We start from the raw sequence: 56589 nt of genomic DNA, 5'->3' as shown, positions 1-56589 counted from the left end.
CAACGGAAGGCGCATTTGCCGAAACATTCTTACGTGAACCAGGCCGCAGCCTGATTGATCTGGGTCTGTTACACAAAAAAGCGCATGTGGTTTTGGAGAATACTGCACCGCTGAAACTGGCAAAACTTGCCGGACGCGGTCTCGCTATCTTGGGAGCAACGGCAGAGGTTTTGCACAGTGGCTTGCCCTATGATGCGTCGCAAAACTGGTCAAAGGCGCTGCATAATCATCCGGAAAAAATCGATGGTATTGCCTATTATGCCCGCCATGATGACGAGCAGCTTTGCTATGCTTTGTTCGATCATTGTGCAGAACTTATAACGATCCAAACGAGACAGGAAGATCTCGATAAAGACTGGTTCTGGCAGATTGCCAATCACTATAATCTGGGTATCGCACCCTACTAATGAAAATACAAGGGAACTGAATTATGTCGGACAAAACTGCCAAAATCCTGATTACGGATCATCTGGAGTTGCGTCTTGATGCACAGGGCAGGCATCAATGGAATGAAATCCACCGCTATATTGAAGATAAAGGCGGGGTCTTTCACGATTATGGTTTGCAGGCAGGCGAGCAACTTACAGCCGGAAAATTACATTTTTTCTATTGCCCTGAGCTGAGCACTGAAGAGGAACTGATCACAGCTGCGGGACAGGGGCAATATGATGCGGTGATTGCTGCCGCCACCCGCATTCCGCCGCAATGCCTGTTTGCTGAGGGTGGTGTGCGCATTGGCGCAGGCACCGGCAATATGCAGTCGCAATCATGGGTCTCCGGGGCAGCGCCATTGATGAATACACCGGGCATCAACAGCCGTATTACCGCGCAGATGGTGCTGAAAGCACTTCTGCAATTTCGTCCTGATCTGGACACCGCCACACTTTATGCACAGGTGCTGAAAGGCAGCTTTGATACCGGTCGCGATCTGGCGCGTTTCCCGAGTTCCGGACTTGAAGGGTGCAAGATTGCCATTCTCGGCAGCGGCAATATCGGTATGGAAGTGGCAAAACTGGCGAAAGCCTTTGCTATGCATGTCACGATTTATGCACGGGAACATCATCGTCAGTGGATCGAAAGTCAGGGCTATGCCTATGCAGCCACACCCGAAGCTGCTGCGCAAAATTCTGATGTGCTGAGTGTGCATTTGGGGCTTGGTGTGCTGAATAAGGAGACGGGGCGCTACAGCAATCAGGATCTGGTCAACCATAGTGTACTGTCTGCAATGGCTGAAGGTGCTATGGTCATCAATTATGACCGTGGTGAGCTGGTGGATATCGCGGCATTGGACAGTCTGATGCAGAGCGGACATATCCGTAATGCTGCGGTTGATGCTGACCTGTTCGAAAAAGATGGTTTGTTGTCAGGACCGCTGGTTCCATATCTGCCACTGGCAAAAAAATATCCGGAAGCCATGTTGTTGTTGCCGCATGCGGCGGCAGATACTGACCACTCGTCACGACTTGCAGGCGCTAAACAAGCGGTTGATCAGATATTTGCGGCGATTACCGAACAGCGCATTATCAACGCAGTGGGTGCAGTGCCTGCCGGTTACAGCAATAGTGGTAGTCAGCTGCCACAAGGCATCGGACGGTCACAGCTTAAATTGAAACAGGGGAAGGAACGGGAATTTCTTAAATCCCTGTTTGAAACAGCTGTTCAGGCGGCTGATCCGCTGCATTGTCTCAAACCCTATTTGCCACAGGCACCAAAGGGCAGAACGATTGTAATCGGCGCCGGTAAGGGCGCTGCACAAATGGCGCAAGCCTTTGAGACCCTATGGGTTGAGGCCGGAAATCCTGCGCCGCAGGGCGTGGTTGTCACGCGCTATGGCTATGGCGCTGAGTGCCGTTTCATTAAAGTGCTGGAAGCTGCGCATCCGGTGCCGGATGAAGCGGGACTGGAAGCAGCAAAACAGTTGAAAGCTGTTTTACAAGACCTCCATAAAGATGATCTGGTCATCGCATTGATCTGCGGCGGCGGGTCTGCTCTGTTGCCTGCACCACCAGAGGGGCTGACATTGGCGGATGAGCAGGCGGTCAATGCCGCTTTGCTTGCCAGTGGTGCGCCGATCAGCGTGATGAATGCTATCCGTAAGCATGTCTCTACGATCAAAGGTGGCAGGCTTGCTGCCCTCGCAGGATCTGCCCGCATGGTCAGTCTGATTGTCTCGGATATTCCGGGGGATGATCCGGCACTGATTGCCTCGGGGCCGACGATTGCTGATCGTGCGACCCGCCATGATGCACTGAAATATATTGAACATTATAAGATGCAATTACCGGAAAAGGTAATGGCACATTTGCAAAGCGCTGCAGCCGATGCACCGCTGCCGGATGATACGGTATTTGCCCGTCACAGCCACCATATTATCGCCAGTGCAGCACAGTCACTGGCGGCGGCAGCAAAGTTGGCGGAAGAGCAGGGTGTTGAAACGCACATTCTCTCCGATGCTATTGAAGGTGAGGCGAAAGATATCGCGCTGATGCATGCGGCAATGGCACAATATCAGGCGCGTAATCGTCAGGCAGAACAACCTTTGTTGTTGTTGTCCGGCGGTGAAACAACAGTAACGCTCGGTTCCGGTTCTAAAGCCGGTAAGGGTGGTCGCAACAGTGAATTCATGCTGGCATTGGCGCTGAATATTGCAGGGAGTGCAAATATTCACGCTCTCGCTGCGGATACGGATGGCATTGACGGTTCGGAAAATAATGCCGGTGCTTTCGCGGATGGCAGCACAATTCAGCGCATGACAGCGCTGGGGTTGGATGCGAAGCAATATCTCGCAGGGCACGACAGCTGGAGCGCGTTTGATGCAAGCGGCGATCTGTTCGTGACAGGGCCGACCGGTACAAATGTCAATGATTTCCGTGCCATATTAATCAGCTAATCTTGCAGGTGGTGGACAGTCATCACCTGCTCTGCCATAATAGCGATCAAAGACAGGGGCGCCCGGATCATACCGGCTGAGAAGTACCCTTTGAACCTGAACCGGATAATGCCGGCGGAGGGAGTCAGATCAAAGGGCGTTATCGCAAGGCGAAAAATGGCACCCTTTATCAGACCCTCACCGTGGCGGAGGGCTGATATGAAAGATCTACCGGATTTCGGCATTGTGCTTGAAACCATGCGACGCCAGAAACCTCTCATACAATGCATCACAAATTTCGTAGCGATGAATACGGCTGCCAATGTGGTTCTGGCGGCCGGTGCTTCGCCTGCTATGCTGCATGCGCAGGAAGAAGCCGGAGAATTTGCCAAACTCTGCGGCGCAGTAACGATTAATATCGGCACGCTCTCGCCGCTTTGGGTGCAGGGGATGATCGCGGCGGTCACATCCGCCAATGCACATAATATTCCCTGGGTTTTTGATCCTGTTGCCCATTTTGCATCTACTTTCCGCAGAGAAGCTGCGCAGACTTTATTGGCGCTGAAACCGACAGTTATTCGCGGTAATGCGTCCGAAATTCTGACTCTTGCAGGCTTTTCCGCACTGGGCAAAGGGGCAGACAGCGGCGATGATGCCGGTAGCGCGCACCATGCGGCACAACAACTGGCACAGCAGTATCAATGCACGGTTGCAGTGACCGGTGCTTATGATCTGGTGACTGACGGGCACAGAACTTTGCGTATAGACGGCGGTTCACCGCTGATGCCGCAAGTGACAGCACTTGGCTGTGCGCTGACCTGTCTGACCGGTGCATTCGTTGCCTCTCATAGAGCTTCCGCTGTGGAAGCGACTGCAGCGGCTCTGGCCATGTATGCGGTGGCCGGAGAACAGGCGGCATTACAGGCGCAGGGGCCTGCCAGTTTTCAAATTCACTTCATCGATGCGCTTTATGCGCTTGACCCTACACAATTCCAGTCTCAGGCAAAGGTACAATTCTATGAAACAGTTTGATCTGTCGCTCTATCTCGTTCTCGACCGTGAGCTTTGCGGCAGTTTTGGCATGGTAGAAACCGCAATTGTAGCCGTGCGCGGCGGCGTCACAATGGTGCAGTTGCGTGACAAAGATGCCAGTCAGCAGGAGATGCTTGAAACAGCTAAAGCGCTGAAAACAGCGCTTGAAGGTACCAATGCCAAGCTGATCATCAATGATAATCTAGAGGTTGCGATTGCTATCGGCGCGGATGGTTTGCATATCGGCCAGCATGATGGTTCGCCGGAACAGGTACGGGAAAAGATCGGACCGGATATGATCCTTGGTCTTTCCGTGCAGACCGCTGAACTGGCTGCGAAAGCCGATAGTGCTGTTGTGGATTATCTGGGTATCGGCCCTGTCTTTCCGACCGCAACCAAGAAGAATTGCGCGCCCTCTATCGGTTTTGACGGGTTGAAGCGGGTTTACTCCCATAATGGTCTGCCTGCGGTAGCCATTGGTGGCATTAAACTCCCGCATGTGGATGATGTGCTGGAAACCGGTATGAATGGTCTGGCTGTTGTTTCCGCAATTTGCGGTCAGGCTCATCCTGAACAGCAAGCCCGTGCATTCAGCGCGGCTATCGCCGGTTTCCGTGCTGCAAAGGGATAAGCAATGAAAAATGTTCTTTCCCTTGCCGGTTCTGACCCGTCGGGCGGAGCCGGAATTCAGGCCGATCTGAAAACTTTCGCTGCCCGTGGCACTTATGGCATGGCGGCACTGACAGCGCTGACAGCACAGAATACGCAAGGCGTTTCCGGTGTTTTTGCTGTGCCTGCAGATTTCGTGGCACAGCAGCTCACAATGATTTTCAGTGATGTGCGGGTTGATGCAGTTAAAATCGGCATGATTGTGAATGCGGAAATTTCCGACCGCGTGGCGCAGCTCTTACAAGAGCAGCTGATTAAGCAGCGGGATTTGCAGATTGTGCTCGATCCGGTGATGATTGCCAAAGGCGGGGCGGCTTTGCTTGATCCACTGGCGGTAGAAAGCCTCACCCAAAAATTGTTGCCGCTGGCAACCTTACTGACGCCAAACTTGCCGGAAGCCGCTGCCATTCTTGGCATGCCGGTGGCTGAGAACCGTGAGGACATGGAGCGTCAAGGTCAGGCTCTGCTGGCTAAAGGTTGTAAGGCTGTGCTGATGAAAGGCGGGCATATGGCGGGTGAGCAATGCCCTGATCTGCTTTTGAGTGCGGAATATCATCTGTGGTTTGAAGCGCCGCGTGTTGAAACGCCGGATACGCATGGCACAGGATGCACGCTTTCCAGTGCTTTGGCTGCCGAACTGGCGAAAGGCAATGCATTGCCGGATGCGGTGCGTGAGGCAAAAGCTTATTTGCTGCGGGCAATCAGTGCCGCACACCGGCTTGAAGTGGGTATGAAAGATGAGGCTGGCCACTCACTCGGCCATGGCCCCGTGTTTCATTCGATTGACCAAATCAGAGCGCCGTGAGCCATATTGGGCTCACAAAGGTCGCTCTGACACTTTAAAATAGCTGACGAATAAAGGCTTCCTGAAAAATCAGGAAGCCTTTACTTTGCGGGCAATCAGCATGCCGGCAATCATCGCCGGAACAAAGATGAGTGTGCCGGTTGCAGCCAGACCCACAGTGGTAATCGCTGGCCCAGGGCAAATGCCGCCAAGTCCCCAGCCGATACCGAACAGAATAGCACCAATAACCAGTGATCTGTCGGGTTTACGATTGGCAGGCACATCAAAATTCATGGCGCAGACCGGTTTTTTGCGGGCAAAAATAACGCGAAAACCAATGAACGTGGTGACGACTGCTGCGCCCATGACGAGAGCTAATGACGGGTCCCAATTGCCGGCAATATCCAGAAAATTCAGCACTTTCTCAGGATTGGCAAGACCTGAGATCGCCAGTCCAAGCCCGAAGATCAGGCCGATAGCAAGATTAATCAAAAATGACATCGGTTATCTCCTTTATCCGATCAGATGGCGCATGATGTAGACGGTGATGAAACCGGCAGCCATGAATAAAGTGGTTGCGAGCAGGGAGCGCGGCGACAGCCGTGAAATACCGCATACGCCATGACCGGATGTGCAGCCGCTGCCCAAAACCGCGCCAAAGCCAACCAGCAAACCGGCAATAATCATCAGCACCGGATCGGAAGAAACTCTGATGACCGGTATATGGCCGCTAAAGAGCAGGTAAAGGAAAGGAGCAATCAGCAGTCCAAGCAAAAAGCCTGCGCGGGATAAAAAGCGATTGTCGCTATAGGGTGGGAAAAGCCTGCTGACAATGCCGCTGATACCAGCAATGCGCCCTTCAAAGAGCATCAGTAAAACTGCCGACAGGCCGATCAGAAGCCCGCCCGAAAGTGCAGACCACGGGGTAAAATTTTCCATGATAAAAACCTTTATCAACGCTCAGACGGCGCACAAAACAGTTGGTGCATCGTACGGATGAAGATTTTCACCCGTTCATCTGCGAGAGAATAAAACACGGCTTTGCCTTCCTTACGGGAGCTGACAAAACCGGCTGTGCGCAGCTCTGCCAGCTGCTGAGAGAGGCCGGGTTGCCGAATGCCTAGCATATCCTCCAGTTCCCGCACGGATTTTTCACCTTCAACCAAGGCGCAAGCCACCTGCAAGCGGTCGGGATTGGACAGTTTTTTCAGGAAGGCCGAGGCTTCGTTGACCCGTTCACGCAGCTCAGCGGCATCTGGTGCTGTGGCCATAGTCAGGTCGGTGTCTTCGATAAGAGTGCTCATGGCTTATTCCCAAGGTGCGCCGTCAAAACGGCCGAGAGGAATTTTGATATAACGCTGCCCGTTGCTTTCCGGCTCGGGCAGACGTCCGCCGCGAATATTGATCTGCAAGGCGTGGAGCATCAGTTTCGGGATTGGCAAAGTTGAATCCCGCGCCTGACGCGCCGCGACAAAACTGCTCTCATCACGATAGCGGCTGAGATGGATATTATCCTGTAATTGCTCACCTATGCGGGATTCCCAGCGCACTTCACGGCCATTCGGTCGGTAGTCGTGACCGGTGAACAGGCGGGTATCTACCGGCAAGTGCAGAATGATCTGGATACTGTTCCACAGTGCGGTTGCATCACCACCCGGAAAGTCGGCGCGCGCAGTGCCGCCGTCCGGCATGAATAATGTGTCGTGGATGAAGGCCGCATCACCGATGACATAGGTGATCGAAGCGAGCGTATGTCCCGGCGAGTGAATGACCCGTGCATTGAGATTGCCGATTTTGAATGTCTCACCATCTTCAAACAGATGATCCCATTGCGAGCCGTCGCAAGCGAGATCCGGCCAGTTATAGAGTTCAGACCAGATTTTCTGTACTTTTTTCACTTCCGCGCCAATAGCGGTCGGCGCTCCGGTGCGGGTTTTCAGATAATGCGCGGCAGACAGATGATCCGCATGCGGATGGGTGTCGAGAATTCGCACCAGACGGTAATTGCGACGTGCGATATAATCCAGCATTTCATCGGCATGATTGGTGGCAGTCTGGCCTGATTTTTCATCATATTCCAGCACCGGATCAATAATCACACAATCCAGTGTTTCAGGGTCGGCGACAACATATTGTACGGAGCCGGTACGCTGATCGTAAAATGCGGTAATGTCTGGTTTTTGCATCTCATACCTGCTTTCTATAGTTTTAATTAAATATAATTGATTGCAAAAAAATGCAATCATAAAAATCTATTTGTAGTATTGTTTTTCAAACCCGTAACGATTTATCGAAACCATAAGTTCCGTATGAAAAAAGCCGCCCTGAAAGTCAGGGCGGCTTGATTATGCAAAATATACTGTAAAGTCAGTTGCTTATGCAGCCTGAATTGCCGAGAGTTTCCAATCTTCGATACGGCCATTGGCAGGACGCACAAATGTCCAGACTTCAACGCTTTCCGAAACATCAGTGCTTTCGCCTTCGGCCAATTCACCTGTTTCGCGGTCAGCCATATAGTCAACGCTTTCATAGCGCATAGCAACGGTTGCGTAGTCTTTGCCTTCTTCGCTCCAGCCTTCTGATACGTCACCCTGTAGCAATTTCACATCGCTGACATGGTTACGCAGGCCGTTAGTGGCGTTTTCACCGAGTTCTTCGGCGAGGTAGGACATGGCTTCCGGTGTCGCGAGCTGGCGCAAAGTTGCGTAATTTTCCTGACCATAGGCCGTCTGAACTTCGGTCAACATTTTCTCGAAATGCTCAAGATCTTCCTGACCGACTGTCAGCGGCTTTTCTTCTACCGCAGGCTGCATCATGCTTGCGGCAGAAGCTGCGCCTGCATCTGCGCCAAAACCGGCTGACGGTACAGAGGTGGACGAACGGGCATTGGTGTTCTGTGTCTGCGCATCACGTTTGCCAAACTGAGTGCCGAAATTCTGGCCAAAGTTTTGTGCTGTTCTTGCAGAACCGGCACCGGCAGCAGCCGTCGCTGTTTTATTGCGGTTCGCAAAGAAGCGCATGGCCAGCATCGCCAGACCAGCGAAGAGAGCAACCTGCAGGATCAGGCCAAGGAAACCGGCCATACCGCCAAGACCATTGCCAAGCAGCATACCGATCAGACCACCAACCAGCAGACCGCCGAGCATGGATCGACCGAAATTATTGAAGAAGCCAGGCTTTGCCGCATTTGCCGCTGCCGCACCCTGTGCCGGACGTGTCTGCGCACCGGTATTCGGTGTCATCGAACGCTCAATAGGCGCCGCAGTATTCGGAGCTGTACGGGTTGGCGCTGGTGCCTGAAAGGTCTTGCTGCCGCGGCTGCCGAAGCCACCACCGCCCGCCCGTCTGGCATCGGCAATATCCATCGCCGAAAGCGATACAACGAGCGCCAGTCCGAGTGCGACTGTGAACTGGCCTAAACGTGAGGTGGCACGGAACATATGTGTCTCCTGAAAAAAGTTATTTGGAGGCATATAGGAAGACAAATTTTCAATTGTAAGTGCCTGTAATAAAAAAACGCTGTATTTCAGGTAATTTAACGGATGTTAAGAAGGCTATGCAGAGTTTTGAACTGATATCTATGGTTTCAAACCTGCGTCGCATTGATTTTTGCTGCGGCGCTGTCGCATAGTCTGAACAAAGATTTTGATCCGGAATTTCAGGAGCTGATTTGACCTATCGCTTCATTCACGCGGCAGATATTCATCTGGATTCTCCGCTGCGTTCCCTCGCTTTACGCAATCATGAGCTTGCAACGCTGGTTGGTAATGCGACACGCCGTGCTTTTGAGCATATCATTGATTTGGCATTAAGCGAGCGCGTCAATGCGCTGCTAATTGCCGGCGATCTGTATGACGGCGATCAAACCTCGATGAAAACAGCGCGTTTTCTGGCAGAACAGCTGCGCCGTCTGGATCAGGCGGGGATTGATGTGTTTATCATTCGCGGTAATCATGATGCGCTGTCCAAAATTACCAAGGAGCTCATTCTGCCGGAGCGCGTACAGATTTTTGACCGCAAAGCGCGCGCGATCACAGTCACTGCGCCTGACCATGACCAGCCTGTGGTTTTTCACGGGCTTAGCTTTGCCAAGCCGCATGCACCGGATAGTCTGCTGCCGCAATATAGCCTTCCGGTGAGCGGTGCCGTGAATATCGGCCTGATGCATACTAGCCTGAATGGTGCGGAAGGGCATGATCTTTATGCGCCGGTCAGTGTGAGCGATTTGCAGTCGCATGGTTTCCATTATTGGGCGCTCGGCCATATTCATAAACGTGCGGTCTATGCGCCGACAAGTCAGTATAACAGTACTGTGGTCATGGCCGGGAATCCGCAGGGGCGCGATATCAATGAGGCCGGTGCAAAATCCGTAACGCTTGTGACGATTGACGATAGCGGCACAGTCCATACGGAAGAGCGTCTGACATCCATTGCGCAGTTCGAGCGTGTGAGCGTGGATGTCTCTGCTTGCGAGGATTGGCGAGCTGTTATTCAGGTAGTCAATGAGGCACTGGAGGCAAAGCGTGAAGTCACAGCGAGTGAACATCTGGTAGTGCGCTTGCATCTCACCGGCTCCACCGCTTTGGCATGGCAAATGCGCCGTGACCATGATCTTCTATTGACCGAGGCAGAAGACCGGGCAGCGCAAATTGGCGATTGCTGGATTGAGAAGTTGGAAATCGACTGTACACCGCCACGAAAAAACCAGCCAAGCGATTTGATGCTTACGGCTGATCCTTTGCATGAACTGGGCAGGTTGATTACGGATGAACTGGCTGCTTCTCCGGTGTTTCAGAGTGGTCTTGCAGACCAGATGGATGCCTTGGTGAAGAAGCTGCCTGCCGAAATTCGAAGTCATTTTGGGAATGATGAAGCACAGGCACAGGTGCTGATTACGGAATTGTTGCAACTTGGCAGTGAGGATGTGCTGGCAGAGTTGAGTGCAGCTGCCCGAGCAGCTACTCAGACAGAGGAACAGGCATAATGCGGATTAATCGTCTGGATCTCACCCGCTATGGCCGGTTTACCGATCATGTGCTGGATTTTGGCACAACCGGTGGCACGCCTGATCTGCACATTATCTACGGGCCGAATGAGGCTGGTAAATCCACTACGTTTGCAGCGCTGCTTGATTTGCTTTTCGGGATTGAGCATAAAAGCCGTTATAATTTCCTGCATCCCTATCCCGCGATGAAAATCGGCGCTTCACTGCAATTGCAGGGGGCAGCGCAGGAGCTGGTACGCACCAAAGCCCGTGTCAACAGCCTGCAGGATGATACAGGCCGCGCTTTGCCGGATACGTTGATTTCTGCGGAACTCGGCGATATCGACCGTGATGCCTATCGCATGATGTTTTCACTTGATGATGATACGCTGGAGCAGGGCGGCGATGCGATCCTCGCCAGTAAGGGTAATCTGGGTGAGTTGCTGTTTTCTGCCAGTGCCGGTCTTGCGGGGCTGAGCCAGAATTTAGGCATTTTGCGCAGTCGTGCCGATCAATTTTACCGTTCCGGTGCCCGCAGCGGCGAATTGACTGATCTCAAAGCGAAACTACAAGAGATTGAGGCTGCCAAAGCGGAACTGGATGCAAAAAGCTCGGCGCAAATTTATGGCAAGCTGAGCGACAGCTATCGTCAGGCTGAAGCAGAGTATCAGCAGGCGCTGAGCGCGCATGGACAAACGAGACACCGGATTGCTGAGATTGAGGCACTGCTCAATGCCTTGCCGCACTATCACCGCTTGCATCACCTGCGGGATGAACTGGATGTTTTTGCAGATATTCCTGCGGCGCCTGCCGGTTTTGCCGATGAACTGCCACGTCTGATGATTGATGATGCGGAACTGCGTGTCCGGCTTGAAAACCAATCCTCCGCAGTGGCTCTGCTGGAACAGGACATAGCCGCCATTCATCCGGATGAAAATGCTTTGCAACTTGCCGGTTCTGCGGGGCAATTGCAGATTCTGCGCGCACGGTTTCTAACGGCTGCAAAAGACCTGCCGGAGCGTGAAACGGTGTTACGTGCCGAGCAGCATAAGATTGAAGGGCTGCTGATCCGTCTCGGGCAGGATATCAAAACCGATCCACGTCAATTGCTGATTAATATCCAGACTGAAACAGCATTGCGCAGCCTGATTGAACGTCGCTCAGGGATTGCCGCAACGCTGCAATTGACGGGCAAAGAACTGGTTGCGGCTGACGACAGGCTGAAACTGGCGCAGGAGAAAATCGAGCAAAGCGGTATAGTGCAAGGCGCGACTGATCCTGTACAGATACGTGGCCTGAACGATCTGCTGATCCGGTTGCGGGGTGAAGATCTGAATAATGGTTTGCGGCAGGCAGATCAAAATGCACGGGAAGAAGAAGCGCAGCTACGGGAATTGTGGCACTCGCTTGCCTATCGGCAGAGTGATTTTGATGCGGATTTGACAGTGCTTGCCGCGCTGGTGGTGCCTGAAGTATCTGAGGTTGAGGGTGCAGGGCAGGGAATGCAGGCACTGCAAAACCGCTTGCAACAAGCGCAGGATAATCAGGCTAAAAACACCGATGAAATGGTGGTTTTACAGGCGCAGTTGCAGGCTTTGCAGCAGCATAGTCTGGTGATGACGCAGGATCAGGCGACAGAATTGCGCAATAAGCGTAATGCCGCATGGCAACAGCATCGCAAGAGCCTCAATAATGAAACCGCAGACGCGTTTGAAAGCTATCTGACGCAGGACGATCACGCAGTACATAGCCGACTGACACAGGCAGCGGAATTTGCGCGTGCCATGCAGTTACGGGAGCGGCTTGCGGTATTGGATGCCCAGAACGCACATTTGCAAAATTCTGTTTCCGGCATGGATGCAGAGTTACAAGCGGAGAAAGCGCGTCTGGCTGAGTGGCAGCAGCAATTGGTGCCTGCCTGCTTAGGGGAGTTGTCCGCCGATAGTCTTGTGCGCTGGATGGAAAAACGGAGCGCTGTCTTGCAAAAACGCCAGCTTTGGTTGCGTGCTTGCCGGATGCGTGATGAAAAACGCACACAGATCAGGCAGGCTGAGGCCGATTTGACCAGCGCGTTAGAAAAAGCGGGTCTGGGCGTTTCCGACACTGAGTTGAGCAGTTTGCAAGCACAGGCCGCAGCCTTGAATGATGGTTTTCAGCATCAGGCAGCGTTGCAGGCAGAATTGTCGGAGCGGCAACAAGAGCTGCATCGCCGTCGTAAAGAGGCTGATGATATTCAGGCGCAGGATGTGCAGTGGCAACAAGAGTGGCGTGTTGCTTGCGGCAAGACATGGTTTGCGCTGGGGCTTGGGCTGGGGTTTGACCAAGAGCTTGGGCAAGGTCAGGGGGATATTGTACCGGCGCTCGATCAGGTGCGGGAAATCCTCAACTTAACGGCAGAACTGGCGCCTGCTTTGGAACGCAGCAATGATCTGGCACAGCGCATTGGTGCTATGCGTGACGATCAGGCGGCTTATCGCACTGAAGCAGAACTCTTGGCGCAACGCCTCGGCCTGTCCTTGCATAATGCCGCAGGTGATAGTGTGCCTGTTACTGAACTGGCACAGCATAGCGAACTGCATATCCGTAAAGCAGAGGAAGAGCAGCAAAAACTGCATGAGCTGCAAGGCAGGCTGGCAGAGGCTGAGCAGCAGATGCAACATCTGAACCAGCAATCTGAAGTTTTGAATGCCAGAAAACAAGCCATGCTTACGCAATTGCAGGCTGATACGCTGGAAGATGCCGGTTTTAAAATCCAGGCGGCAGCAAAGAAAAAGCAGCTTGAACAATCACTTGCAGATGAAGAGCAGACAATCACACACCTGCTGAAACTGGCTCACGCAACAGAGGCTGAGGAACTGCTCGCGCAGGCAGATAGTGCTGAGCTTAAAACACAATTACTGGCTCTACGTGATGAGGATGATGCGCAGGATCAGCATAAGCAGGAACAATACCGGCTAAAAATGCAGGCCGAGCAATTTTTGCGCGAGGCTCAGGCCGGTGATGATGGTGCTGCAAAACTCGATGAGCAGCGCCGCACGCTTTTGCTGGAGATTGAGGAAAAGTCGAAGCAGTATTTGCGTCTGCGCTTTGGTATCAGTGCAGCCGAGCAGGCCTTGCATTTATACCGCGATCAGCATCGCTCATCCATGATGGCGCAGGCGTCAGAAGCCTTTAAGACCATCAGTCAGGGCAGTTACCGGCAGCTGACGACACAGACCGACAAGGACAGCGAAATCCTGATCGCTGTGGCTGCTGATGGCAGTTCAAAAACGGCGGATGAATTGTCTAAAGGCACGCGGTTCCAGCTATATCTGGCTCTGCGTATTGCCGGATATTACGAATTTGTTGCGCAGCGTCCGATGCCATTTATTGCCGATGATATTATGGAAACATTTGACGATGATCGTGCGCGGGAAACCTTCCGGATTTTCACACAAATGGCTGACAAGGGACAGGTTATCTATCTGACCCATCATCAGCATTTATGTGACATAGCACAGGACGTCTATCCGGGTGTGCATCTGCATCAGCTGTGATGTGATAGAGCATTTCGCATTTACATTAGATCATTAAAAAACGCTCTATCTTACTGTTTTTACGCATGTCTCCCAAAACCGGTGTCCGTTTTTGGGAGACATGCTATAACAAATATAAAGAAAAAGCCTGCATCGTGAGATGCAGGCTTTCTTATTTTATTGATTGGCTTCGACTTTAACACCAAGCACTGACCAGAGTTTTTTCGGCTCGGCCATGCCGACTGCGGTCAGGATACCGAAGGTCACCGGATTTTCCGGCTGGATTTTCAGGCTGAGCGATTTCGGCTTGTCGAGGAAATCGCCGACCGCCTTCACAGCTTCCACAACACGCGGCTCATTTTCAAAATAGACAACGCCGATTTGCAGCTGATCTTTCATTTCCTGCACAAGTGCTTCACGGGTCATATCGCGCTTCTTCGCTTCATGCTCCAGCAATTTACCAACGAAATCAGCATCGTCATAACGCATTTCCATATTGCTGATCGACAGGTTCTGCATCATACCCACAGCCGCAATCTGCATGGAAGTATTATCGCCGCCATCTTCTAGAATGCTGGCAAACAGATCCTGCACCGCTTTGATAAATTTCAGATTATAGCCGCCCATAGCGAGCTTGTAGTTATAAGTGCCGATATTGACACCATTGATCGTCATCTGATCGACGGTGTAATCACCGCTATAAGGCGACCAGCTGCCTTTGGCATCCATAGTCAGCTGAATTTTTTCCAGACCAAGCGCACGGATTGTTTCCATATCCATATCACCGGTGTCTGCAACAACGGTTTCTTCTTCGGCGCTATTGTCTTCAGCTGTTTCGTCTGTGCCGTCGGTTGCAATATCCGCATTGGTATCCGCTTCGACGCCCGCATCTGCCTTGTCATTGGTTGCGGCATCCGCATTATTCGCGTCGGTTTCCGCAGCCTCTGCAGCTTCTTCAGCTGCTTGGGTGGCTTCATCTATCGCAGCCTGCATTTCAGCCGCTTCTTTTTTCTTCTTTTCCAGATCAATCCGGTTCGCTTCTTCCAGATCAACTTTCAGGGCTTTGATGCCCCAGCTGTAATTGCTGGCTTTCTCTTTGCTGAAAGGTTCCTGCGCCAGATTTAAGCCGGTCAATTCAAAGACCTGCTTGCCTTCAACAGTGAGGGTCAGTGCACCGACATGGAAACTTTCTGCATATTGCATACGACCAAGCAGATCGTTCTTTGGCTCTTTTGTCAGTCGCACTTTGTCAAAACGAATATCAGACGTGGTGAAAACGCTGTTGTCTTCAACAATCTTCACATCGTTAAAAGTCGCTTTTTCGATGAGGTACACATCGTCCGCAGCATCTGAAACGCCGCTGAGCGTAATGGTGCCGAGATTAACCGGTGCATTATCCTTGTCGTCTTTTTCTGTTGTTTCGTCAGATGACGTGTTTGGCATAGCGATCTGCGCTTTTGCATCATGCAAAATAACATTATTGCCATCGGTTTCTGCTTTGGAAAAAGTCAGCTCGACCATCTGCTCTTTGAGCAGCGCTTGCAGGCGTTTGGCAACATCGTCACCAGTCCAAGCCAGTGCAGTGCCGGCCCATAAAGGTGCAATAACAGCGGTCAGTGCGAAAGTTTTAACCAGAGCTGAGCAGGAGATATTCAATGGCATGAGAACCTCAATAAAAAGACGGACAATATTGATTTTGACCGCAGAATGATTGCTGCCGAACTTATTAAAAAACAGAACGACCTGATGCGTAATAATTTTAATGAATCCCTATAACAAATCAGCTCCAATTCCAATAAAGATAATCTCACACATCAAGGGGAATAAAATGCAAGATGCTTCTATGCGGCTCGTTGTGCTGGAAAAACTGTCCGCTCTTCTCGGAAAAGACATTCAAACTGGCGCAAATATTGACACTTCACAGTTGCATGACTGGAGTGATGAGCAGGGCGGCACACCGCTGGCTTTGGTTTTGCCGCGTGATACGCAGACCGTTTCTGAAATTTTGAAGCTGTGTAACGAGCATCATATCGCGGTTGTTCCGCAGGGTGGTTTGACTGGTCTGGCCGGTGGTGCAGTGCCGGTGCAGGATTGCGTATTGCTGTCATTGCGCAATATGAACCGTATTGAGACGATCAATGTGCAGGCTGGCACGATGATTGTTGAAGCCGGTGCAATCCTGCAAAATATTCAGGAAGCGGCACGCAATGCCGGTATGAATTTTGCTTTGGATTTAGGCGCGCGCGGCTCCTGCCAGATCGGTGGCAATATCTCCACCAATGCGGGCGGCAATCGTGTGATCCGCTATGGTATGACCCGCGATCTGGTGCTGGGGCTGGAGGCGGTACTGGCAGACGGCACAATTCTCAGCATGATGAATGAAATGCCGAAGAATAATGCGGCGCTGGACATGAAGCACTTATTCATCGGTGCTGAAGGCACGATGGGCGTTGTCACCCGTGCGGTATTGCGTTTGCGTCCGGGTGTCGGCGGTGCCAATGCCGCTGTCGTTGCACTTGAGAATTTCGATAATGCGCTCAACTTGTTGAATTATGCGCAGAAGCGCCTTTCCGGTCGTGTCACTGCTTTTGAAGCCATGTGGGGCGATTATTATAAAACGGCAGCTAAATATGCCCGTGCCCCACTGGAGCAGGGCTATCCGCTTTATGTGCTGATGGATATGCAGGGAGCAGAGCCTGATACCGAGGCTGAACTCTTCCAGTCTGTTCTGGAACACGCTTTGGAAGAAGGCTGGATTGTTGATGCTGCCATTGCACAATCCCATCGCGAAGCAGAAGAGTTCTGGACAATGCGCGATGCTATTGCGGAAATTATGACCCATGAAGGCCCGTGCATCGGCTTTGATGTATCCGTGCCACAAACGCAGATTGGCGCAGCCGTTGATGCCATTCAGGCAGCTTTAGAAGAGCGTTACCCCGGCATTCAGAGCCTGTTCTTCGGGCATGTCGGTGACTGCAATTTCCATATTGATGTCACGAAATATACGGATTTTGAACCGAAAGAGCGGATCATTGAGGATATTGTCTATGACATTATCCGCTCATTTAAAGGTTCGGTCTCGGCAGAGCATGGGATTGGTCTTCATAAAAAGCCGTGGCTGCATTACAGCCGCAGCGAAGCCGAATTGCGAACATTGAAGGTACTGAAAGCGGCGCTTGATCCGCATAATATTCTCAATCCGGGCAAAGTGCTGGATTAAAATGCAAAAGGCCGGAACTGAAGCTCCGGCCTTTTATTTTTTTATGCTCCGAAGCGTTTTTCGCTCATCGAGGCCTGCATCAACGCTTTGGTATAATCCTCGCGCGGGGCATCAAAAATCTGCTCGGTCTGGCCTTCTTCAACTACTTTTCCGGTTTTCATCACCAGAATATAGTCGGAGAGGGCACGAACAACTGCTAGATCATGGCTGATAAACAGATAGGACAGGCCGTATTTTTCCTGCAAATCACGCAGCAATGTCACCACTTGTTTTTGCACCGAGCGATCAAGCGCACTGGTCGGTTCGTCCAGCACAATGATTTTCGGCTTCAGGATCATGGTGCGGGCAATCGCGATACGCTGACGCTGGCCGCCGGAAAATTCGTGCGGATAGCGGTTGCGCATCGAAGGCTCAAGGCCAACCTCTTTCAGCGCTTCACCGGCACGAATGTCACGCTCTTTGGCTGACAGTTCCGGCTCATGGATCAACAGACCTTCAGTGATGATCCGTCCGACAGTCATACGCGGGCTGAGCGAGCCGAACGGATCCTGAAACACCAATTGCAATTCGCGCCGCTTTGGACGCATTTCCTGCGGGTCAGTCGGGAGCTCCTTGCCGAGATAAGCAATACGCCCCTCAGATTTCAGAAGGCGCAGAATAGCACGGCCGAGCGTGGATTTACCGGAGCCGGATTCACCCACAATTCCGATGGTCTGCCCCTGTTTGAGGTTGAGCGATATACCATCCACTGCCCGCAAATAAGTTTGCGGTTTTAACCAGCCTTTTGCCAGATTAAATGTAACGGAGACATCATCTGCCTCGATCAGCACTGGTGCTGTTTCCGGTGGAGCGGCTTTGATACCTTCCGGCTCGGCATCGAGCAGCATTTTGGTATAAGCGTGTTCGGGAGCAGAGAAAATTTTCTCTGTCGTGCCACTTTCTACCACTTCACCGGAGCGCATAACGCAGACCTGATCGGCAAAACGCTTCACAATGCCTAAATCATGGGTGATGAACACGATGGCCATGCCCAGACGCTTCTGCAAATCGGCCAGCAGCTCCAGAATTTGTGCCTGAATGGTCACGTCCAGAGCGGTTGTCGGCTCATCCGCAATCAGAATATCCGGATCATTTGCCAGCGCCATAGCAATCATCACACGCTGACGCTGACCGCCGGATAATTCATACGGATAGCTGTCAATACGCCGTTCCGGCTCAGGAATCCCGACGAGTTTAAGCAGTTCCAGAATACGCGGCCGTGCCTGAGCCTTGCTCATACCACGATGAAAACGCAAAGGTTCTGCCAGCTGATCGCCGATTTTATACAGCGGATCAAGCGAGGTCATGGGCTCCTGAAAAATCATGGTGATTTTCGCACCACGGATTTTATTCAGTTCCTTGTCGGACATGCCGACCAGATCTTTTCCACGGTACAGCGCTTGACCGGTGGCTTTGCCGTTCTGGGATAGCAAACCCATGATCGCCATAGTGGTCTGGCTTTTGCCGGAGCCGGACTCACCAACAATGGCGACTGTTTCACCGGATTTAACATCAAGGCTGATGCCACGCACGGCATGAACCGGCCCGTCATTGGTTTCAAATGTCACGCGCAGATCGCGTACAGAGAGGACTGTTTCTGCTGTCATCTTAACGGTCCTTCGGATCAAGGCTGTCACGCAGGCCGTCGCCCAGGAAGTTCAGCGCAAAAAGAATGAGTGTCAGGGTGACTGCAGGGAAAACAAGCTGCCATGAAGCGCCACGCATATTTTGCGCGCCTTCCGAGATCAGCAGGCCGAGCGATGTCATCGGATCCTGAACACCAAGACCTAAGAATGACAACAGGCTTTCAAGCAGGATGGCTTTCGGTACCAGAAGCGTAACGAATACGATTACAGGCCCCAAGGCATTGGGAATAATATGACGGGTGATAATGCCGCGCCGTGTTGCACCGAGTGCCTCTGCCGCCTGCACAAATTCCTGCCGTTTGAGGCTGAGGGTCTGACCGCGCACAATACGTGCCATATCCAGCCATTCCGTTGCGCCGATGGCAATGAAGATGATGATAATCGACCGCCCGAAAAACACCAGCATCAGAATGACGAAGAAGATAAAGGGCAGAGAATAGAGAATATCGACAATACGCATCATGATATTGTCGGCACGGCCGCCGAGATAGCCGGAAATCGCGCCATAGCCGACGCCGAGCACCAGTGCCATCACAGAAGCCAGCAGACCAATCGCGAGAGAAATACGCACCCCGATAAAGGTACGGGTCATCATATCGCGACCGAGATTATCGGTGCCGAAGAAGAAGTAATTGCGCGATACATCCAATGAGAGCTTGCCGCTTAACTTATCGTCTGCCAGCTCAATTTTCGGATTGCTGAACAGGTCTGAGCGTTCAAAATAACGCAGCAGACGTTCATCCAACTCACGCCCTGCGCTTGATGTCACATCAACCGTTAGTTTTGAACCGGCAAGTTCCGGCTCCCCGCCTTGTATACGGGCGCGTGCCATTTCCCGCTCTAAACCGGGCAAAATAGTATCTGCACGCGGATAGGCTTCAATGCTTGGTGCCACACGTACAAATTGCGGATAGATTTTTTCATAAGGATGCGGGCTGATCATTGGCCCGAAAACTCCGACGAGGGACAGGAAAATCAATACAATGGCACTGGCCACCGCAGCGCGGTTACGGCGCAGTCTGATCCATGCATCCTGCCAGAGAGAGCGCCCGGCAACAGTGGTGTTGCTTTCCGGTGCGCCGTGAGACGGCAAATTGGTTGAAATATCAGTCATAGCGCACCCGCGGATCAAGATAAGCATAGATCAGGTCAACAATTAAGTTGAACAGCACGACAAAGACCGAGATGACCACAACGGTACCCATCACCAGTGTATAATCGCGCCCCAATGCGCCTTGCACGAAATAACGCCCGATACCCGGAATACCGAAAATGGTTTCCACAACAACGGAACCGGTGAGCAGAGCTGCTGCTGTCGGGCCGAGATAGGATACGGCAGGCAGAAGAGCGGCACGCAAAGCGTGAACACCCACCACGATACGGGCAGGCAGACCATAGGCGCGCGCTGTGCGCACATGATTGGCGCGTAAAGCTTCAATGGTTGAACCGCGCACAAGACGGGCAATCACCGCGACCTGCGGCAGCGCCAGTGTGGTGATCGGCAAAATCCAATAAAGCACATTGGCTGATGACCAGCCACCGGCAGGCACCCAGCCGAGAATAACACCGAAGAACAGGCTGAGCAGCGGAGCCACTACAAAGTTCGGCGTGGTAATGCCGAATGTTGCCACAGCAACAATCGTATAATCGAGCCATGAATTCTGACGCAGTGCTGCAAGCGCACCGAGCAATGTGCCGAGCACGGCAGCAAGTGTGAGTGCAAGACTGCCGAGCAGAATGGAAACCGGTAAACCTGATGCAAACAGATCATTGACCGTAAAGTCACGGCGGGCAAAACTTGGCCCCAGATCGCCTTTGAGCAGATTGCCTAAATAGATCAGATATTGCTGCCATAAAGGCGCATCCATATTATAGGCTTTTTTCAGATTTTCGAGGATCAGCGGATCAATCGGGCGCTCAAGATCAAACGGGCCGCCCGGCACAAGCCGGATCATGAAGAAGGTCAGCGTGATGATAATAAATATCGTCGGGATCGCGCTGGCCAGCCGCCGTAGCGTATAGCTCAACATAATATATTCCTGACTGTAGCCTTTATAAAATATCGGCTACGGCAAAGTTAAAATGAATTGGTATGCAACAGGCTGCATAGGTGAATATGCAGCCTGCCAGTAAAAAACTTACTGTTTCAGTGACAGCCAGCGGGTTGCGTGTGCATCCATCAGGTTGTCATACCAGCCTTCGATATTCTCGGAGACCAATGCGCGTGATGAATAATACAACACCGGAATAACGGCTGTTTCTTTGAGCAACAGACGTTCCGCGTCAGCAAGAATTTCTGCACGGGCTTTTAGGTCTGTTGTAACTTCTGCCTTTGCCATCAGCGCATCGTAATCAGCATTCTTCCACTTTGAGTAGTTGAAGCTGACACCGCTTTGGCTGAGGAACAGGAAGTTCTGCGGATCGTTATAATCGCCGATCCAGCCTGCACGGGCGATGTCAAACGGCCCGTCTTCACGCAGGAAGTTGAAATATGTGGCACCTTCGGTTTCGTTCAATGTTGCTTTAATACCGATATTGCTCAGCATATCGGCAACAGCAGCCATTGTATTCTTATGGTTTTCAGAAGTGTTATAAAGCAGTTCAATCGACAGTGTATTTGGTTCGACACCAGCTTCTTTCAACAGGGCTTTAGCCTTGTCTTCGCGCTCCAGCATATCTTCGCCGGCATATTCAGCTTTCACACCGCCTTCAACATAATTGGCAATACCCGGAGGTACGACAGAATAGGCCGGAAGCATTGTGCCCTGCCAGACCTGCTCGGCCATGAATTCACGGTCAATCGCCATAGAAATGGCTTCACGAACGCGCGGGTCTTTCAGCTTGCTGTCAGCAGTTTTGCCTTTAACCGGCAGATAGTAGGAGCCGAGATAAGGAGCAATATGGAATTCTTTAGCCAGTTTGTTCTTCACATAATCCATCTGTTCTGATGGTACATCAGAACAAATCTGAACTTCTTTTGCTTCAAAGCGGCGCATACAGCTGGCGCGGTCTTCAAACGGAATCCAGTTAACGACATCGATCTTGACCTGATCTGCATCATAGAAGTTCGGATTTTTCTTCATGACGATTTTGTCGTTCGGCGTAAAACTTACCAGCTGATAGGCACCATTGGTGACCATTTTGCCTGGAGTGGTGAATTTGTCGCCGTTTTCTTCAATGCTCTTCGGATGCATTGGCAGACCGGTTTGATGGGTCAGCAATTCAAGGAAATATGGTGTTGGGCTTTTAAGCGTAATTTTGAGGGTCAGATCATCGACCGCTTCCACGCCGAGTTCTTCAAGCGGTTTTTTACCGGCTACAGCTTCTTCGGCATTTTTGATCGGGAACAGCATACTGGCATAACCGGCTGCAGTCTTTGGATCCATAATGCGGTGGAACGTAAACAGGAAGTCACCGGCAGTTACTTTATCGCCATTCGACCATTTGGCATCATCGCGCAGGTGGAATGTATAAACCAAACCGTCTTCGGAAATGTCCCAGGATTTAGCTGTTGCAGCGACCGCTTCGCCTTTGGCGCTCTGACGGACAAGCCCATCATAGAGATCGGCCATAATACGACCTTCAGAAACGGTGGATGTGCGGTGATGATCCAGAGTTGCCGGATCGGTGTCATTGCCGCGGTTCAAAACAACTTCGGCAGAAGCGACGCTTGCAAGTGCGCCAGTCAGTGTCAACGCGCAGACACCTGCGAGCAAAATTTTACGATACATATAACCCTCCCTGTTAAAGTACAGTCTGGATTCTAGTATGATTTTTTACGTTAAAGTCAAATATCTTATTTTTCACTTCGAGCAGCTTGAGTGAAAATGAGAATGCAAAAAAACAGAGCTTTTATAATTTGCAACAATATATCAGTTTTTCTAGAATAATGTTGCGCGGAACAAAAATAAAACAAACAATGAAAATTATTACTATTCAATGGGATAGGTAGATTCTTCCTCTTTGAGTATTTAAGCTGGTCGTGATGGAGTTGTCCTGCAAAAAAATCTCAAAAATGCGTCTGACAATTCCGTTATTTTGACGGTAGGTATCAGGATTAAACAGTGAAAATTGCCGGATTGCGAGTCAGTTTTACGGGGCAATAAAAAAGGCCGCTAAAAGCGGCCTTCTGAATGCGGCATTGGAGAGGCTTATTTAGCGTTTAATTCCGCCAAAATTTCCTCTGTATGCTCACCTAAACGCGGGGAGCGCAGACCTGTTTTAAGCTCTGTATCGGAGAATTTCAGCGGTGTGCGCAATCCCGGAATACCTTGATTATCCACACGCATTTGACGGGCAATAAATTGCGGATCACTGAACACATCGGCAATCGTATTAATGGGGCCTGCTGGTACGGCGATTTTTTCCAATGTCGCTAACAGATCATCCCGCAGCCAGAGACTGGTCTTTGCTTCAAGCAATGCGGTTAGCGCATTGCGGTTGCGAACGCGCGCGGCATTGGTGCGGAATTTCTCATCCTCTGCAAGTTCTGGCAGGCCGAGAGTACCGGCGAGTTTGGCAAACTGCCCGTCATTACCGCAGGCGATAATGAAGTAACCGTCTTTAACCGGCAATGTCTGATAGGGCGCGATATTCGGATGGGCATTGCCGAGGCGTTTTGGTGCAACGCCGGACGCCAAAAAATTCATTGCCTGATTGGCGAGAACGCCGGTCATGCAATCAAACAGCGACATATCAATATGCTGGCCAAGCCCCGTTGTCTGTCGGTGCAGCAGTGCAGACTGAATACCGATGATGCCGTAAAGACCGGTGATAATATCAACCAGTGCCACGCCGATTTTCTGCGGCTCACCTTTTGGATCGCCGGTAATATCCATAATGCCGCTCATGCCCTGAATCATGAAATCATAACCGGCGCGTGCTGCATAAGGCCCGTCATGGCCGAAGCCGGTAACCGAGCAATAGATCAGACGCGGGTTGATGGCTTTCAGCGTCTCATAATCAAGGCCGTATTTCTTCAAACCGCCGAGTTTGAAATTCTCGATAACAATATCGGCGTCTTTGATGAGTTTGATAACGGTTTCACGCCCTGCATCTTCACGAAAATCACACGTGATCGAGCGTTTGCCGCGATTGCAGGCATGATAATAGGCAGCGGATTGTTCTGCGCCGTCGTCAATATAAGGCGGTCCCCATTGGCGGGTATCATCACCCTCAGGGCTTTCTACCTTGATGACATCGGCACCGAGGTCGGCCAATGTCTGGCCGATCCACGGCCCTGCAAGAATACGTGCCAGTTCAACAACTTTAATGCCTTCCAGCGGCGCTTGCATCAGATTTGCTCCGGATATGAAAAACCCGCTTCCCTCATAGGTCGCCGAAAGTCAGCAATGCACAAAGGAAAGCGGGCGATTACGTATTATTAAAAGAATGCCTGAAGACCTGTCTGCGCACGGCCGAGGATCAGCGCGTGAACGTCATGGGTACCTTCATAGGTATTCACTGTTTCCAGGTTCTGCGAATGACGCATCACGTGATACTCAATCGAAATACCGTTGCCGCCGTGCATGTCGCGTGCCTGACGGGCGATGTCGAGCGCTTTGCCGCAATTGTTGCGCTTCATCATCGAGATCATTTCAGGCGCAAATTTATGCTCGTCCATCAAACGGCCAACGCGCAGCGAACCCTGAAGGCCGAGCGTGATTTCTGTCTGCATATCAGCCAGCTTCTTCTGGAAAAGCTGTGTCTGTGCCAGCGGACGGTTGAACTGTTTGCGATCCAGACCATATTGCAGCGCACGGTGCCAGCAATCTTCTGCCGCACCGAGTACACCCCATGAAATACCGTAACGGGCGCGGTTAAGGCAGCCGAACGGACCTTTGAGGCCGGAAACATGTGGCAGCAGCGCATCTTCGCCGACTTCCACGCCGTCCATAACGACTTCACCGGTGACGGAAGCACGCAGAGAAAGCTTGCCGCCGATCTTCGGTGCGCTCAGACCTTTCATGCCTTTTTCAAGCACAAAACCACGGATTTGATTGTCATGAGCAACGGATTTTGCCCAGACCACGAACACATCGGCGATCGGGGAGTTGGAAATCCACATTTTCGAGCCGGTTAGCTTGTAGCCGGTTGCGGTTTTTTCCGCGCGGGTTTTCATGCCTGCAGGATCAGAACCGGCATCCGGTTCGGTCAGGCCAAAGCAACCGATTAGCTCGCCGGAAACGAGACCCGGCAGATATTTGTCTTTTTGCTCTTCCGACCCATAGGCAAAAATCGGGTAGATCACGAGGGAAGACTGCACGCTCATCATCGAGCGATAGCCGGAGTCAATGCGCTCTACTTCGCGGGCAACCAGACCGTAGGAAACATAATTGGCTTCAGCCGCACCGTATTTTTCCGGCAAGGTCACGCCGAGAAGACCGGCTTGTCCCATCATGCGGAACAATTCAGTCTGAACAGCTTCTTCGAGATAGGCTTCTTCAATGCGTGGCAGCAATTCGCTCTTGGCAAAAGCCGCAGCAGAGTCGCGGATCATACGTTCATCGTCAGACAGCTGATCATCGAGCAGGAACGGATCGCTCCATGAAAATTTTGTCATATCACTCATTTAGTATCTCCCGATAAAGTTGGCATATACTCAGCCGATTGACCAAAGACTGCAAACCATTATTTGCACTTTAGTCATGAATTTTATGCATCAACTTGGTTGCCAGCGCTTTGATCAGTGGACTATTTTAAGCGATATATGCTGAGAATGAGCCTGAATTTCCTGACAATAATCCTTGGTTCTTAGCCTTAGTGCTGAAAACGCGCTGCGAGTTCAAGCCATGCGCGTGCGGCATGAGGCAGATAAGCGCCGCGTCGCCAGACCCACGCCATGTCCCATGAAAGATCGGGTTCTGTCAGCGTAATATGCCTGACACCGGGGCGCACCCGTTGTTCGGCAATGAGGCGCGGGAGGAAGCCGATGCCAAGCCCCGCATGAACCAACTCAACGATAAAATTGATCTGGCTGGAGCGGGCGGTAATCGACGGGCTGAAACCCTGACTATGGCAGGCATTGAGAATAATCGGATTGAGCGCGAAAGCACTGTCAAACAGGATGAACGGCATCTCTTGGAGTTGCTTCAAGGCAATCTGAGACTGACCGGCAAGCTCATGGGAGGCAGGTATCAGCACATCAATCGGTTCTTTACGCACATTCTGCCAGTCGAACTCATCCGGTGCAGGGAGCAGTGAGGCGCCGAGGTCAACCTCGCCGTTACGCACCATATCCTCCAGCTTTTTACTACCGTGTTCAACAAGATGAATATCAATACCGGGATAAAGGCCGCGATAGATCGCAAACATAGGTGCAAATAATGCATCGCTGCCGATTGGGGGCAGGCCCAGGCGTAATACGCCTTTGGTGAGACCCTGTAGCTCCGCGAGTTCGTTTTTGAGATCATCCTGCTCGGCCAGTATCCGCAAAGCACGCTGATAGACCACTTGGCCTGCATCGGTCATCACGGATTTATGGCCGTTGCGATCCAGCAATGTCAGGCCGAGTTCATCCTCAAGCTGACGCACAGCCTTACTCACGGCAGATTGGGTCAGAAAGACCGTTTTCGCTGCCTGCGTAAAACCGCCCTGACGGACAACCTCGGTGAAGATCCGTAATGTACGCAGCTCCATCATCATTCCTTTTAGGACTTAATTCTATTCAATCAATTCATTTTTATCATGAATGAACGCAGCGTATAAGAGAGGAAAGTAATTTTGCATGAAAAGAGTGCCGTAAAATGTCTCCAGCTCAAATGTCGGGAGGAGTCCGCCATTGGGTTCAAAATAGCCGGATCGGCCAGATCGCATTGATCGCCGGTTTCTGGGCTTTGGGTGAGGGTATTGTCAGAGTAACGCATATGCCGGTGCCCGGCAGTGTGGTTGGTCTGTTCTTGTTATTTGTCTTGCTGATGACCGGCGGCATGAACCTGTTGACTGTGCGCCGCGGTGCGCAATGGTATCTGGCAGAAATGCTGCTGTTCTTTATTCCCGCAGTTCTCGCGGTGCTGGATCACCATGAGTTTTTTGGCTTGTTGGGATTGAAAATTCTGGCGGTTATTCTGCTTGGTACGGTTATCGTTATGATTTCTACCGCATTGGCCGTGGAAGCAGGCTTACGTCTAAGCCGTCATTTGCAGAAAATGAGGCATTCATCATGAGTGCATTAGAGAATTATTTAACGCCTGAGCTGTGGATGCCCGAAATTTGGATGCCCGGAGTTTGGATGATGGTGCTTTGGTCTGCAGTAACAATCCTGTTTTATCTGCTGGCGAAAAAGCTTTACCGTCGCTGGCCGCATGTCTGGTTTTCGCCGCTCATTGCTGCTCCGGTTCTGCTGATCGCTGCTGTCTTGCTGTTCCGCACGTCCTATGCCGAATATAACAGTGCCACCCATTGGCTGGTGATGTTGCTGGGGCCGGCAACGGTTGCTTTTGCGGTGCCGATTTATGAACAAAGAGCAACAATCCGGCAATATTGGCCGGTGCTGATGTTTGGTGTTTTGGTTGGTAGTTCCGTGGCAATTTTCTCAGCATGGGGCTTGGCAAGTCTGCTCAGTCTTGACGGCAGTTTGCGTCTTAGCCTGCTGCCACGCTCGGTGACGTCACCTTTTGCGATGGCCTTGTCTGAAGATATTGGCGGTATTCCCAACCTGACAGCTTTGTTTGTCGTGGTGACTGGTGTGATCGGCGCAGCACTCGGCGATACATTACTGCGCTTCCTGCCGTTGAAGTCCGGCCTTGCCCGTGGCGCTTTGTTTGGCATGGGCGCGCATGGCGCAGGCGTGGCTAAGGCGCAGCAGATTGGTCAGGAAGAGGGCACGATTGCCGGTCTGGTGATGGTGCTGGTCGGTTTGGTCAATGTTTTTGCCGCGCCGCTGATCCGCTGGATTTTGCTGTAATAACAAGGCCACTCTGATGAGTGGCCTTGTTATGTTGTTTAGGCTTTTTTCTTCTTCGCGATGAAGAAGTAGATCACAGCCAGCAGGACGAACCAGACCGGTGTAATCAGCAATGCCTGTGCCGTATCAGCCTGCTGAGCCAGTGCCCAGAGGATGAAAGCAAAGAATGCAAATACCATTGCCACAGCGACATAGCCGCCTGGCATTTTGAAGTTTGATTTTGCATGGAGATCAGGGCGCTTACGGCGATACTGCACGTAAGATGCCAGAATGATCGACCAGACAAAGATAAACAGCAATGCCGAAATCGTGGTTACAATGGTGAAAGCTTCAATAATGCTCTGTCCTGCATATAGCAGAACAACGCCTGCAAGCAGGAAGATGCAGGAGAAGAACAGCGCATTGACCGGCACTTTACGATGGTTCAGTTTGCCGAGAGCTTTTGGTGCCAGCGCATAGCTTGCCAGACCGAAAATCATACGCGATGTGGAGTAGATTCCGGAATTCGCGCTGGAAGCCGCTGAGGTCAGCACGACGAAATTTACCACATGCGCGGCAATGCCGAGGCCTGCCAGCGAGAACATGGCGACAAACGGGCTGCTTGACGGGTCAACCTGGTTCCAAGGCATTACAGTCATAATGACGAAGAGCGAACCGAGATAGAACAGCACAATACGCACTGGGATCGAGTTGATCGCCTTTGGCAGATTGCGTTCCGGATTTTCGGTTTCAGCTGCCGCTGTACCAACCAGCTCAATACCCACAAAGGCAAAAACCGCAATCTGGAAACCGGCGACAAAGCCGAAGAAACCATTCGGGAAGAAACCGCCCTGATCCCATAAATGGGTGACAGAGGCCGCTGTGCCGTTTGGTGATGTATAGCCGGATGTCAGCATGATAACGCCGGTAATAATCAGCGCAACAATAGCCACGATCTTGATAAGCGCGAACCAAAATTCGATCTCACCGAAATTGCGCACATTTGGCAGGTTCAGTGCCACCAACACGACGATTAGGCCGAGAGCAGGCACCCATAGCGCCAGTTCAGGGAACCAGAACGACATATAACCCGCAACAGCCACTACGTCGGCAATACCGGTTACAATCCAGCATAGCCAATAGGTCCAGCCGGTAAAAAACTGTGCCCATGAACCGAGATAGTCACCGGCAAAATCCGCAAATGAGCGGTAGTTCAGATTGGACAAGAGTAGTTCGCCCAATGCGCGCATGACGAAAAACAGCATTAAGCCGATAATCGCGTAAACTAGCAGGATCGACGGACCTGCGAGTGAAATTGTTTTTCCCGAGCCCATAAAAAGACCGGTACCAATAGCGCCGCCGATGGCGATCAGCTGCAAATGGCGGTTTTTTAGATTACGGGCGAGATGGGGCTCTTCCTCTTGGGAATGCGTGCGCCCGGATGCAGTATCCATTCAGTATGCCTCACAATTCATCTGCCAGAATATTTCCCCTCCTAAATCCAAGAAAATATTCTGTTTTTGTTTTCTGCATGTGTGCCGGTGCGCAATGATTCCTTCGCACAGACAAACACCCTGAGCGATTACTCCTGTGTGCTTGCGAGTGAAAGCAAAATTTGCATAAGGTTAGACTAATGTCGCATAAGCTGTGAGCTGAATTTGCTTCCCATGGCCGGACGGGCAACAAAAAAGCACCGGACAGTAATTTCCGGTGCTCTCTATAGGGACAGTAAATGTTGAGCTGTTGAAGCCGCTCGGGCTATTGGAAATGCATATTATCCCGAAAACCCACTTTATAATTTTCGGGATGCGCGCTCGTCAGACGAAAAAATGTAAATATCAGGATGCTTTTTTCGGAGACTGTCCTGGTTTGCGACCAAGTCCGATGGTTTTTGCCAAAGCGGAGCGTTTTTCCGCATATGCAGGGGCAACCATAGGATAAGACGCAGGCAGTTCCCAACGCGCGCGATATTCTTCTGGTGTCAGATTATGGTTGCTCTTGAGGTGCCTTTTCAGAGATTTGAACTGGCTGCCACATTCAAGGCAAGTCATAACTTCACTGTCATATGATTTTTTGACGGCGACAGCGGGTACTGGCTTTTCAATAATTGTTTCAACCGGTAATATTGGGTTGCTTAGTGCCAAAAATTGATCACTTACCTGCAAAATCAGGGTTGAGAGGTCATCTTTAGAAACAGAGTTATTTGCAACAAAAGCTGAAACAACATCTGCTGTAAGAACTAAACTATTGATTTTAGATGATGTTTCGTTGGACATCTGCAAATTGCGCTTTCAAATATATACTACTAAAGGTGTATTTAGAGCGTTGAGCTATAATTGCAAGTGCTGATAAACCACTTTAAATTCACTCTTATCACGCGTGAGCAATCAATTTCGCTGTTTCTTTTCTGTAATTGTAATAATACGACGACGCTTTTGGTCGATTTGCATAGTAATGCCGGCATGAAAACGCAGCTCAGGCAATTGCGCGTTCATCCTCGCCGCCAATGCCTGTAACTTATGTGCGATCTCATTGCAGGCCGGATCAAAATCAGTCGCCTCCAGCCATATCTCTAACAATGACTGACCATGCTGCACCGTTCTGTAATCATTTATAGAAGTCTGCACCGTCGCCATAGCCTGCCGGATAAGATCAGACGGTATCATAAGTTGTGCGCCATTTTCTCCGCGCCAATAAAGAATATCATCGCAACGACCTTCTATCCGCTTCAGTCGGAGACTGGCACAGCCACAGGGGCAGGGTTCATTGTCAGGGATCAGAATATCATCAAGCCGGTAATTTAGCACCGGTTGGGTCTCGCGTGTCAGATCAGTAACAATAGGGGCAAAAGCACCGCTGGTTTTATCAATCACGTCGCGTTCTATATGCATATAGGCTTCATTGAGATGCAGGTTACCCGCACGGCAAGTCATGCCTAACACGCCTTCGGTGCATTGATAAACCTGATCCACAGTTACGCCAAACACTGCTTCAATCTTGTGCTGATCTTCAGGAGACAGCACTTCGGCAACAGAGATAATACAGCGCGGTGCAATATTGATGATCCGGTCTTGCTGTGCTTGCGCCAAAAGACCAAGGATTTGCGCGGGCGCGATCAGAACAGTCGGCTGCTGTTCGGCCAATCTTGGTAGATGCTCACGGAAAGAGTGTAATAAATCATAAAACGCAAAACTGATCAGCGCATTGCCCAGCCGCTCATACAGCATATTATTGGCACGCAGGAACAAAGACACCCGCTGTTGCTGCAAAAATGACGGTGAGAAACGTCCCAGCATTAAAGCCGCCCAAAGCGCCCGCTCGCGTTTGTTCGAGGCAAAAAGCCCGCGCTGTCCTGACGTTCCGGTGGAAAGACCAACCGCAATCTGTCCGATCATTGGCGCAAAATTACGCTCTTGTTCGGAAGTCAAAGCAATATGCAGTGCCTCTTCTTTGGTAATGCCTACCGTATTAATCGCGGTGAAATGCTCCATCATCAGCGCTTTATTCATTAAAGGCCAGTCAGAGAGTGGCTTATCCGCATAAGCTGCATAGAAAGGCGAACGGGGCATGATGTGCTGGCGTAAGTGCTTGAACGCCTTGTGCTGATGGCGCTCAATCGCCTCACGCGAAGTAAAGCCTTTGTTGTAGCGGGCGCGAAGAAAGACAGAAAGCGGGTTCATTCTCATACCTCGCCGTCATTCATAGGATAGGCTTCGGTGCAATGAGACGCCATAATCCGCACCTGCGGATGTGCGAGATGAAATGCGCGCAGCCTGGCAAATGTATCAACAAAAGCATCGCGGTCACCAAGGCGGCGCAAAGTCATATCCGGTGGCAGCCGGCTGGCTTTGAGAGCTTCAAGGCTCCAGATTGCATCGGCAACCAGAAAGATCGCGCCTTGTGTCGTGGCGGGGAGAAACAAGCCTGTCTGGCCAAAGCCATGGCCAGGCAGTGCTACAACCAACGCAGACTGATCGCCTAGCAGATCATAACCATCGCCAAAGGCGCTAAGCCCGTAAGGCGCAAGGCTGATACGCGGCAAGGTTTCCACCGCTTGTAAGTTTAGTGATTGCAGTTTGTCCCGGATCATTGCCGGACACCCTGCTTTTAAGGTCGCAAGCCGACCGGCTTGCAATTTCTCAATTGCGGCAAGCGATGAGATGACTGGTGGAATGGTGGCCAGATCGAACAGGCCCGCCACATGATCCGCATGAAGATGCGACAGAAACACTAAGTCGGGAGAAGCAAGGCCGTATTTTTCCAGCTGTTTGGGCAGGCTATCATCGGGGTTAAATGTAACCGGTGTCAGCCAGCGATAAATCCGCTCCGGAAAGGGCTTCGTCGCCTGTTCAAATAATGCGCCGTAACCTGTATCGAATAAAATTGTACCACGCTGAGGATGGCGTAGCACCGCAATACCGGCCGGAAAGCGCGCAATGCGCCATGGCGTGCCACGTTGCGTCATTGCCAGCGGGCCGCGGCAATACCCGACATGAAAAGAGGTAAAGTCCAGAACGATTTCAGAGACTGGCTGCATAATCTTGAATACCATCTTCAATTGTCACAGCTGGCACGTAACCCAGTTTTTCTCGCGCTTTGCTGATATCCAGAGTCAGACTGCGCCCAAGTGAGGCGACCGCCTGACAGGTCAGAACCGGTTCCCGATCAGGTGCAAAAATACGATGCAGAAACTCCAGTCCCTTGGCCAGCTTCATAGCTCTGCCATAGGAAATATGGATTTCCTTCGGTGCAGAATGGTTTAAGGCGCAGACAGCGGCCAGCAATTCTGAAAACTGGTAGGCTTTGCCGGAGGTGATATTGAATATCTCGCCACTTGCATTGTTATTGAACCCCGCCAGTGCCATGGCACGGGCAGCATCCGATACATGCGTGATGTCGATTAAAGTTTGCCCGCCGCCGATCATTGGTACACGGCCGCGCTTAATCGCCTGCAACAGACGCGGCATCAGGGAGCGGTCTCCGGTGCCATAAATCGCTCTTGGGCGTAAAGCTGTTGTTCGCATTGCGCCTGCCTGATCTGCGGTAAGCACCAGACATTCAGCCTCATATTTAGTGCGGGCATAATGGCTGGGGAAATGTGCAGGCAGTTCTGCATCTTCAGTCAGATTGAAGCGGTCTTGCCCGTTGGCGTAAATACTCGGCGAGGAAGCAAAGACAAATCGCGTTACACCGGCTTTGCGGGATGCATCCAACAGGCGCTGCGTTGCGGTGACATTAACAGCCTGAAACGCTTCTGCCTTGCCCCATGCGGTTGAAAGTGCCGCGCAATGGAAAACAAATTCGACCTGTTGAAAGGCATGTGCCGGATAATCGCCTTGCAGATCAAACGGAATGAACTCAATGCCTTGTGCTTGCAGCAACTGACCTGCCTGCAAATCCCGTCCTTGCGCAAGCACCTGATGGCCTTGAGCCGATAATTGTTGGGCAAGACGGTTTCCGAGGCATCCTGTGGCGCCTGTGACAAGCACTTTAGCCATTAATATCGCAGCACCACGCCGCCGATGGAGATGCCTGCGGAGGTGCCAGCCAGTAACACCAGATCATTACGTTGCAACCGTTCCTCAGTAATCGCCGTATGCAGCGCCATTGGAATAGAAGTGGCAATCTGATTGCCGAAGCGTGAGAAGGTCTGGATAACTTTTTCAGGATCAAGCCCGACGCGTGCCAGCCCATGGGTAAGGGAAAGGCCGCTCGCCTGATGCGGGATGATGCAGTCAATATCCGCCATATTTAGCTCAGCTTGCGTAAAAAGTCGTTTTAAAAAGCGTGGCAGATAGCGGGCAGTTACGCGGAAGGCGGATTGTCCGTTCATGCGGAAATAGGAGGCTTCTGCCGCCGCGACCGGATCAACCGCCGCTGATATGCGGGTGCCGCCACCAGCGAGAACACAGGCATCTCGTCCCTCTGAGTAAGTTTCAAAGCGGCTGGCAATTAAACCTGCACCATCTGCGGTGAGGACTACGGCTGCGGCGCCGTCGCCAAAAATGGCTGCCACATCGGGTTCTTTCCAGTCCAGTCCGACAGAGGCGATATCAGCAGAAAAGATCAGTACATGACGGGCGTGACCCAGCTGAATTTTCATTGCAGCAAGATCAAGCGCCTGAATGAAGCTGAGGCAAGTTGCATTGACATCATAGGCAGGAATGCCGGATTTTCCCAAACCCAGCCGGTGCTGAACCAATGTGGCGGTAGAAGGAATAACCTGTTCCATCACGCCGCAGGCACCGAGGATCAGATCAAGATCCTGCGGTGCAATACCGGCAGCATCGAGTGCCTGCAAAGCTGCCTGCTCAGCCATGAAAGAACTGGTTTCATCGCCTTCAGCCACATAACGGGCGGTGAGCCCAAAGCGGTTTTCAATAGTCCCTGAAGGCCAGCCCAGCATCGCATCAATGTCTGAGGAAAAGACGCATTTCTTGGGCAGATAAGCGCCGGTTCCGGCAATTCGCAATCCGGGTTTCCCCGCACCATTTTTAAGGATGGTCATCAATACTCGCACTTAATTTGTGGCGTTATCTTACGGGGTCGCATGATCGCCGGCCCTCGTCAAGAGACGTTTTGTTACCGAATTTAGTGACAATTGCGACAAAGTCAGGCTACTTAGCGGCGTGAGTTTCAGCGAAAACTTATATTTCGCTACAGTATAATTTCTAAAATCTGAGCCGGTTTTCGGTAAAATTATGCTGTAAGTATAAAGTGTTAGAGTGCTGTGAGCGCCCGTAGAGCATACGCATTCTGGTGGGAGATTGTATGAATTCGCTGTATTTACGCCTCTGGATGATGCTGACTGGCTGGGGCGCTGTCGGGCTGGTTTATAGTCTGACGAGCAGTCAGGATCAGGCATCTGCCATTATGCTGCAACCTTCAGCAATTGATCTGTGGTTCGATTTTGATCCGAATGCGATCTGGCTCTACTTGTCGTTTTTCCCGCTTGTTGCATTGGGCTATTTGCTCTGTCCGGCGCAGCGTTTGCTTTGGCTGGCACGCTCCATGCAGCTTTCCGCATTAGGCGCAGGTGTGGTGTTTATATTCTGGCCAACGACAATGATCTTTCCACCGGTGACACAGGATACAATCAGCGCATCCGCTTTGAACTTGCTTATCGGGTTTGATTCAATGCAAAATTGTCTGCCGTCCTTGCATGTCACACTGACAATTCTGGCCGTTTGTGCACTCTGGCAAAAACATATGCCATTACGCAGCCTGTTTTTTGCGGTGTGGGGGCTGGCCATTACAGTTTCTATTCTGCAATTGCACCGTCATCAGTTTGTTGATCTGCTGGGCGGCGCGGTGCTTGCAATTGTTGCGGGATTGCTTGCGCAACTGATACTGAGCCGGAAAGCGGATAAAGTTGCGGGACAGACGTTATGATGGCGATCGCATTTCCGATTTTTCTGCTGATTATCCTTGTGCTCAGTGAAATGCTGATCCTGAGCAGAACCGGTAAGGAGAAAGTCGACTGGCATGATGTGGTGTTCAACCTGAACTCCGGCCATCTGATGCTCTGGTTGTTTCGCGGGCTGGAGCTGGCGTGTTATGGCTTTATCGTTGCAAATTTCAGCCTGAATATCGTGTCGGACTGGCCGCCGGTCTGGTTATGGCTGTTTGCGATTTTGATGTGGGATTTTTGTTTTTACTGGCTGCATCGTCTGCATCATAAATTCGCGCTGCTTTGGGCGGTGCATGTGGTGCATCATCAGGGCGAGCATTTCAATCTGTCGCTGGCAGTGCGCAATTCCTGGTATTCTTCGCTGGCTTCTATTCCGTTTTTCATTCCTATGGCACTGCTCGGCGTGCCACTGCCAATATTCATCACGGTTTCGGTGCTTCATTATTCAATCCAGTTGATGAACCATAGTGCGCTGACGCCGCGTCTCGGTTTTCTTGAATATATTCTGGTGACACCTGCACATCACCGTATTCATCATGTGAATGACCGCTCCTATTCAGATTCCAATTATGCGGGAAGCTTTGCCTTTTTTGACCGGTTGTTCGGCACTTACCGGCCGGATTTGCCTGAAACAGATTTCGCCTATGGAGTGAAAGGTAATAAGTCTTCGCAAAATCCTTTTGTGGCCAGCAATGAGCCGTTCCGCAATTATTTGCAGGCACGCAGAGCGAAAAAGCAGCATAAAAAACCGGATTTTATCAGTTCCGGTTTTGTCGTGCTTAGCGGTGCTGTTATTCTGTTTGCGCTGGTGACCGGCTATATCTGGCTCTATGGCTACCAGATCAGCCAGTCTGTTACCGAGCAAGTGTTATTGTTCTTGCTTCTCGCGGCGGGGTCTGTTGCTCTCGGTGGCATTAGTGAAGGCAGGCAATGGGCCGTTGTGAGCTGGTTTGTAAATACGTGGCTGATGTTGCTCAGTTTTGCCATATATTTTCAATGGCATCATCCGTTCTGGATGATCTGTATGGGGCTGTTAGCCTTGCATAGTACAGCTGTCATGCTCGGCTGGGGTCGTTGTGCTTTTGTGCGAAACGAGGATATCAGTCTGTAAAAGCAGGGGGTTTTTCGGTGGTTGTCAATTCGGCAACGCTGGAGCGTACGACCAGACTGGCGCCGACAAGAATTTTTACCGGCGGCTGAGGGTCTGAGGTGTTGATCAGATCATCAAGAATGGTCACTGCCAGATTGCCGATTTTACGCTTGGAAACCTCAACCGTTGTCAGGCCCGGCTCCATCGTTGCGCTTTGCGGCAGGTTGTCAAAACCGATAACCGAGACATCTTCCGGTATGCGGATGCCTTTTTCTTTCAATGCTTTGATAAAGCCATAGGCAATAATATCATTGGTGCAGAAATAGCATTCAGCAAGATCCAGTCCGGCATTGAGCATGGCACAGGTGTCGCGATAAGCGCCTTCATAAGTGGATTCCACCGAGAGGATATCACGCTCCTGGGCTTTGAGTTCCAGACGCTGCATGTTTTTGAAAAATGCATCGCGGCGCAGGCGGAAATTGGTGGTTTCCGTGTGGCTGGCAACAAAGCCGATGCGGTTGAAGCCAACCTGTTTGAAGCGCGACAGCACTTTAAACACCGCGTCTTCATTGTTCATATCGACAAAATTGGCTTCAACGACCTCATAAAACGTGTCGATAAAAACAGTCGGGAAGCCCAGTCCCTGAATCATATGAATGTCTGAAGAGGACAGTTCCGTGCCCAACGCAATCACACCGCGAATAGGTGCGCCTGCCAAAGTCTCAGCCACAGCACTGATTGGCTGCCCCTCGAAACTCACCACTTCCAGCGCATAATTGCGGCTCGTGGCTTCCAGTGACATGCCGTCAATATAATCGGAAACGAACACACTATGATCGCGATTAACGGTGCCGCCATGCTTGGCGATCTTCAAAAAGCGAATCGTTCCCGCACCGCCCGAGCCCGTTTTGGCGATACGCGGCACATAATTGAGACGGGATACGGATTCGAGAACACGAGCCCGTGTTTCGCCGGAAATCTCGCCTTTACCATTGAGAACAAGTGAAACGGTTGCGGGAGAAACCCCCGCATTTTCAGCAATATCTCTGATCGTAAAGGACTTTTTCTTTTTCATTTGTTCCGGACGGCTATTCGGCATTATCGGGGTTCATTCGCGTTTACTAAACAAAATCGCTCTGATTTAAAACGATTAGGGTAATTTCATGTGTAAGGCAACCACAATTCCCTGATAGCACGCTTGACATCCCCTAGGCATCCGGTAATTTATTTAGTGAATAATAGTTTTGTTTAGTAAACACGGTAGGAAGCGACAATGCAGAAGACAAGCAATCAACTTGCTATGCTCGTTGTCATCAATCTCGGATTGCTTGCGCTCGGCGCGTATATTTCGGGCGGCTCATTCCTGTCGCTGTTCAATTTGCAGTCGATGGCAGGGCAGATTCCTGAACTCGGGCTGCTGGCAATCGGCGTGATGCTGGCAATGTGTGCCGGTAATGGCGGGATTGATCTTTCCGGTATTGCGCTGGCTAATCTGGCTGGTGTTTTGTCCGCCGTGCTCGTTTCATCTTTTGTGTCGAGTGCAGAAAGCCCGATGGCGTTCAGCCTTGCCTTTATCGGACTGGCACTTGTGATCGGTCTGGCGGGCGGTATCGTAAATGGTGTGCTGATTGCTCGTTTTAAAATCACGCCTATCCTTTGTACACTTGGCACGCAGATGGCCTTCACGGGTCTGGCCGTTGTTGTCTCCGGTGGTCGCGCCGTGATGGTTGGCAGTCCTGATCTGTTGTCGCGCATCGGCAATGATATGTTCCTGAGCGTGCCGATCAGCTTCATCATCTTTATCGCTATCGCCTCTGTAATCGGTGCTGTGGTGCGTTTCACGCCTTATGGCCGCTGGCTGATGCTGATGGGCAGCAATCCGAAAGCTGCTGAATTTGCCGGTTTTCCGCGTAATGGCGTGCTGGTTGCAACCTACGCCACCAGTGGTTTTCTGGCTGGTATTGCCGGTGTGATTATTGCTGCGCGTAACGTGAACGTAAAATTCGACTATGGCAGCTCCTATCTTCTGGTTGCCATTCTCATCGCCGTTATGGCTGGTGTGAAGCCGGAAGGTGGCTATGGCCGCGTTATCTGCGTGGTGCTCAGTGCGATTGCCCTGCAGCTGATGTCCAGCCTGCTTAACTTTGGCGGTCTTTCCAATTTTGTCCGCGATTTTGCTTGGGGCCTGCTATTGCTCGCTTTCCTTGCAGTCGGAAAATACGACATTGCGGGTTTCTTTACCTTTGGCAATCGCCAACAGGGAACGATCGGTGCTCAACCCTCAGGCACCCGAACATAGACACTGAGGGTCAGTCCGTCTGGAGGAAATAATGAAATTAATTACGAAAAAACTGCTCGCCGGTAGCATTCTTGGCGCAACAATGGTTGCAGGCAGCGCAGGCATTCTTGTCGCGCAGGAAAAGCCTGTTATCTCGACCGTGGTTAAAATCAGCGGTATTCCTTGGTTCGACCGTATGAATACCGGCGTTGAAGCCTATCAGAAAGCCAATCCTGATGTGGTTGCGACCCAGAGCGGTCCGGCAACATCTGATGCGGCTCAGCAGCTGCAGATCGTTCAGGATCTGGTTGCTAAAGGCGTAACCGCGCTGGCAGTTGTTCCTATGGATCCGGCTGTACTGGAAGGCACATTCAAGCGCGCTATGGAGCGTGGCATTGTTGTTGTGACCCATGAAGCTGACAACCAGATCAACACAATGGCTGACGTTGAAGCCTTTGATAATGCTGATTACGGTATTGCGCTCAATGAGCGTCTGGCACAGTGCATGAACAATAGTGGCAAGTGGACAACTTTTGTTGGCTCACTCGGCAGCCGCACTCACATGCAGTGGGTTGCTTCTGCTGAAGAAAATGCCAAGAAATATCCGGAAATGCAGATCGTTGATCCGAACAATGAATCGTTCGACGATGCCAACGGCACTTATGAAAAAGCCAAGGAAATTCTGCGCAAGCATCCTGATCTGAAGGGCTTCCAGACTTCTGCCGGTAATGACGTTCTCGGTATCGGCCGTGCGATTGATGAAGCTGGTCTGAGCGGCAAGGTTTGCCTCGTCGGCACCGGCTTGCCAAACCCTTCAGCTGATCTGCTGGAATCCGGTGCGATCACTGCAATCGGTTTCTGGGACCCACAGAAAGCCGGTATGGCGATGAATGCGCTTGCTCGCATGTTCATCGAGAAGAAGGAAGTTAAAGACGGTACCGATCTCGGCGTTGAAGGCTATAACAGCGTTCGCGTGAAGAAGGGTGCAGGCGAAGGTCTGCTGGTTATCGGTAACGGCATGGTTATCGCTGACAAGGCGACCTACAAAGAACACCTGTTCTAAGAAAACCTGAACAGATCTGATCCTGTTGCCGGAATGTCGTTCCATCCCGTGCGACGGGGTCATAGATCCGGATGCGCCCTCCCGAAGCGCGCATCCGGATATCTGTATCCGGCTGAAGAGTAAATGAAACCAACGGCTTGAAGTGCCTGTCACATTCCGAATGACAGACGTTAAAGTGTAAAATCAGCCGGTTTCTAAGCGGTTCCAATCGCAAATGAGCGAGACGGTGCAGCGGCAAAGGAATTAAACGTGTCAACTACGACAAGCATTGCAGCGAGCATTGAACGACCTGCGGATCGTTTTCTCGAATTGCGCAATATCTATAAGCGCTTTGGTGGTGTTCACGCGCTGCGCGGCGTTGACCTGACAATCGACCTCGGCGAAGCCTATCATCTGCTGGGTGAGAATGGTTGCGGCAAGAGTACGGTTATCAAGATCATGTCCGGCGCTCACGGCCCAAGCGAAGGTGAGATCATTCTTGATGGCAAAACCTACACATCTTTAAATCCGATCCAGTCTTTGGCCGCCGGTATCGAGACGGTCTATCAGGACTTGTCCCTTATTCCGAACTTGACTGTTGCTGAAAACGTAGCGCTGAATGAGCAGCTTGTTGAAGGCAATGGCAGACTGTTCCGTCGTCTTAACCTGAAGAAACTGCATGAGACCGCTGCACGCGCACTGCACGCAGTTGGCTTGCCAAATGACAAAGCTTTTCTGAATACGGTTGTATCCGAACTGCCGTTGGCTATGCGCCAGTTGGTGGCGATCTCGCGTGCGATTGCGACACGCGCTAAGCTCGTGATTATGGATGAGCCAACCACCTCGCTGACACGCCGTGAAGTCGATAATCTGATTGAAGTGGTTGCGCGTCTGCGTGCCGAGCGTGTTGCCGTTCTCTTCGTCACCCATAAGCTTGATGAATGCTATCGCATCGGCGGGAATGCGGTTGTGTTCCGCGACGGTCAGTGTGTGGCGCAGGGACCGATTGAAAATTACACCAAGAAGCAGCTTTCCGAACTGATGATCGGTCGTGAAATTGATGCCGAGCGTTACCGCACAGGTAAACCGGCGGCAGAGGAACTGCTGAAACTTGATAATCTCACGGCTTCAGGCTTTAAAAATATCGGTCTTAACCTGCGTAAGGGTGAAATTCTCGGTATTACCGGTCTTGCAGATTCCGGTCGTAACGAGCTGGCTATGGCGATCACCGGTGTTGTGCCGGCAGAGTCCGGCAAGATCAGCCTTGAAGGCAAGGCAACACAGGTGAAAAGCCCGGCTGCTGCGATTGAACATGGTATCGGTTACGTGCCGGAAGATCGTCTTGCTGAAGGTCTGTTCCTCGATAAGTCAATTTTTGAAAATGAAATTGCCCTGATCTTCCGCAAGCTCTGCAACAGCCTTGGCATAGTTGATCAGAAAAAAGGCCGCACCATCGCTGCATCTTTGATGCAGGATATGCGCCTGAACACCACAAACCTCGACCTGCCGGTCGGTGCGCTTTCCGGTGGGAACCAGCAGCGCGTTCTGATCGGCCGTTGGCTAAGCATCGGCCCGAAACTGCTGGTGCTGCATGGTCCGACTGTTGGCGTTGATGTTGGTTCCAAAGACACAATTTATCGCGTTATTCAGGGGCTGGCAGAAGCCGGTATGGGGCTCATCATCGTTAGCGATGATCTACCGGAACTGTTGCAAAATGCCGACCGTATTCTCGTCATGAATTCAGGCAGCATCACTGCAGAGTTCGATGCGGCACAAGCCACCGAAGACCAGCTTTATCAAGCCATGATGTCATCGCAGAAGGAAACTGCCTAATGAGCGCGCAATATCAGCAAGATACGGCTCGCACCGGATCTTTCAAGCTGGGTGAATTCATTCGCAAACGCCCTGAATCGATCACGTTCTTTCTGCTCGTGGCAATTTGTACTGTTGTGTCGATTGTTAATCCGGCATTTTTGCAGGCATCAACGCTGATTGATATCGGCCGCGCCAGTGTGGTGATGGGGCTGTTTGCTCTTGGTGTGTTTATTATTCTTGCCGCAGGCGGCATTGACGTTTCGTTTACGGCAATTGCTGCTTGTACCGTCTATTCGCTGACGCTGCTGGTGCAGAACTATATGCCGGAACTGCCGATTATTTTCATCATTATGATGGCAATTACAGGCGGTGTATTTCTCGGTGTTCTCAATGGCTTATTGGTGCATTATCTCAATGTGCCGTCATTAATCGTCACTATCGGTACGCAATATCTGTTCCGTGGCTTCCTGCTGGCCTTTGTTGGTACGGTCTGGATCATGACATTGCCGCCAACGATGAGTGCTTTTGGCCGTATGCCGCTGTTTCAGTTTGAATCTGCTAATGGCGCAACCATTACAATGCCACTGTACTTCTTAGTGCTTCCTGCCGCTGCTATTCTCACATGGTGGATTCTCAACCGTACCATGATGGGTCGTGCGATTTTCGCAATGGGCGGTAACAGCCAGATCGCCAGCCGTCTGGGCTATAATCTGCGCACCATCCATATCTTCCTGTTCGGCTATGCCGGTGGTCTGGCTGGTCTGGCCGGTATCATCCACGTCTCAGCCAACCGCCAGTCCAGCCCGTTTGATTTCGTTGGCACCGAAATCGGTGTGATTGCTGCCGTTGTTCTCGGCGGCGCACGGATTACCGGCGGTACAGGTTCCGTTTTCGGCACGCTTCTCGGTGTGCTTCTTATTGTCGTCCTTAACAGTGTTCTGGTGCTGGTTGGCATCCCAAGCACATGGCAGCGTCTTGTCGTCGGCTGCTTCATTCTTCTTGCTGCGGCCTTCTTCGTCACCCGTCAACGCAAAAAATAACCCGATACTCTCAAGAGGAAATCATGAAGAAATTCCTGAACGATCCCGTCAATTTCGTGGATGAGATGCTTGAAGGCATCTATCGGGCACATCCCGAGCTGAGCTATGTCGATAATGACAAGCGCTGCATGGTTAAAACCAATAAAAAACCAGGTAAAGTTGGTATTGCTACCGGTGGCGGTTCCGGCCATTTGCCACTGTTCCTCGGCTATATCGGTGAAGGTATGCTTGACGGCGCAGCCGTTGGCGGCGTCTTCCAGTCACCGAGTTCTGAGCAGATGTATCAGGTTACCAAGGCGATCGATCAGGGCGCCGGCGTTCTTTACATCTACGGTAACTACAGCGGCGATATCATCAATTTTGACATGGCTGCAGAACTGGCTGACCTCGACGGTATTGCTGTTAAGCAGGTTGTCGGTAATGATGATGTGGCTTCTTCCGTTGTTGGTGAAGAACACAAGCGTCGCGGTGTTGCAGGCATTTACTTCGTCTATAAAGTTGCCGGTGCGGCTGCTGAAAAGCTGCTGTCGCTGGATGAAGTAACCCGTCTTGCTGATAAAGCGCGTCTGCGTACCCGTACCATGGGCGTTGCATTGTCGAGCTGTGTTGTGCCGGAAATTGGTCATGCAACCTTCTCCATCGGTGAAGATGAAATGGAAATCGGCATGGGTATCCATGGCGAACCAGGTATCAGCCGTAAGAAGCTTGCCAATGCTGATGCCGTTATTGACGAACTGATGGGTCGCATTTTTGCAGAGCAGGACTACGCGCAGGGCGATGAAGTTGCTGTTCTGGTGAACGGTCTTGGCGGCACACCGCTGGAAGAACTGTACATCATGTTCCGTCGCGTTTCACAGCTGTTTGACGAGCGTGGTGTAAAGGTTAAACACGTCTGGCTCGGTGAATTTGCAACATCGATGGAAATGGCCGGTGCCTCGATCTCCGTTCTGCATCTGGATGATGAGCTGGAGCCTCTGGTTGCTGCTTCTGCCAACACACCATTCTTCAAACATATTGCCGGTTGAGGTCTGATCATGAATGTTATTACCGCATCCGATCTGATCAATCTCTTTGACAGCTGGAAAGAACTGTTTGCTGAACAGCGCGATTTTCTGATCGCACTGGATGGTAAAGTGGGTGACAGCGATCTTGGCATTACCATGAGCAAAGCCTTTGCAGCAGCAGCTGAAGCTGTACATGCTGAGGACGCAGACGCAGGTATTGCCAAACTGCTGCGTGTAGCGGGTGCCATTATGGCGCGCGTTGCACCTTCAACAATGGGCACACTGACTGCAACCGGTTTTCTGCGTGCAAGTAAAGCTTGCGAAGGCGTGAGCGAAATCGGCACAAATGAAGTGGCCGCTTTCTGGCGTGCTTATCGTGATAGTATTGCCGAGCGTGGCAAAGCCAAAGTTGGCGATAAAACACTGCTCGACGTGCTTGATCCGATTGCAGTGACACTGGAAGCACAGGCTGCTTCCGGCGCTTCCCTGAAAGATGCACTTGCAGCAGCCGCTAAAGCCGCTGAAGATGCGCTGGAAGCGACCAAAACTATGGTTGCACAGCATGGTAAAGCCGCAGCGTTTCAGGAAAAGACCATTGGTCTTCAGGACGCCGGTGCAACAGTTGGTATGCTGCTGATTACCAGCATGTCTGCTTTTGTTTCAGCGCAAAACTAATCCTGTAATATTATGAAAAAAGCCCCGGTCTCCTGAGTGAGACCGGGGCTTTTTTACTTGCTGCTATTTTATTGAATGATTTTTATTAGCCGATTAAATAACGGCACAGTCCTGCCGAAACAATGCCGATGACAACGGTTGGCAACATTGAAAATCGTGTGGCAGCCAGAATTGTTATCGCTAATGCAAGCAGATCTGCAGGTCTGTCAGAGACAAAATCCGGGGCGATAACAGAAATCAGCACACAGCCCGGCGCAGCTTCCATCACTGCCATTGCCCGTTTGCCTAATGTGCGGTTACGGAGCAAAACATAGCCACCGATGCGGGTGAGATAGGTGACAGAGGCCATCAAAACGATGGTGAGAGCGACAATAGGATCGATCATTCATCACCTGCCAGCAGATAGGCGGCAATCAGACCGGAGAGTGCACCGGCAGCCACATACCATGCACCGGGGAGCATCAGATATGTCGTGGCAGCAATGACAAGACTAATCAACCACGGACGAGCGGCGGAAAATCCCTTCCACATGCCTGCGAGCAGCACCAGAAATACAGCTGGAAAGGCCATGTCAAAGCCGTAAACCCGCAAATCCCCCATCATCGGGCCGAAGGCTGCGCCAAGCGCAGTGAATGCTACCCATGCGCCGTAAAAGGGCACAGCCACACCAAAATAAAACGGCATGCTGAGGCCGTTGATATGCCCGGTTGTTTTGCGGCGGCGGGCATCATCTAATCCGAGAGCCCAGCTTTCATCACACATTAAAAAGAGTGCCGCCAGTGCTTTGCGCTTGGACAAATGACGGATGAACGGTGCAAGTGCTGCGCCCATTAACAGATGACGGCTGTTGACCAAAAAGGTAATCGCAACAATCAGTAAAATATGCGGCGGCGATGTCCACAGTTGAATAGCTGCAAATTCAGAGCCGCCTGCAAAATTAAGGCCGGTCATCAGCGGAACTTCCAGAACCGTCAGACCTTTTTGTGCTGCCTGTGCTCCGAGCACCAGAGCATAGGGAATAATGCCGAGCAGCACCGGAAAACCGGCCTGCGCACCGCGCCAAAACTCTGAGCGCTGTTCCGTTGTGTTATTCGTCGGCGCATAAACTTGTGAAATGTCCATGATTTTCTGGCTATAAAATTGATCAGGATTGGCAAAATAGATCATTTTCATCGCAATTTTCTTGCTATTATTGGGCAATTTTGGTGTAGTTTGGCATTGTGTATTAATTTTTTTGAATAATGTGGAATTTATAGCCAATGAAACTGGATGAGGTTGATAAGAAGATTCTGCGTGTGCTTCAAAATGACGGGCGCATTGCCAATAATGATCTTGCACGGGAAGTGGGGCTGTCACCGTCTCCTTGTTTGCGGCGGGTGAAACTGCTTGAGGAGGCGGGGGTGATTGACCGCTATGTTGCGGTGCTTAATCCGGCAAAAATCAATAAAAGTCTGACGTTTTTTACAAGAATCCGGCTGGATAAGCAGGATGAAGAAACGCTGCAAAAATTTGCGGATGAAATCTTGAAGCTGCCTCAGGTTCTGGAATGTTATTTTATGTTGGGCGATTACGATGCAATGATCCGTGTTGTTGCAGCTGATATTGAGGATTATCGCCGCTTCCAGTCTGAATATCTCAGCCGTATCAAAGGGGTGCAAAATCTGAAAACGGATGTGCCGAGCCAGACTGTCAAGCAGACGTCTGTTATGCCGCTTTAGTGGTGGAGAGTCACACAAAAAGCTTCTGACAATTTATCATAAATAATATTAAAAAAGACCATCAATGAATAAAATTCATTGATGAATGAATAACAACCATTTTTCATTCATGGGCGTGTTGGCTAAGGGCTATCTATCCAGTTTATTTGACAAAAGTCAGGTTATGCCCATGCCAGTTCCTCCGTTTCGCGCCGATCATGTCGGAAGTCTTTTACGTCCCCGCGCTGTTGCAGATGCCCGTGCAGCCAAAGTTCCTGCTGTTGAACTGCGCGCCATTGAGGATGCCGAAATTCCTGCAATGATCAAAATGCAGGAAGATGTTGGTCTTAAAGTTGTTACCGATGGAGAAGTGCGCCGTGCATTCTGGCATTTCGACTTCATGGGTATGCTTGACGGTATGGACATGGCTGTGCGTGACGAAGGTGTACAGTTTCATGGCACAAAAATTCCGCCTGTTCGCCCTGTGATCAATGGCAAGCTCGGTTTTCCTCAAGACCATCCGATGCTTGAGCATTTTTCTTTCGTCAAAGACAATACGACAGTCTGCCCTAAAATTTCTATTCCGGGCCCGTCCTGCGTGCATTTCCGCACGGATCCTGCTGACATCCAGCCAGAGGAATATCGTGACCCTGATGTGCTGTTTGCGGATATTGCGCAGACCTATAAAGACGCGGTCGCAGCTTATTATGCTCTGGGTTGCCGCTATCTGCAGCTTGATGATATTTTCTTCGCTTATCTTGGTGATCCGAAACAGCGTGAGCAGCGGAACGCGATGGGACAGGATCCGGATTGGCTGATTGACCGCTATGCATGGATGCTGAATGAAGCGATTAAAGACCGCCCAAGTGATATGCTGATCGGTATGCATATGTGCCGTGGTAATTTCCGTTCCACTTTTGCCGCATCCGGTGGTTATGACGCTGCGGCTGATGCGATCTTCAACAAGACCGATGTTGATATTTACTTTATGGAATATGACACCGAGCGTGCAGGCGGTCTGGAGCCGTTGAAACTGCTGCCAAAGGGCAATAAACGCATTATGGCCGGTTTTATCACCACCAAAACCCCTGAACTGGAAACTATGGACAGCCTGCGTCGTCAGTTTGATGAGGCGGCAAAATATGTCGACATGGATCAGCTTGGTATCGCACCACAATGTGGCTTTGCATCAACCGAGCATGGCAATGCTGTGACAGAGGATGATCAGCGCCGCAAGCTGGAGCTGGTGGTCAAGGTCGCGCACGATCTTTGGGGCGAAGCGTAAAGCACAGCGGGGAAAATAATCATGAAACGCAGACAATTTCTCATCGGCGGCGTATCGCTGGCGGCTCTGGTCGCCATGCCTGCACGGGCGGATGTAAAACCGCTCAAAGTTGGTCTTATCGTGCCGATGACCGGCCCGTTTGCCTCTGTCGGCCGTCAGGTACAGGCCGGTGTTAATGCATGGCTGGCCTTACACGGTGATGTGGTTGAAGGCCGCAAGATTGAAATTGTGTTGCGTGATGACGGGGCGGTTGCCGATCAGACCCGCCGTATCGCTCAGGAACTCATCGTCAATGAAGGTGTTGAGGTTTTGACTGGTTTTGGTCTGACGCCGCTTGCGCTGTCAGTTGCGCCGGTTATCTCCCGTGCTAAAGTTCCGGCGATTATTATGGCTGCCGGAACAGCCACAATTACCGAAGCCTCACCTTATTTTACCCGTACCTCCTGCACTGCGCCGCAAACCGCATGGCCAACGGGCAAGTGGGCTGCTCAGAATAAGATTAAGCGCATTGTCACTCTGGTGTCCGATTATGGCCCGGGAGTAGATGCGGAGACCTGGTTCACCAAATCCTTTGTTGAGGGTGGCGGTGAAGTGGTTGAATCTGTGCGTGTGCCATTGCAAAATCCTGACTTTGCGCCTTTCCTGCAGCGTGTACTGGATAGTAAGCCGGACGCATTATTTGTGTTCCTGCCTTCAGGCGCGGGTGGTTTGTTCATGAAGCAATATGCCGATCGCAATCTGGCGGGCGCGGGCATCAGACTGATTGGCACCGGCGACTTGACCGATGATGACCTGCTGCCTGCAATGGGCTCTGCCGCGCTTGGCACCGTTACCGGACATTTCTACTCGGCTGCTCATGAGAGCGCAACCAATAAAGCCTATGTGGCAGAAGTCGGTAAGAGCGCCAATGGTATGCGCCCGAATTTCATGTCTGTCGGTGGCTATGACGGCATTGCATTGATTGCGGCTGCTCTGAAAGAAACCGGTGGTGTATCAACCGGACCGGAGTTGATTGCAGCGATGAAAGGTCAGGCATGGGAAAGCCCGCGTGGCCCTGTTTCCATTGATGCGGAAACCCGTGACATCATCCAGAATGTCTATATGCGCGAAGTGCGTGAGGTTGATGGTGGTTTGTGGAATGTCGAATTTGACACTTTCGAAGCCGTAAAAGATCCGGCCAAAGCAAAGCTGTAAAGCGAACGGGGCAAATCACAGACCAATGCTGACAATTCTCTTCGACGGCATTGCCTATGGCATGCTCCTGTTTGTCCTTGCCTGCGGGCTCTCTGTCACACTCGGATTAATGAACTTCGTCAATCTGGCTCATGGCGCGTTTGCCATGGCCGGTGGCTATATTACCGTGGTGCTCATCAACAAGATGGGCGTGTCTTTCTGGCTCTGCCTGCCGGTTGCTTTTGTTGTGACCGCTCTGGTCGGCGCCGTGCTGGAGCGGCTGCTCTATCGCAGGCTCTATGGCAAATCGCATCTCGATCAGGTGCTGTTTTCGATCGGCATCGTGTTTATGGCTATTGCCGCGGCGGATTGGAGCATGGGCGGACAGCAGCAAATGACAAGCTTACCGGCATCATTAACCGGTCGCTGGGAGATTGGCACTATTAGCATCGGCCGTTACCGGCTGTTCATTATTGTTCTGTGTGCCGTACTGGCTGCGGGTCTGCAATATATTCTGAGCTATACCCGCCTTGGCAGCCGGTTGCGTGCAGCCGTCGATGACACACGGACTGCGCGGGGATTGGGTATTGGTGTAGACCGTATTTTCACACTGACCTTTGCTGCCGGTTCAGGACTTGCAGGACTGGGCGGTGCTTTGGGCATCGAACTCATGGCACTGGATCCGCAATTCCCGCTGACAACAATGATTTATTTTCTGATCGTGGTGACGGTCGGCGGCACATCTTCAATTACCGGACCATTCATTGCCGCTTTGCTGCTCGGTGTCGCGGATGTAGCCGGTAAATATTACTTCCCTGATTTCGGTGCTTTTGTGATTTATGCCGTGATGATTGTGGTTTTGCTGGTTCGTCCGCAGGGGTTGTTTGCGCGGGGGCAGAAATGAAACGCATTATTCTGCTGCTTTGTCTGCTTGTGGTTGCGATTGCAGCACCCTTTATTATACCGGGCAAAACCCTGTTGCTGACAGAGATTATTATCACGGCACTGTTTGCATTGTCGCTTGATCTCATTCTTGGACTTGCCGGAATTGTATCGCTGGGTCATGCAGCTTTTTTCGGAATTGGTGCCTATGCAGCCGGATTGTTCGCGCTGCACTTCAACGCTGATCCGGTGTTGGGTTTGATTTTCGCCATGCTCATCTCTGCCTGTGCCGGATTATTGTCCAGTTTTCTGATCTTGCGCGGTAATGATCTGACACGGTTGATGACAACAATCGGCGTTGCCATGATGCTCTATGAAGCGGGAATTCGTGCCTCGTGGCTGACCGGCGGTGCGGATGGTTTGAGCGGGTTCTTTTCCGATCCTGTTTTAGGCTTGTTTGAATTCGATTTTGCCGGTCAGGTCGGCTATTTCTATGCGCTGGCGGTCTTGTTCCTCGCTATGCTGGTTGTGCGACAGATCATGGGTTCACCTTTCGGTGTATCACAGATGGCAATCAGCCAAAATCCGGTCAGAGCCGGTATGCTTGGCATTGCAGCAGGGCGGCGTATTATTGCGATCTATACATTAGCAGCAGCACTGGCGGGAGCGGCAGGCGCATTACTTGCCCAGACGACCAGTTTTGTTTCCCCCGATGTGCTGGCCTTTCATCGCTCCGCTGATGTGCTGCTGATGCTGGTGATTGGTGGTACGGGTTGGCTCTATGGCGGGCTCGTGGGGGCTGTCTTATTCATCTTGTTGCGTGATTGGTTATCCGTTCTGACACCGCAATACTGGATGTTCTGGATAGGTTTGCTGCTGGTTATTCTGGTGCTGACAGGGCGTGAGCGCCTGTCGATGCTGTTGCCGAGGGTTTTGCGATGACCATTGCACTGGAAACCCGTAATCTCAGCAAGCATTTTGGTGGTTTCACTGCCACCAATCAGGTTTCGCTTACTATCGGCCAAGGTGCGCGACATGCTTTGATCGGTCCAAATGGAGCCGGTAAAACCACACTGATCAATCTGCTAACCGGTGCATTCCCGGCCAGTTCAGGTGAAATCTATCTGCTGGGCGAAAATGTCACCACACGACCGGCATGGCAACGTGTGCAAAAGGGGCTTGCCCGTACATTCCAGATCAACCGGTTGTTTGCCGGTTTTACGCCCCGTCGCTCATTGATGCTGGCTGTTGCGGAACGCTATAAACATGGCTGGCGTTTTTGGCGAGCTTTGGAATCTGATAAACTTGTTGTTCAGGAAACAGAGCAATTATTGCAACAGATCGGCCTGACAGATGTTGCGGATGAACTTGTTTCCCGTCTGCCTTATGGCAAGCAGCGTCTGCTGGAAATTGGTTTGGCACTGGCTCTCAAACCACGTGTGTTACTGCTGGATGAACCGGCTGCTGGTGTGCCTGAAGAAGAGCGCCATGAAGTGCTTACGCTTGTGAAAACATTGCCGGAAGATGTGACAATTGTATTGATCGAGCATGATATGGAACTGGTTTTTTCTTTCGCCGACCGTATTTCGGTGCTGGTGCAGGGCGAATTGTTTCTCGAGGGAACACCGCAGGAAATCACTGCTTCTGCGCAAGTGCGTGCTATCTATCTCGGAGAAGACGGATGAGTGAATTGCTCACTATTCAAGCTCTGGCTGCCGGTTATGGCGGGGCACAGGTGCTGAGTGATATCAGTCTGAACCTTGAAGCCGGAAAATCGCTTGCGGTTCTTGGCCGCAACGGGGCGGGTAAAACCACCTTGCTGGACAGCATCATTGGTGTAACCACCTATATGAGCGGTTCAATCCACGTGTCAGGACGCGATATTACCAGTCTTTCGCCGGAAAACCGTGCTGCATCCGGTATCGGCTGGGTGCCGCAGGAACGCAATATTTTTCGTTCACTGAGTGTCGAGGAAAATCTCACCGTAACGGCACGGCGCGGTGAATGGACATTGCAGCGGGTTTATGCGTTTTTCCCCCGTCTTGAGGAACGCCGCCGTAATATGGGCGATGCCCTTTCCGGCGGTGAGCAGCAAATGCTGGCGATTGGCCGCGCCTTGATGCTCAATCCGCGTCTGCTATTGCTCGATGAACCGCTGGAAGGACTAGCGCCGGTAATTGCGGATGAGGTAATGGCCGGTCTTGGTCGACTTGTCAGTGGCGGTCTGTCTATGATTGTTGTCGAGCAGAAAGCACGTAAGATTTTGCCGCTCACCGATTATGCCTGCGTGATTGATCGCGGACGCATGGCATGGTCAGGAGACAGCGCGTCACTGTTGCAGGAGGACGGTCTGCTGGATCGGTTAATGGCGCTTTCCTGAATTGTTTTTCAGCGAACTTTCAGGACTTTTGTTTCTTTGGAGGTCTTGAGAAAGCCTGCAATATAATCAGTGCTGTCCTCACCGGTTCGGATACCTAAATGAATGTTTTTATGGATGCCGCTCTGACCGATACGGACTGTTCTGATATTCAGTTCTTCCGAGTTTCCTCGCAGCAGCCAGTCCGGTATCGCACTGATCCCACGTCCGGCGGCCACCAGTTGCAGCATCATTTCCGTGGTTTCAACTGTGCGGTGGCGGTAGGGATAACAATGGTGCGGCAGCAGGAACTGGGTAAATATATCCAGTCTTTCCGGCTCGATTGGATAGGTAATCAGAGTCTCGGACAATAAATCCTGCGGGCGGGCAAAATCAGTTTTCGCTAGCGGGTGATGTTCCGGCACTGCCAGCACAAGTTCATAGGCGAACACCGGCGTAAAATGAATATGGCGTGTTTCATAGGGGTCGGGTGTTATCAGAATATCAATATCATGGGATAAAAGATCAGCCACTCCACCCGTATGAAAAGCGGTTTTGAGGTCAATATCCACATCCGGCCATGCCGCTAAATAAGGCTGCATCACCCGCATCAGCCATTGATGACACGGATGGCACTCCATGCCGATCACCAATGCGCCGCGTTGTCCGGCACGGATATCGGCCAGAACCTGTTCGGCGCGTTCCATTTGCGGCAAAATTCGTTTGGAGAGTTTGAGCAGATATTCACCGGCCTGCGTGAGACGCAATTGGCGCCCGTCTTTTTCCCACAAGGCTGCACCGCAGCGCTCTTCCAACTTGCGGATAGCATGGCTCAGTGCCGATTGTGTCAGGTTGAGCTGACGCGCGGCGGCCGTGACACTTCCTAACCTGTCAACTTCAAACAGGATTGCAAGATGTTGGCGCTCAAGCATTGGCTGTGGCTTTCGTGATTTGCCAGAATGCAGGCGTTATATCTTGTTGGAGAACCGGCATAATTTCAAACTCATCATAAACATCTGCGGCTTTATTAACGGGAATAAGCCGGTGATACAAGGTAAGGCCGGTCAGGCAGTCGGGGACTGAAAAAACGACTGGTTGTGAATGTACCAACCCTTTGAAGAAAATGGCTGAAATCTATAGTGCTCCCCTGCTTATGAAGGGGCAGGGGAGCCAAGTAGCGTGACGCTTATTTGATCAGGCGGGCTTCACCAACATCAGCAGCACTTTCCGGCAGGCCGAATTCTTTCAGAATTTCAACCATACGGCCTGATTTATGCAGTTCTTTTACAACATCATCGGCGGCAACCAGCAGGTCCGGATTGTTTTTGGACAGTGGCAGTCCAGCCTGTGCAGGATAGACGGAGCTTTGTACGCGCTCATCTTTGCCCGCAACCTTGATCTGGATACCTTTCAATGCGCCGCCCTGCTGTGCCGCAGTGCCAACAGCAACACCGTCAACAGCGATTTCAATGCGTCCGGCTTCCAGATCCTGATAGAGCGCAACATAGTTATTATAGAGGCTGAGTTTATCGCCGAGAATGGCTTTGAGTTCATTGACCCAGAGATAGCCCTGCACGGTGCCGACATTGCGGCCTTCGAGCTGGGTCACTGTGGTTACGCCATCTTTGGAGTAAAGTCCCATTTCATCTAAGTATAGCGGTGCGGAGAGGTTTACGGCTTTCTGGCGTTCATCGGTGCGATAATAATTGCCAATGGCAATATCCGCACGGCCAGAGACCACAAACGGAATCGCTGTCGCATATTCTACGGCTGCTACCTTGATTTTCAGGCATTCTTTGGCGGCGATTTCTTTAACGATTTCACCATCAACACCGGTCAGATCATGCTCTCCTTTTGGAATGGAGAAAGGCGGGAAGGTTGGTGCAGCAATTGTCAGAAAACCAGCTTCAACAGTCGTGATTTTATGCTGCGGTGTGCAATCTTGTGCAAATGCTGCCGAGGCCAGCATCGTAGTGCCCAGAGCCGCTGCAATGGTCAGAGTGATATGTTTTTTCATGCTTTTTCCCCTTTAGTGTTTTGATTAATGTTGTGCACGCGCTTCGATAAAACCGACGATCATTGTCGCCGGAATACAAATGAGCAGATAAAGCAGACCGGCCAGTACAAGAGCCGGCAGATATTGGAATGTGTTGGTGCCGATTTCATAGGCGCGGGCTGTCAGCTCCGGCAGCGCAATGGCAAAGCAGAGCGATGTGGTCTGAAAAATCAAAATTGCAAAACCGAGTAAGGCCGGAATGGCGATACGCAATCCTTGCGGCACAACGATAAAGCGCATCATATCGAGTTTTGTCAGGCCAATAGCTTCAGCAGCTTCCCGCTGACCTGCAGGCACAGATTGCAAACCGGCACGGATGATTTCACTGGTATAAGCGCCTGTTGTCCAACTCAGTGCCAAAATACTGGCAGACCATGAGGTCAGCGTCAGACCGGCTGTAGGCAGGCCGAAATAAGCAAATTGCAGCAATACCAAAGATGGTGCGCCACGCCCGACCTCAACAAGTGTAAGTGCTGCCCAGCGAGTTGGCTTCACCTTTGACATCACACCGAGCGAGAGAAAAAAACCCAGCGGAATACCAATCAGCAGGCTCATGCCGGTGACGATTAGGCTGATACGTAAGCCGCCAAGCATTTGCGGGAGCCAGTTATGAAATTGCTCAGCTAAAACAGAGATCATCGTGACACCTTCTTTCGCATATTTGCATCAATGCTGCGGGACATCCATGCAACCGGCAGGCTGAGAGCGATATAGAGCAGGGCAACGAAGCTGAAGACCTCAAGGCCACGATAGGTCGCCATCGAAGATTGATTGGCATAGAAGGTTAGCTCGGCAACGCCGATTGTGGAGGCAATGGCAGAATCTTTCAGCAATCCTATGGCATAGGTTGCCATTGCGGGCAGAGCGACACGGATAAGCTGGGGCATAATCACATCAATCCACATGCGGAAAGGATGCATGCCGAGCGCTGCAGCACCCTCCCACTGTCCGCGATGAATGGACAAAAGCGCACCCCGATAAATTTCAGCCATATAGGCCGCCGCAATCAACCCAAGACCGACAACCGCCGCAGGGAACGGTGCAACACGAAGATAACCACTGCCGAGCCCGAAAAAGATAACAAACAGCCAGACAATCGGCGGAATGCTGCGCACAAAAGTAATCAGCGCCATTGCTGTCAGACGCAGCCAGAAATGTTTGGATATCCGTGCCAGCATCAGCGGCACACCCAATACTAGACCGATAGACAGGGCTGCAATCGTCAAACTAATGGTTGATGGCAATCCCCTGATGATATTGAGAATTATGTCCTGCATCAGCGATCTCTCACCGCATGCAGAAACCGGCGTGCGCGTTCCGTCTGCGGATCGCGCATAACGTCTTTACTGATGCCGGATTCAATGATGTTACCATCGGCCATAATCATTACATGGTCGGAAACGCTCTCAGCAAAATGCATTTCATGGGTGACAACAATCATCGTCATGCCATCTTGCGCCAGCTCACGCATGACGGCGAGTACCTCTAAGCCAAGTTCGGGGTCAAGTGCCGAGGTAGGCTCGTCAAACAGCATGATTTTCGGGTTCAGCGCCAGCGCACGGGCAATGGCGATGCGCTGCTGCTGGCCTCCGGAGCAACGGTGCGGATATTCTGCCGCCTTGGAATCCAAACCCACACGTTTGAGCAGTTCAATGGAACGTTCATCAGCCTCTTGCTGTGAGCGACCAAGAACACGTTTTTGCGCGAGCGAAACATTCTGCAATACGCTCATATGCGGGAACAAATTGAAGGACTGAAACACCATTCCGGCTGAGCGGCGTAAATCGAGAATTTGCTTTTGTGACGGATGTTTTTCAGCGATCAGTTCCATATCACCCAGTGTGATACGGCCTTTATCGGGTATTTCCAGATAATTGAGGCAACGAAGCAATGTGCTTTTACCGGAGCCGCTGGGGCCGATAATCGCCAATACGCCGCCTGGTTGCACGCTCAGGCTTACGCTCTTGAGAACCGAGAGTGAGCCGAAGTTTTTCTCAAGCGCTTCCACGTGCACCAGTGGTTTGATGTGATTTTGTGTCTGCTGCATTGCCTTTTCCGTCACCGCCGCCGGATGAAACCTGAACGGCACTGAAATGTGTTACCCCTCGGAGCGGCGGTGGCTGGTAAAGCTGTTGTTATTTTTGCAATTGTTTACGCCGTTCCGTACTGAGGCCAGTGTGCCGTGCAGGACGCGCGTACCAAATCAAGAAAAGTGGCTAAACGACAAGATTTTCTTGATAATAGGGTGAAACGGAAATTTTGCAGAAGCAGGCCTGTTCGTGCTTATGCCTTGCAAAGTCAGTTTTGCATGAAAGAGTGTTGTCAGAGGCTGGTCTGTAGCAGATCAGTCGATAATTTGTGCTTTTGCGAATTGAAATTTTGTTTTCACTTTTGCAGCAAGAATGGCATCATGCAGTCTCCCACTCATGAAAATCTTGAATTCAAGTTTTCGTTCGAACCATAAATCCGCGCCTCCAAGGGCTGCTGCTGTTACCGCAATATCACCATCTTCCAGTCTATACGTCGCCCAACGTTCATAGCCGTCATTTTCAACTGTCCGGCGTGAGTACAGTTTCTTGCTTTTGGAAGGAACAAAACTATCTTTGATCGCACCAAAATTCAGCAAATAAAAAGGGCCGGGCAGTTGCGTTGTTTTATCCGCCGCATAAATCGGAAACTCGATCAGCCCACCTTCACCGAGATCAAAGTTTTTTAAAACTTCAGCTAATTTGCCTTTTATTGCGTAAAAAGTGCCCGCAGTGAACAAATCACCACAGCGCTTCCAATTCCCCTCAGCAAAGATATACATCGCTTCCGGAAAATCAGTACGTTCAAGTTTTTCCCCTTTCCGATGACGTAAGTGAGCTTCGAAAATACGCTTAGGGGAAAGCCCAAGATTGAACGTTGGTGGTGCCCAATCCAAACCAAAATGTTTTTCCCGTATACCCTGCCTGTCACCGATTGAAGAGTCACTCATTACGCTGCTAACCCAGACAGAATTTGGCATAGTACAATCACTTTTACAGGCGCGGTTGTTCGATTACCTCACTGTGCAGATATAGGGTAATTGGTCAATGGATTGCGGGCATTTATATCGTGTAAGGAATGTCGTCAGTAACCATTTCACGGCGCAGCATTGCTGA

54 protein-coding genes, 1 pseudogene and 1 riboswitch (2 of these 56 running past the window's edge) are annotated in these 56589 nt (G+C 51.3%); of the genes and pseudogenes, 26 read left to right on the top strand and 29 right to left on the bottom strand.

What is annotated here, in order from left to right; all coding sequences use genetic code 11:
- The 6 genes and pseudogenes from QUF18_RS06600 to thiD form a co-directional block, all read left to right on the top strand.
- A protein-coding gene (locus QUF18_RS06600; protein ID WP_289386284.1) for an RES family NAD+ phosphorylase crosses the window boundary here: on the top strand, positions 1-407 show its 3' portion. The gene continues 184 nt to the left of window position 1, outside the view; only the last 407 of its 591 coding nucleotides appear in the window; the start codon falls outside the window, past its left edge; the stop codon is at positions 405-407.
- Between the two features lie 23 nt (positions 408-430).
- Positions 431-1423: pseudogene (locus QUF18_RS20370) on the top strand (NAD(P)-dependent oxidoreductase); the annotation flags it as partial.
- 183 nt (positions 1424-1606) lie between these two features.
- The gene (locus QUF18_RS06590; RefSeq protein WP_289386490.1) at positions 1607-2890 is read left to right on the top strand and encodes a glycerate kinase type-2 family protein; all 1284 of its coding nucleotides are present in this window, start codon (positions 1607-1609) and stop codon (positions 2888-2890) included.
- 44 nt (positions 2891-2934) lie between these two features.
- Positions 2935-3030: riboswitch (TPP riboswitch) on the top strand.
- 58 nt (positions 3031-3088) lie between these two features.
- On the top strand, positions 3089-3901 hold the full coding sequence (gene thiM, locus QUF18_RS06585; RefSeq protein ID WP_289386283.1) for a hydroxyethylthiazole kinase: 813 nt from the start codon (positions 3089-3091) through the stop codon (positions 3899-3901).
- Entirely contained in the window at positions 3888-4532 is a 645-nt protein-coding gene (thiE, locus tag QUF18_RS06580; RefSeq protein ID WP_289386281.1) for a thiamine phosphate synthase, read from the top strand. The genes thiM and thiE overlap by 14 nt, the downstream gene beginning before the upstream one ends.
- 3 nt (positions 4533-4535) lie before the next feature.
- Entirely contained in the window at positions 4536-5375 is an 840-nt protein-coding gene (thiD, locus tag QUF18_RS06575) for a bifunctional hydroxymethylpyrimidine kinase/phosphomethylpyrimidine kinase (RefSeq protein ID WP_289386280.1), read from the top strand.
- 69 nt (positions 5376-5444) lie between these two features.
- Here the strand turns inward: thiD and QUF18_RS06570 are convergent, their stop codons facing one another.
- The 5 genes from QUF18_RS06570 to QUF18_RS06550 form a co-directional block, all read right to left on the bottom strand.
- Positions 5445-5855: a DUF6691 family protein gene (locus tag QUF18_RS06570; protein WP_289386278.1), complete on the bottom strand. Its 411-nt coding sequence runs from the start codon at positions 5853-5855 to the stop codon at positions 5445-5447.
- Between the two features lie 12 nt (positions 5856-5867).
- Positions 5868-6293, bottom strand: a complete 426-nt coding sequence (locus QUF18_RS06565) for a YeeE/YedE family protein (RefSeq protein ID WP_289386277.1) — start codon at positions 6291-6293, stop codon at positions 5868-5870.
- Positions 6294-6307: 14 nt separating this feature from the next.
- Positions 6308-6658 (bottom strand): ArsR/SmtB family transcription factor, encoded by a 351-nt coding sequence (locus QUF18_RS06560; RefSeq protein WP_374807011.1) that lies wholly within the window; start codon positions 6656-6658, stop codon positions 6308-6310.
- Positions 6659-6661: 3 nt separating this feature from the next.
- Positions 6662-7540 (bottom strand): MBL fold metallo-hydrolase, encoded by an 879-nt coding sequence (locus QUF18_RS06555; protein ID WP_289386276.1) that lies wholly within the window; start codon positions 7538-7540, stop codon positions 6662-6664.
- 189 nt (positions 7541-7729) lie between these two features.
- Complete coding sequence (locus QUF18_RS06550) at positions 7730-8794, bottom strand: Tim44 domain-containing protein (RefSeq protein WP_289386275.1); 1065 nt, start codon at positions 8792-8794, stop codon at positions 7730-7732.
- A 230-nt stretch (positions 8795-9024) separates the two neighbouring features.
- Between QUF18_RS06550 and QUF18_RS06545 the strand changes: the two genes are divergently transcribed.
- Both QUF18_RS06545 and QUF18_RS06540 read left to right on the top strand, forming a co-directional pair.
- Entirely contained in the window at positions 9025-10338 is a 1314-nt protein-coding gene (locus QUF18_RS06545) for a metallophosphoesterase family protein (RefSeq protein ID WP_289386274.1), read from the top strand.
- The gene (locus QUF18_RS06540) at positions 10338-13874 is read left to right on the top strand and encodes an ATP-binding protein (protein WP_289386273.1); all 3537 of its coding nucleotides are present in this window, start codon (positions 10338-10340) and stop codon (positions 13872-13874) included. The genes QUF18_RS06545 and QUF18_RS06540 overlap by 1 nt, the downstream gene beginning before the upstream one ends.
- Before the next feature lie 156 nt (positions 13875-14030).
- Here QUF18_RS06540 and QUF18_RS06535 read toward each other — a convergent pair whose 3' ends face one another.
- Positions 14031-15515, bottom strand: coding sequence for an aq_1923 C-terminal domain (locus QUF18_RS06535; RefSeq protein WP_289386271.1), 1485 nt, complete (start codon positions 15513-15515; stop codon positions 14031-14033).
- Between the two features lie 166 nt (positions 15516-15681).
- Between QUF18_RS06535 and QUF18_RS06530 the strand changes: the two genes are divergently transcribed.
- The gene (locus QUF18_RS06530; protein WP_289386270.1) at positions 15682-17073 is read left to right on the top strand and encodes an FAD-binding oxidoreductase; all 1392 of its coding nucleotides are present in this window, start codon (positions 15682-15684) and stop codon (positions 17071-17073) included.
- A 41-nt stretch (positions 17074-17114) separates the two neighbouring features.
- Here QUF18_RS06530 and QUF18_RS06525 read toward each other — a convergent pair whose 3' ends face one another.
- The 7 genes from QUF18_RS06525 to QUF18_RS06495 form a co-directional block, all read right to left on the bottom strand.
- Positions 17115-18719: an ABC transporter ATP-binding protein gene (locus QUF18_RS06525; protein WP_289386269.1), complete on the bottom strand. Its 1605-nt coding sequence runs from the start codon at positions 18717-18719 to the stop codon at positions 17115-17117.
- A gap of 1 nt (position 18720) precedes the next feature.
- Positions 18721-19872: an ABC transporter permease gene (locus QUF18_RS06520; protein WP_289386268.1), complete on the bottom strand. Its 1152-nt coding sequence runs from the start codon at positions 19870-19872 to the stop codon at positions 18721-18723.
- On the bottom strand, positions 19865-20788 hold the full coding sequence (locus QUF18_RS06515) for an ABC transporter permease subunit (RefSeq protein ID WP_289386266.1): 924 nt from the start codon (positions 20786-20788) through the stop codon (positions 19865-19867). Before QUF18_RS06515 ends, QUF18_RS06520 begins: the two co-directional genes overlap by 8 nt.
- A gap of 108 nt (positions 20789-20896) precedes the next feature.
- Positions 20897-22489: a peptide ABC transporter substrate-binding protein gene (locus QUF18_RS06510; protein ID WP_289386265.1), complete on the bottom strand. Its 1593-nt coding sequence runs from the start codon at positions 22487-22489 to the stop codon at positions 20897-20899.
- Positions 22490-22909: 420 nt separating this feature from the next.
- On the bottom strand, positions 22910-24052 hold the full coding sequence (locus QUF18_RS06505; protein ID WP_374807016.1) for a CaiB/BaiF CoA transferase family protein: 1143 nt from the start codon (positions 24050-24052) through the stop codon (positions 22910-22912).
- An 89-nt stretch (positions 24053-24141) separates the two neighbouring features.
- Complete coding sequence (locus QUF18_RS06500; RefSeq protein ID WP_374807054.1) at positions 24142-25320, bottom strand: acyl-CoA dehydrogenase; 1179 nt, start codon at positions 25318-25320, stop codon at positions 24142-24144.
- Between the two features lie 197 nt (positions 25321-25517).
- Positions 25518-26396: a LysR family transcriptional regulator gene (locus tag QUF18_RS06495; RefSeq protein ID WP_289386487.1), complete on the bottom strand. Its 879-nt coding sequence runs from the start codon at positions 26394-26396 to the stop codon at positions 25518-25520.
- A 107-nt stretch (positions 26397-26503) separates the two neighbouring features.
- Here QUF18_RS06495 and QUF18_RS06490 point away from each other — a divergent pair, with 107 nt between their 5' ends.
- Complete coding sequence (locus QUF18_RS06490) at positions 26504-26923, top strand: CidA/LrgA family protein (RefSeq protein ID WP_289386263.1); 420 nt, start codon at positions 26504-26506, stop codon at positions 26921-26923.
- Between the two features lie 65 nt (positions 26924-26988).
- Positions 26989-27663, top strand: a complete 675-nt coding sequence (locus QUF18_RS06485) for an LrgB family protein (protein WP_374807018.1) — start codon at positions 26989-26991, stop codon at positions 27661-27663.
- 38 nt (positions 27664-27701) lie between these two features.
- Here QUF18_RS06485 and QUF18_RS06480 read toward each other — a convergent pair whose 3' ends face one another.
- The 6 genes from QUF18_RS06480 to QUF18_RS06455 form a co-directional block, all read right to left on the bottom strand.
- The gene (locus tag QUF18_RS06480; protein ID WP_289386261.1) at positions 27702-29096 is read right to left on the bottom strand and encodes an amino acid permease; all 1395 of its coding nucleotides are present in this window, start codon (positions 29094-29096) and stop codon (positions 27702-27704) included.
- Between the two features lie 384 nt (positions 29097-29480).
- On the bottom strand, positions 29481-29918 hold the full coding sequence (locus QUF18_RS06475; RefSeq protein ID WP_289386260.1) for a Ros/MucR family transcriptional regulator: 438 nt from the start codon (positions 29916-29918) through the stop codon (positions 29481-29483).
- 111 nt (positions 29919-30029) lie between these two features.
- Positions 30030-31322 carry a F390 synthetase-related protein gene (locus QUF18_RS06470; protein ID WP_289386259.1) on the bottom strand — a complete coding sequence of 431 codons (1293 nt, stop codon included), beginning with the start codon at positions 31320-31322 and terminating at the stop codon, positions 30030-30032.
- 2 nt (positions 31323-31324) lie between these two features.
- Positions 31325-32179, bottom strand: coding sequence for an MBL fold metallo-hydrolase (locus QUF18_RS06465; RefSeq protein ID WP_289386258.1), 855 nt, complete (start codon positions 32177-32179; stop codon positions 31325-31327).
- Complete coding sequence (locus tag QUF18_RS06460) at positions 32163-33140, bottom strand: NAD-dependent epimerase/dehydratase family protein (RefSeq protein ID WP_289386257.1); 978 nt, start codon at positions 33138-33140, stop codon at positions 32163-32165. Before QUF18_RS06460 ends, QUF18_RS06465 begins: the two co-directional genes overlap by 17 nt.
- Positions 33140-34150: a 3-oxoacyl-[acyl-carrier-protein] synthase III C-terminal domain-containing protein gene (locus QUF18_RS06455; RefSeq protein WP_289386256.1), complete on the bottom strand. Its 1011-nt coding sequence runs from the start codon at positions 34148-34150 to the stop codon at positions 33140-33142. The genes QUF18_RS06460 and QUF18_RS06455 overlap by 1 nt, the downstream gene beginning before the upstream one ends.
- 263 nt (positions 34151-34413) lie before the next feature.
- Between QUF18_RS06455 and QUF18_RS06450 the strand changes: the two genes are divergently transcribed.
- Both QUF18_RS06450 and QUF18_RS06445 read left to right on the top strand, forming a co-directional pair.
- On the top strand, positions 34414-35034 hold the full coding sequence (locus QUF18_RS06450; RefSeq protein ID WP_289386255.1) for a phosphatase PAP2 family protein: 621 nt from the start codon (positions 34414-34416) through the stop codon (positions 35032-35034).
- The gene (locus tag QUF18_RS06445) at positions 35031-36164 is read left to right on the top strand and encodes a sterol desaturase family protein (protein WP_289386254.1); all 1134 of its coding nucleotides are present in this window, start codon (positions 35031-35033) and stop codon (positions 36162-36164) included. The genes QUF18_RS06450 and QUF18_RS06445 overlap by 4 nt, the downstream gene beginning before the upstream one ends.
- Here QUF18_RS06445 and QUF18_RS06440 read toward each other — a convergent pair.
- Positions 36154-37218, bottom strand: coding sequence for a LacI family DNA-binding transcriptional regulator (locus tag QUF18_RS06440; protein WP_289386253.1), 1065 nt, complete (start codon positions 37216-37218; stop codon positions 36154-36156). The genes QUF18_RS06445 and QUF18_RS06440 overlap by 11 nt on opposite strands.
- A 198-nt stretch (positions 37219-37416) precedes the next feature.
- Between QUF18_RS06440 and QUF18_RS06435 the strand changes: the two genes are divergently transcribed.
- The 6 genes from QUF18_RS06435 to QUF18_RS06410 all read left to right on the top strand — a co-directional run bounded on the left by QUF18_RS06435 (position 37417) and on the right by QUF18_RS06410 (position 43997).
- Complete coding sequence (locus QUF18_RS06435; protein ID WP_289386252.1) at positions 37417-38442, top strand: ABC transporter permease; 1026 nt, start codon at positions 37417-37419, stop codon at positions 38440-38442.
- Between the two features lie 31 nt (positions 38443-38473).
- The gene (locus QUF18_RS06430) at positions 38474-39484 is read left to right on the top strand and encodes a substrate-binding domain-containing protein (RefSeq protein WP_289386251.1); all 1011 of its coding nucleotides are present in this window, start codon (positions 38474-38476) and stop codon (positions 39482-39484) included.
- 249 nt (positions 39485-39733) lie between these two features.
- Positions 39734-41296 carry a sugar ABC transporter ATP-binding protein gene (locus tag QUF18_RS06425; protein ID WP_289386249.1) on the top strand — a complete coding sequence of 521 codons (1563 nt, stop codon included), beginning with the start codon at positions 39734-39736 and terminating at the stop codon, positions 41294-41296.
- Entirely contained in the window at positions 41296-42318 is a 1023-nt protein-coding gene (locus tag QUF18_RS06420; protein ID WP_289386248.1) for an ABC transporter permease, read from the top strand. The genes QUF18_RS06425 and QUF18_RS06420 overlap by 1 nt, the downstream gene beginning before the upstream one ends.
- 23 nt (positions 42319-42341) lie before the next feature.
- Positions 42342-43343, top strand: a complete 1002-nt coding sequence (locus QUF18_RS06415; protein WP_289386247.1) for a dihydroxyacetone kinase subunit DhaK — start codon at positions 42342-42344, stop codon at positions 43341-43343.
- Positions 43344-43352: 9 nt separating this feature from the next.
- A complete protein-coding gene (locus QUF18_RS06410) occupies positions 43353-43997 on the top strand; it encodes a dihydroxyacetone kinase family protein (RefSeq protein WP_289386246.1) in 645 nt (214 codons plus the stop codon).
- Positions 43998-44082: 85 nt separating this feature from the next.
- On the opposite strand, the gene QUF18_RS06405 is transcribed toward QUF18_RS06410, so the two are convergent.
- Entirely contained in the window at positions 44083-44382 is a 300-nt protein-coding gene (locus QUF18_RS06405) for an AzlD family protein (RefSeq protein WP_289386245.1), read from the bottom strand.
- The gene (locus tag QUF18_RS06400) at positions 44379-45119 is read right to left on the bottom strand and encodes an AzlC family ABC transporter permease (RefSeq protein WP_289386486.1); all 741 of its coding nucleotides are present in this window, start codon (positions 45117-45119) and stop codon (positions 44379-44381) included. The genes QUF18_RS06405 and QUF18_RS06400 overlap by 4 nt, the downstream gene beginning before the upstream one ends.
- Before the next feature lie 137 nt (positions 45120-45256).
- Between QUF18_RS06400 and QUF18_RS06395 the strand changes: the two genes are divergently transcribed.
- The 7 genes from QUF18_RS06395 to QUF18_RS06365 all read left to right on the top strand — a co-directional run bounded on the left by QUF18_RS06395 (position 45257) and on the right by QUF18_RS06365 (position 51414).
- Positions 45257-45715 carry an Lrp/AsnC family transcriptional regulator gene (locus tag QUF18_RS06395; protein ID WP_289386243.1) on the top strand — a complete coding sequence of 153 codons (459 nt, stop codon included), beginning with the start codon at positions 45257-45259 and terminating at the stop codon, positions 45713-45715.
- A gap of 169 nt (positions 45716-45884) precedes the next feature.
- The gene (locus tag QUF18_RS06390) at positions 45885-46979 is read left to right on the top strand and encodes a 5-methyltetrahydropteroyltriglutamate--homocysteine S-methyltransferase (RefSeq protein ID WP_289386242.1); all 1095 of its coding nucleotides are present in this window, start codon (positions 45885-45887) and stop codon (positions 46977-46979) included.
- A 21-nt stretch (positions 46980-47000) separates the two neighbouring features.
- Entirely contained in the window at positions 47001-48173 is a 1173-nt protein-coding gene (locus QUF18_RS06385) for an ABC transporter substrate-binding protein (RefSeq protein ID WP_289386241.1), read from the top strand.
- A 25-nt stretch (positions 48174-48198) separates the two neighbouring features.
- Positions 48199-49056 carry a branched-chain amino acid ABC transporter permease gene (locus QUF18_RS06380; RefSeq protein ID WP_289386240.1) on the top strand — a complete coding sequence of 286 codons (858 nt, stop codon included), beginning with the start codon at positions 48199-48201 and terminating at the stop codon, positions 49054-49056.
- On the top strand, positions 49053-49976 hold the full coding sequence (locus QUF18_RS06375; protein ID WP_289386239.1) for a branched-chain amino acid ABC transporter permease: 924 nt from the start codon (positions 49053-49055) through the stop codon (positions 49974-49976). The genes QUF18_RS06380 and QUF18_RS06375 overlap by 4 nt, the downstream gene beginning before the upstream one ends.
- Positions 49973-50719, top strand: coding sequence for an ABC transporter ATP-binding protein (locus QUF18_RS06370; RefSeq protein ID WP_289386238.1), 747 nt, complete (start codon positions 49973-49975; stop codon positions 50717-50719). The genes QUF18_RS06375 and QUF18_RS06370 overlap by 4 nt, the downstream gene beginning before the upstream one ends.
- A complete protein-coding gene (locus tag QUF18_RS06365; RefSeq protein WP_289386237.1) occupies positions 50716-51414 on the top strand; it encodes an ABC transporter ATP-binding protein in 699 nt (232 codons plus the stop codon). The genes QUF18_RS06370 and QUF18_RS06365 overlap by 4 nt, the downstream gene beginning before the upstream one ends.
- Before the next feature lie 8 nt (positions 51415-51422).
- On the opposite strand, the gene QUF18_RS06360 is transcribed toward QUF18_RS06365, so the two are convergent.
- The 7 genes from QUF18_RS06360 to QUF18_RS06330 all read right to left on the bottom strand — a co-directional run.
- A complete protein-coding gene (locus QUF18_RS06360) occupies positions 51423-52322 on the bottom strand; it encodes a LysR family transcriptional regulator (RefSeq protein WP_289386236.1) in 900 nt (299 codons plus the stop codon).
- A 254-nt stretch (positions 52323-52576) separates the two neighbouring features.
- Complete coding sequence (locus tag QUF18_RS06355) at positions 52577-53407, bottom strand: substrate-binding periplasmic protein (RefSeq protein ID WP_289386235.1); 831 nt, start codon at positions 53405-53407, stop codon at positions 52577-52579.
- 24 nt (positions 53408-53431) lie between these two features.
- A complete protein-coding gene (locus QUF18_RS06350; RefSeq protein WP_289386234.1) occupies positions 53432-54085 on the bottom strand; it encodes an amino acid ABC transporter permease in 654 nt (217 codons plus the stop codon).
- Positions 54082-54723 carry an amino acid ABC transporter permease gene (locus QUF18_RS06345; RefSeq protein ID WP_289386233.1) on the bottom strand — a complete coding sequence of 214 codons (642 nt, stop codon included), beginning with the start codon at positions 54721-54723 and terminating at the stop codon, positions 54082-54084. Before QUF18_RS06345 ends, QUF18_RS06350 begins: the two co-directional genes overlap by 4 nt.
- Positions 54723-55493, bottom strand: coding sequence for an amino acid ABC transporter ATP-binding protein (locus tag QUF18_RS06340; protein WP_289386232.1), 771 nt, complete (start codon positions 55491-55493; stop codon positions 54723-54725). The genes QUF18_RS06345 and QUF18_RS06340 overlap by 1 nt, the downstream gene beginning before the upstream one ends.
- A gap of 297 nt (positions 55494-55790) precedes the next feature.
- A complete protein-coding gene (locus QUF18_RS06335; protein WP_289386231.1) occupies positions 55791-56423 on the bottom strand; it encodes a hypothetical protein in 633 nt (210 codons plus the stop codon).
- Between the two features lie 112 nt (positions 56424-56535).
- A protein-coding gene (locus QUF18_RS06330) for a LysR substrate-binding domain-containing protein (protein ID WP_289386230.1) crosses the window boundary here: on the bottom strand, positions 56536-56589 show its 3' portion. It continues 900 nt past the right edge of the window; the window shows 54 of its 954 coding nt (coding positions 901-954); its start codon lies off the right edge, out of view; the stop codon is at positions 56536-56538.

The organism is Pseudochrobactrum kiredjianiae (genome assembly GCF_030362795.1).
Classification (GTDB): Bacteria; Pseudomonadota; Alphaproteobacteria; order Rhizobiales; family Rhizobiaceae; genus Pseudochrobactrum; species Pseudochrobactrum kiredjianiae.
This window is presented reverse-complemented; position numbering and strand designations above follow the sequence as displayed.

Excerpts from the sequence above, each read along its gene's own strand:
- QUF18_RS06470 (WP_289386259.1), bottom strand. The coding sequence starts at position 31,322 with ATGAACCCGCTTTCTGTCTTTCTTCGCGCCCGCTACAACAAAGGCTTT.
- QUF18_RS06455 (WP_289386256.1), bottom strand. The coding sequence starts at position 34,150 with ATGACCATCCTTAAAAATGGTGCGGGGAAACCCGGATTGCGAATTGCC.
- QUF18_RS06555 (WP_289386276.1), bottom strand. The coding sequence starts at position 7,540 with ATGCAAAAACCAGACATTACCGCATTTTACGATCAGCGTACCGGCTCC.
- QUF18_RS06395 (WP_289386243.1), top strand. The coding sequence starts at position 45,257 with ATGAAACTGGATGAGGTTGATAAGAAGATTCTGCGTGTGCTTCAAAAT.
- QUF18_RS06430 (WP_289386251.1), top strand. The coding sequence starts at position 38,474 with ATGAAATTAATTACGAAAAAACTGCTCGCCGGTAGCATTCTTGGCGCA.
- QUF18_RS06560 (WP_374807011.1), bottom strand. The coding sequence starts at position 6,658 with ATGAGCACTCTTATCGAAGACACCGACCTGACTATGGCCACAGCACCA.
- QUF18_RS06475 (WP_289386260.1), bottom strand. The coding sequence starts at position 29,918 with ATGTCCAACGAAACATCATCTAAAATCAATAGTTTAGTTCTTACAGCA.
- QUF18_RS06410 (WP_289386246.1), top strand. The coding sequence starts at position 43,353 with ATGAATGTTATTACCGCATCCGATCTGATCAATCTCTTTGACAGCTGG.
- QUF18_RS06440 (WP_289386253.1), bottom strand. The coding sequence starts at position 37,218 with ATGAAAAAGAAAAAGTCCTTTACGATCAGAGATATTGCTGAAAATGCG.
- QUF18_RS06480 (WP_289386261.1), bottom strand. The coding sequence starts at position 29,096 with ATGGATACTGCATCCGGGCGCACGCATTCCCAAGAGGAAGAGCCCCAT.
- QUF18_RS06405 (WP_289386245.1), bottom strand. The coding sequence starts at position 44,382 with ATGATCGATCCTATTGTCGCTCTCACCATCGTTTTGATGGCCTCTGTC.
- QUF18_RS06540 (WP_289386273.1), top strand. The coding sequence starts at position 10,338 with ATGCGGATTAATCGTCTGGATCTCACCCGCTATGGCCGGTTTACCGAT.
- QUF18_RS06465 (WP_289386258.1), bottom strand. The coding sequence starts at position 32,179 with ATGCAGCCAGTCTCTGAAATCGTTCTGGACTTTACCTCTTTTCATGTC.
- QUF18_RS06365 (WP_289386237.1), top strand. The coding sequence starts at position 50,716 with ATGAGTGAATTGCTCACTATTCAAGCTCTGGCTGCCGGTTATGGCGGG.
- QUF18_RS06485 (WP_374807018.1), top strand. The coding sequence starts at position 26,989 with ATGATGGTGCTTTGGTCTGCAGTAACAATCCTGTTTTATCTGCTGGCG.
- QUF18_RS06525 (WP_289386269.1), bottom strand. The coding sequence starts at position 18,719 with ATGACAGCAGAAACAGTCCTCTCTGTACGCGATCTGCGCGTGACATTT.
- QUF18_RS06520 (WP_289386268.1), bottom strand. The coding sequence starts at position 19,872 with ATGACTGATATTTCAACCAATTTGCCGTCTCACGGCGCACCGGAAAGC.
- thiM (WP_289386283.1), top strand. The coding sequence starts at position 3,089 with ATGAAAGATCTACCGGATTTCGGCATTGTGCTTGAAACCATGCGACGC.
- QUF18_RS06535 (WP_289386271.1), bottom strand. The coding sequence starts at position 15,515 with ATGCCATTGAATATCTCCTGCTCAGCTCTGGTTAAAACTTTCGCACTG.
- QUF18_RS06570 (WP_289386278.1), bottom strand. The coding sequence starts at position 5,855 with ATGTCATTTTTGATTAATCTTGCTATCGGCCTGATCTTCGGGCTTGGA.
- QUF18_RS06500 (WP_374807054.1), bottom strand. The coding sequence starts at position 25,320 with ATGACAAAATTTTCATGGAGCGATCCGTTCCTGCTCGATGATCAGCTG.
- QUF18_RS06390 (WP_289386242.1), top strand. The coding sequence starts at position 45,885 with ATGCCAGTTCCTCCGTTTCGCGCCGATCATGTCGGAAGTCTTTTACGT.
- QUF18_RS06370 (WP_289386238.1), top strand. The coding sequence starts at position 49,973 with ATGACCATTGCACTGGAAACCCGTAATCTCAGCAAGCATTTTGGTGGT.
- QUF18_RS06565 (WP_289386277.1), bottom strand. The coding sequence starts at position 6,293 with ATGGAAAATTTTACCCCGTGGTCTGCACTTTCGGGCGGGCTTCTGATC.
- QUF18_RS06490 (WP_289386263.1), top strand. The coding sequence starts at position 26,504 with ATGTCTCCAGCTCAAATGTCGGGAGGAGTCCGCCATTGGGTTCAAAAT.
- QUF18_RS06510 (WP_289386265.1), bottom strand. The coding sequence starts at position 22,489 with ATGTATCGTAAAATTTTGCTCGCAGGTGTCTGCGCGTTGACACTGACT.
- QUF18_RS06515 (WP_289386266.1), bottom strand. The coding sequence starts at position 20,788 with ATGTTGAGCTATACGCTACGGCGGCTGGCCAGCGCGATCCCGACGATA.
- QUF18_RS06385 (WP_289386241.1), top strand. The coding sequence starts at position 47,001 with ATGAAACGCAGACAATTTCTCATCGGCGGCGTATCGCTGGCGGCTCTG.
- QUF18_RS06420 (WP_289386248.1), top strand. The coding sequence starts at position 41,296 with ATGAGCGCGCAATATCAGCAAGATACGGCTCGCACCGGATCTTTCAAG.
- QUF18_RS06335 (WP_289386231.1), bottom strand. The coding sequence starts at position 56,423 with ATGAGTGACTCTTCAATCGGTGACAGGCAGGGTATACGGGAAAAACAT.
- QUF18_RS06495 (WP_289386487.1), bottom strand. The coding sequence starts at position 26,396 with ATGGAGCTGCGTACATTACGGATCTTCACCGAGGTTGTCCGTCAGGGC.
- thiD (WP_289386280.1), top strand. The coding sequence starts at position 4,536 with ATGAAAAATGTTCTTTCCCTTGCCGGTTCTGACCCGTCGGGCGGAGCC.
- QUF18_RS06435 (WP_289386252.1), top strand. The coding sequence starts at position 37,417 with ATGCAGAAGACAAGCAATCAACTTGCTATGCTCGTTGTCATCAATCTC.
- QUF18_RS06340 (WP_289386232.1), bottom strand. The coding sequence starts at position 55,493 with ATGCAGCAGACACAAAATCACATCAAACCACTGGTGCACGTGGAAGCG.
- QUF18_RS06360 (WP_289386236.1), bottom strand. The coding sequence starts at position 52,322 with ATGCTTGAGCGCCAACATCTTGCAATCCTGTTTGAAGTTGACAGGTTA.
- QUF18_RS06355 (WP_289386235.1), bottom strand. The coding sequence starts at position 53,407 with ATGAAAAAACATATCACTCTGACCATTGCAGCGGCTCTGGGCACTACG.
- QUF18_RS06445 (WP_289386254.1), top strand. The coding sequence starts at position 35,031 with ATGATGGCGATCGCATTTCCGATTTTTCTGCTGATTATCCTTGTGCTC.
- QUF18_RS06550 (WP_289386275.1), bottom strand. The coding sequence starts at position 8,794 with ATGTTCCGTGCCACCTCACGTTTAGGCCAGTTCACAGTCGCACTCGGA.
- QUF18_RS06400 (WP_289386486.1), bottom strand. The coding sequence starts at position 45,119 with ATGGACATTTCACAAGTTTATGCGCCGACGAATAACACAACGGAACAG.
- thiE (WP_289386281.1), top strand. The coding sequence starts at position 3,888 with ATGAAACAGTTTGATCTGTCGCTCTATCTCGTTCTCGACCGTGAGCTT.
- QUF18_RS06530 (WP_289386270.1), top strand. The coding sequence starts at position 15,682 with ATGCAAGATGCTTCTATGCGGCTCGTTGTGCTGGAAAAACTGTCCGCT.
- QUF18_RS06345 (WP_289386233.1), bottom strand. The coding sequence starts at position 54,723 with ATGCAGGACATAATTCTCAATATCATCAGGGGATTGCCATCAACCATT.
- QUF18_RS06450 (WP_289386255.1), top strand. The coding sequence starts at position 34,414 with ATGAATTCGCTGTATTTACGCCTCTGGATGATGCTGACTGGCTGGGGC.
- QUF18_RS06505 (WP_374807016.1), bottom strand. The coding sequence starts at position 24,052 with ATGCAAGCGCCGCTGGAAGGCATTAAAGTTGTTGAACTGGCACGTATT.
- QUF18_RS06350 (WP_289386234.1), bottom strand. The coding sequence starts at position 54,085 with ATGATCTCTGTTTTAGCTGAGCAATTTCATAACTGGCTCCCGCAAATG.
- QUF18_RS06460 (WP_289386257.1), bottom strand. The coding sequence starts at position 33,140 with ATGGCTAAAGTGCTTGTCACAGGCGCCACAGGATGCCTCGGAAACCGT.
- QUF18_RS06415 (WP_289386247.1), top strand. The coding sequence starts at position 42,342 with ATGAAGAAATTCCTGAACGATCCCGTCAATTTCGTGGATGAGATGCTT.
- QUF18_RS06375 (WP_289386239.1), top strand. The coding sequence starts at position 49,053 with ATGAAACGCATTATTCTGCTGCTTTGTCTGCTTGTGGTTGCGATTGCA.
- QUF18_RS06380 (WP_289386240.1), top strand. The coding sequence starts at position 48,199 with ATGCTGACAATTCTCTTCGACGGCATTGCCTATGGCATGCTCCTGTTT.